The sequence below is a fragment of the Moorella naiadis (nom. illeg.) genome, assembly GCF_051020825.1.
Taxonomy (GTDB): Bacteria; Bacillota; DSM-521; order Neomoorellales; family Neomoorellaceae; genus Neomoorella; species Neomoorella naiadis.
Map to the genome: position 1 here is coordinate 57,672 of NZ_JAXGFQ010000011.1, position 51,928 is coordinate 109,599.

General features: G+C 55.5%; 47 protein-coding genes, 2 tRNA genes, 1 pseudogene and 2 riboswitches (1 of these 52 running past the window's edge). Of the genes and pseudogenes, 44 read left to right on the forward strand and 6 right to left on the reverse strand.

The window, feature by feature from the left end; translation table 11 throughout:
* Window positions 1-575, forward strand: partial view of a M28 family metallopeptidase gene (locus SDD30_RS08960; RefSeq protein ID WP_434074582.1) — the 3' portion only. It extends 55 nt beyond the left edge of the window; the window shows 575 of its 630 coding nt (coding positions 56-630); its start codon lies beyond the left edge, outside the window; the stop codon is at window positions 573-575.
* A gap of 679 nt (window positions 576-1,254) precedes the next feature.
* Here the strand turns inward: SDD30_RS08960 and SDD30_RS08965 are convergent.
* Window positions 1,255-1,491, reverse strand: a complete 237-nt coding sequence (locus SDD30_RS08965; protein ID WP_434074583.1) for a hypothetical protein — start codon at window positions 1,489-1,491, stop codon at window positions 1,255-1,257.
* A 273-nt stretch (window positions 1,492-1,764) separates the two neighbouring features.
* Between SDD30_RS08965 and SDD30_RS08970 the strand changes: the two genes are divergently transcribed.
* From SDD30_RS08970 to SDD30_RS09105, 28 genes are all read left to right on the forward strand, one after another.
* A complete protein-coding gene (locus tag SDD30_RS08970) occupies window positions 1,765-1,887 on the forward strand; it encodes a hypothetical protein (protein WP_434074584.1) in 123 nt (40 codons plus the stop codon).
* A 236-nt stretch (window positions 1,888-2,123) separates the two neighbouring features.
* Window positions 2,124-2,387 (forward strand): MoaD/ThiS family protein, encoded by a 264-nt coding sequence (locus SDD30_RS08975; RefSeq protein WP_434074585.1) that lies wholly within the window; start codon window positions 2,124-2,126, stop codon window positions 2,385-2,387.
* A 49-nt stretch (window positions 2,388-2,436) separates the two neighbouring features.
* Window positions 2,437-4,338 (forward strand): aldehyde ferredoxin oxidoreductase family protein, encoded by a 1,902-nt coding sequence (locus tag SDD30_RS08980; protein WP_434074586.1) that lies wholly within the window; start codon window positions 2,437-2,439, stop codon window positions 4,336-4,338.
* Window positions 4,339-4,524: 186 nt separating this feature from the next.
* Complete coding sequence (locus tag SDD30_RS08985; protein ID WP_434074587.1) at window positions 4,525-6,078, forward strand: sigma 54-interacting transcriptional regulator; 1,554 nt, start codon at window positions 4,525-4,527, stop codon at window positions 6,076-6,078.
* Window positions 6,079-6,533: 455 nt separating this feature from the next.
* Window positions 6,534-7,652, forward strand: coding sequence for an alanine dehydrogenase (ald, locus tag SDD30_RS08990; protein ID WP_434074588.1), 1,119 nt, complete (start codon window positions 6,534-6,536; stop codon window positions 7,650-7,652).
* Between the two features lie 347 nt (window positions 7,653-7,999).
* Window positions 8,000-8,863, forward strand: coding sequence for a MurR/RpiR family transcriptional regulator (locus tag SDD30_RS08995; RefSeq protein ID WP_434074589.1), 864 nt, complete (start codon window positions 8,000-8,002; stop codon window positions 8,861-8,863).
* Between the two features lie 93 nt (window positions 8,864-8,956).
* Window positions 8,957-10,645: an aldehyde ferredoxin oxidoreductase N-terminal domain-containing protein gene (locus SDD30_RS09000; RefSeq protein WP_434074590.1), complete on the forward strand. Its 1,689-nt coding sequence runs from the start codon at window positions 8,957-8,959 to the stop codon at window positions 10,643-10,645.
* Window positions 10,646-10,846: 201 nt separating this feature from the next.
* Window positions 10,847-10,948, forward strand: a riboswitch (purine riboswitch).
* Between the two features lie 102 nt (window positions 10,949-11,050).
* On the forward strand, window positions 11,051-12,340 hold the full coding sequence (locus SDD30_RS09005; RefSeq protein ID WP_434074629.1) for a xanthine dehydrogenase family protein molybdopterin-binding subunit: 1,290 nt from the start codon (window positions 11,051-11,053) through the stop codon (window positions 12,338-12,340).
* Window positions 12,341-12,420: 80 nt separating this feature from the next.
* The gene (locus SDD30_RS09010; protein ID WP_434074591.1) at window positions 12,421-13,413 is read left to right on the forward strand and encodes a xanthine dehydrogenase family protein molybdopterin-binding subunit; all 993 of its coding nucleotides are present in this window, start codon (window positions 12,421-12,423) and stop codon (window positions 13,411-13,413) included.
* Window positions 13,410-14,735, forward strand: coding sequence for a 5'-deoxyadenosine deaminase (locus SDD30_RS09015; protein WP_434074592.1), 1,326 nt, complete (start codon window positions 13,410-13,412; stop codon window positions 14,733-14,735). Before SDD30_RS09010 ends, SDD30_RS09015 begins: the two co-directional genes overlap by 4 nt.
* 224 nt (window positions 14,736-14,959) lie before the next feature.
* Complete coding sequence (locus tag SDD30_RS09020) at window positions 14,960-15,760, forward strand: DeoR/GlpR family DNA-binding transcription regulator (protein WP_434074593.1); 801 nt, start codon at window positions 14,960-14,962, stop codon at window positions 15,758-15,760.
* Window positions 15,760-16,689 carry a glycyl-radical enzyme activating protein gene (locus tag SDD30_RS09025; protein ID WP_434074594.1) on the forward strand — a complete coding sequence of 310 codons (930 nt, stop codon included), beginning with the start codon at window positions 15,760-15,762 and terminating at the stop codon, window positions 16,687-16,689. The genes SDD30_RS09020 and SDD30_RS09025 overlap by 1 nt, the downstream gene beginning before the upstream one ends.
* A 151-nt stretch (window positions 16,690-16,840) precedes the next feature.
* The gene (locus tag SDD30_RS09030; protein WP_434074595.1) at window positions 16,841-19,087 is read left to right on the forward strand and encodes a pyruvate formate lyase family protein; all 2,247 of its coding nucleotides are present in this window, start codon (window positions 16,841-16,843) and stop codon (window positions 19,085-19,087) included.
* Between the two features lie 164 nt (window positions 19,088-19,251).
* Window positions 19,252-20,019: a DeoR/GlpR family DNA-binding transcription regulator gene (locus SDD30_RS09035; RefSeq protein ID WP_434074596.1), complete on the forward strand. Its 768-nt coding sequence runs from the start codon at window positions 19,252-19,254 to the stop codon at window positions 20,017-20,019.
* A 143-nt stretch (window positions 20,020-20,162) separates the two neighbouring features.
* Window positions 20,163-21,131 (forward strand): 1-phosphofructokinase family hexose kinase, encoded by a 969-nt coding sequence (locus SDD30_RS09040; protein ID WP_434074597.1) that lies wholly within the window; start codon window positions 20,163-20,165, stop codon window positions 21,129-21,131.
* 97 nt (window positions 21,132-21,228) lie between these two features.
* Window positions 21,229-21,354 (forward strand): hypothetical protein, encoded by a 126-nt coding sequence (locus SDD30_RS09045; protein ID WP_434074598.1) that lies wholly within the window; start codon window positions 21,229-21,231, stop codon window positions 21,352-21,354.
* Window positions 21,342-22,283 carry a carbohydrate kinase family protein gene (locus SDD30_RS09050; RefSeq protein WP_434074599.1) on the forward strand — a complete coding sequence of 314 codons (942 nt, stop codon included), beginning with the start codon at window positions 21,342-21,344 and terminating at the stop codon, window positions 22,281-22,283. The genes SDD30_RS09045 and SDD30_RS09050 overlap by 13 nt, the downstream gene beginning before the upstream one ends.
* 204 nt (window positions 22,284-22,487) lie before the next feature.
* On the forward strand, window positions 22,488-23,591 hold the full coding sequence (locus SDD30_RS09055) for a type I phosphomannose isomerase catalytic subunit (RefSeq protein ID WP_434074600.1): 1,104 nt from the start codon (window positions 22,488-22,490) through the stop codon (window positions 23,589-23,591).
* Between the two features lie 152 nt (window positions 23,592-23,743).
* Window positions 23,744-24,766, forward strand: a complete 1,023-nt coding sequence (locus tag SDD30_RS09060) for an ABC transporter substrate-binding protein (RefSeq protein WP_434074601.1) — start codon at window positions 23,744-23,746, stop codon at window positions 24,764-24,766.
* 74 nt (window positions 24,767-24,840) lie between these two features.
* Window positions 24,841-25,599 carry an ATP-binding cassette domain-containing protein gene (locus SDD30_RS09065; protein ID WP_434074602.1) on the forward strand — a complete coding sequence of 253 codons (759 nt, stop codon included), beginning with the start codon at window positions 24,841-24,843 and terminating at the stop codon, window positions 25,597-25,599.
* A 15-nt stretch (window positions 25,600-25,614) separates the two neighbouring features.
* The gene (locus SDD30_RS09070; RefSeq protein WP_434074603.1) at window positions 25,615-26,637 is read left to right on the forward strand and encodes an ABC transporter permease; all 1,023 of its coding nucleotides are present in this window, start codon (window positions 25,615-25,617) and stop codon (window positions 26,635-26,637) included.
* Between the two features lie 97 nt (window positions 26,638-26,734).
* Complete coding sequence (locus SDD30_RS09075) at window positions 26,735-27,460, forward strand: SDR family NAD(P)-dependent oxidoreductase (protein WP_434074604.1); 726 nt, start codon at window positions 26,735-26,737, stop codon at window positions 27,458-27,460.
* A gap of 10 nt (window positions 27,461-27,470) precedes the next feature.
* Window positions 27,471-27,689, forward strand: coding sequence for a type II toxin-antitoxin system HicA family toxin (locus tag SDD30_RS09080; protein WP_434074605.1), 219 nt, complete (start codon window positions 27,471-27,473; stop codon window positions 27,687-27,689).
* A gap of 6 nt (window positions 27,690-27,695) precedes the next feature.
* Window positions 27,696-27,897, forward strand: a riboswitch (cobalamin riboswitch).
* Window positions 27,898-28,254: 357 nt separating this feature from the next.
* The gene (gene cobK, locus SDD30_RS09085) at window positions 28,255-29,154 is read left to right on the forward strand and encodes a precorrin-6A reductase (protein ID WP_434074630.1); all 900 of its coding nucleotides are present in this window, start codon (window positions 28,255-28,257) and stop codon (window positions 29,152-29,154) included.
* A 69-nt stretch (window positions 29,155-29,223) separates the two neighbouring features.
* Entirely contained in the window at window positions 29,224-29,994 is a 771-nt protein-coding gene (locus SDD30_RS09090; RefSeq protein WP_434074606.1) for an energy-coupling factor ABC transporter permease, read from the forward strand.
* Window positions 29,995-30,109: 115 nt separating this feature from the next.
* Window positions 30,110-30,391 carry an energy-coupling factor ABC transporter substrate-binding protein gene (locus tag SDD30_RS09095; RefSeq protein WP_434074607.1) on the forward strand — a complete coding sequence of 94 codons (282 nt, stop codon included), beginning with the start codon at window positions 30,110-30,112 and terminating at the stop codon, window positions 30,389-30,391.
* 6 nt (window positions 30,392-30,397) lie between these two features.
* Window positions 30,398-31,165 carry a cobalt ECF transporter T component CbiQ gene (gene cbiQ / locus SDD30_RS09100; RefSeq protein WP_434074608.1) on the forward strand — a complete coding sequence of 256 codons (768 nt, stop codon included), beginning with the start codon at window positions 30,398-30,400 and terminating at the stop codon, window positions 31,163-31,165.
* A 68-nt stretch (window positions 31,166-31,233) separates the two neighbouring features.
* Window positions 31,234-32,091 carry an energy-coupling factor ABC transporter ATP-binding protein gene (locus SDD30_RS09105; protein ID WP_434074609.1) on the forward strand — a complete coding sequence of 286 codons (858 nt, stop codon included), beginning with the start codon at window positions 31,234-31,236 and terminating at the stop codon, window positions 32,089-32,091.
* Between the two features lie 117 nt (window positions 32,092-32,208).
* Here SDD30_RS09105 and SDD30_RS09110 read toward each other — a convergent pair whose 3' ends face one another.
* Window positions 32,209-32,646: a hypothetical protein gene (locus SDD30_RS09110; RefSeq protein WP_434074610.1), complete on the reverse strand. Its 438-nt coding sequence runs from the start codon at window positions 32,644-32,646 to the stop codon at window positions 32,209-32,211.
* A gap of 474 nt (window positions 32,647-33,120) precedes the next feature.
* Here SDD30_RS09110 and SDD30_RS09115 point away from each other — a divergent pair, with 474 nt between their 5' ends.
* Entirely contained in the window at window positions 33,121-33,687 is a 567-nt protein-coding gene (locus SDD30_RS09115) for a glycerol-3-phosphate acyltransferase (protein ID WP_434074611.1), read from the forward strand.
* Here SDD30_RS09115 and SDD30_RS09120 read toward each other — a convergent pair.
* On the reverse strand, window positions 33,679-33,960 hold the full coding sequence (locus SDD30_RS09120) for an acylphosphatase (protein ID WP_434074612.1): 282 nt from the start codon (window positions 33,958-33,960) through the stop codon (window positions 33,679-33,681). The genes SDD30_RS09115 and SDD30_RS09120 overlap by 9 nt on opposite strands.
* A gap of 309 nt (window positions 33,961-34,269) precedes the next feature.
* Between SDD30_RS09120 and SDD30_RS09125 the strand changes: the two genes are divergently transcribed.
* The 5 genes from SDD30_RS09125 (at window position 34,270) to SDD30_RS09145 (ending at window position 39,131) form a co-directional block, all read left to right on the forward strand.
* Window positions 34,270-36,120, forward strand: a complete 1,851-nt coding sequence (locus SDD30_RS09125) for an NAD(P)H-dependent oxidoreductase (protein ID WP_434074613.1) — start codon at window positions 34,270-34,272, stop codon at window positions 36,118-36,120.
* 259 nt (window positions 36,121-36,379) lie between these two features.
* Complete coding sequence (locus SDD30_RS09130; protein ID WP_434074614.1) at window positions 36,380-37,978, forward strand: DNA methyltransferase; 1,599 nt, start codon at window positions 36,380-36,382, stop codon at window positions 37,976-37,978.
* A 112-nt stretch (window positions 37,979-38,090) separates the two neighbouring features.
* Complete coding sequence (locus tag SDD30_RS09135) at window positions 38,091-38,315, forward strand: type II toxin-antitoxin system HicB family antitoxin (RefSeq protein WP_434074615.1); 225 nt, start codon at window positions 38,091-38,093, stop codon at window positions 38,313-38,315.
* Window positions 38,316-38,494: 179 nt separating this feature from the next.
* Window positions 38,495-38,881, forward strand: a complete 387-nt coding sequence (locus SDD30_RS09140) for a DUF4258 domain-containing protein (protein ID WP_434074616.1) — start codon at window positions 38,495-38,497, stop codon at window positions 38,879-38,881.
* Window position 38,882: 1 nt separating this feature from the next.
* Window positions 38,883-39,131, forward strand: a complete 249-nt coding sequence (locus tag SDD30_RS09145) for a type II toxin-antitoxin system MqsA family antitoxin (RefSeq protein ID WP_434074617.1) — start codon at window positions 38,883-38,885, stop codon at window positions 39,129-39,131.
* 232 nt (window positions 39,132-39,363) lie between these two features.
* Here SDD30_RS09145 and SDD30_RS09150 read toward each other — a convergent pair.
* The 3 genes from SDD30_RS09150 to SDD30_RS09160 all read right to left on the reverse strand — a co-directional run bounded on the left by SDD30_RS09150 (window position 39,364) and on the right by SDD30_RS09160 (window position 41,081).
* Window positions 39,364-39,439: transfer RNA gene (locus SDD30_RS09150), tRNA-Thr, on the reverse strand.
* 9 nt (window positions 39,440-39,448) lie between these two features.
* Window positions 39,449-39,526: transfer RNA gene (locus tag SDD30_RS09155), tRNA-Pro, on the reverse strand.
* Window positions 39,527-39,656: 130 nt separating this feature from the next.
* Window positions 39,657-41,081, reverse strand: a complete 1,425-nt coding sequence (locus tag SDD30_RS09160; RefSeq protein ID WP_434074618.1) for an MFS transporter — start codon at window positions 41,079-41,081, stop codon at window positions 39,657-39,659.
* A 134-nt stretch (window positions 41,082-41,215) separates the two neighbouring features.
* Here SDD30_RS09160 and SDD30_RS09165 point away from each other — a divergent pair, with 134 nt between their 5' ends.
* From SDD30_RS09165 to SDD30_RS09205, 9 genes and pseudogenes are all read left to right on the forward strand, one after another.
* Window positions 41,216-41,338: an RCKP-type rubredoxin-like domain-containing protein gene (locus tag SDD30_RS09165; RefSeq protein ID WP_434074619.1), complete on the forward strand. Its 123-nt coding sequence runs from the start codon at window positions 41,216-41,218 to the stop codon at window positions 41,336-41,338.
* Window positions 41,339-41,569: 231 nt separating this feature from the next.
* On the forward strand, window positions 41,570-41,896 hold the full coding sequence (locus tag SDD30_RS09170; RefSeq protein WP_434074620.1) for a phasin family protein: 327 nt from the start codon (window positions 41,570-41,572) through the stop codon (window positions 41,894-41,896).
* A gap of 400 nt (window positions 41,897-42,296) precedes the next feature.
* Window positions 42,297-43,046, forward strand: coding sequence for an ATP-binding protein (locus tag SDD30_RS09175; protein ID WP_434074621.1), 750 nt, complete (start codon window positions 42,297-42,299; stop codon window positions 43,044-43,046).
* Between the two features lie 200 nt (window positions 43,047-43,246).
* Window positions 43,247-45,271, forward strand: coding sequence for an anaerobic carbon-monoxide dehydrogenase catalytic subunit (gene cooS, locus SDD30_RS09180; RefSeq protein ID WP_434074622.1), 2,025 nt, complete (start codon window positions 43,247-43,249; stop codon window positions 45,269-45,271).
* A 15-nt stretch (window positions 45,272-45,286) separates the two neighbouring features.
* Window positions 45,287-47,476, forward strand: a complete 2,190-nt coding sequence (gene acsB, locus SDD30_RS09185) for an acetyl-CoA decarbonylase/synthase complex subunit alpha/beta (protein WP_434074623.1) — start codon at window positions 45,287-45,289, stop codon at window positions 47,474-47,476.
* Window positions 47,477-47,561: 85 nt separating this feature from the next.
* A complete protein-coding gene (gene acsC, locus SDD30_RS09190) occupies window positions 47,562-48,902 on the forward strand; it encodes an acetyl-CoA decarbonylase/synthase complex subunit gamma (RefSeq protein ID WP_434074624.1) in 1,341 nt (446 codons plus the stop codon).
* Between the two features lie 67 nt (window positions 48,903-48,969).
* Window positions 48,970-50,877, forward strand: a complete 1,908-nt coding sequence (locus tag SDD30_RS09195) for an ASKHA domain-containing protein (RefSeq protein WP_434074625.1) — start codon at window positions 48,970-48,972, stop codon at window positions 50,875-50,877.
* Window positions 50,877-51,626, forward strand: coding sequence for an ATP-binding protein (locus tag SDD30_RS09200; RefSeq protein WP_434074626.1), 750 nt, complete (start codon window positions 50,877-50,879; stop codon window positions 51,624-51,626). Before SDD30_RS09195 ends, SDD30_RS09200 begins: the two co-directional genes overlap by 1 nt.
* A gap of 32 nt (window positions 51,627-51,658) precedes the next feature.
* A pseudogene (locus tag SDD30_RS09205) lies at window positions 51,659-51,928 on the forward strand (acetyl-CoA decarbonylase/synthase complex subunit delta); the annotation flags it as partial.

Here is a 51,928-nt window from a genome sequence, read left to right on the forward strand (position 1 = left end):
ACAACATAAGGGCCTTACCGCGCGGGACCGGTCTGGCTGAAGGTGGCCGCATATTGATCTTTTCCCATTATGACAGCATGTGGCTGGGTCCCCATGCTATGGATAACGCTACCGGTACAGCGGCAGTAATGCAATTAATCGATGATTTTGCAGATTGCAACCTTAACCTTGAATTTATTTTCTTCGGTGCCGAGGAATTGGGCTTCTGGGGATCGCGAGATTACATTTTACGGCACCGTCAAGAACTTGGGGATTTTAAGGCGGTGGTCTGCCTGGACGGCATAGCTTCCGACCGAGGTGAGGTTGAGATTGGAGTGAGTCAGGTTCTTAAGCCCCTTGTTAAAGAAGTAGTACAAGCTACGGGTATAACTGTTAGGAAATGGAGTGTGCCTCCGCGGCCTAACAGCGATCATCTTCCCTTCGAGGAGATTGGAATCCCGGTCTTCTGGCTAACTACCATGGATAATTATTATCACACCGCCGGCGACTTGCCGGATGTAATTAGTGCCTCTACTCTTGAGAAACGTGTGCGTTTAGCCAGGGATATAATTAAGAGACTGGCGATTTGGGAGTAACTAAATGAGACTTGATTATAATTATAGCTCACATAGGGTGCAGCAGCACTAGCGTTGCATAAAAACCATTAACCTATTGCAAGGCAATATATGGTAATTTGCCTATACAGCAACAAATGATATTTGCCCTCAACTAAGATCCCTTTACACTTAAAGTAAGAAGGGTTACTAGCCCCCTTTTCCTCCCAAGAAGGTCGCAATCAACACGCCTTTAGCGTAAGCATAATAATCTGGGTCTTAACTGGTCTTGTAATGGAGAGATAGGTGCGGCGAAAGTCGCAAGCCTGGTTCGGGAAGGGGTATGAGAAAATCGGCTTTAGCTTGGCGTCCCATGCCTACTTCACTATATATTTATTAAGGTTCGACACAGAGTGGAAAAATCATCTTTTTTATCATTTTTTGGCATCATTGTCATCACCATCAGTTATAATTATTGTGTGGTAGCCATCCAGTTTATAGTTGCGAAATGCAGGTAACATAAAAACCCTTTTTCGGTGTTCTTAATGAGCTCATAATTTGATAAACTAATCATAGTTGTTTGGGGACGCCCCTGGTACATTGAGTATTAGCATGAGCCGGGGCCTTTCCTCAATATTATATGGTCATTATTTCCGGCAATTCCCGGTCAGGCAATACCGTCAGCTTTTGAACTTTATGGTTTGGCAGAAACAGCATACACCTAAAATGTAGCCAATTCAATCACGTGGCCATCCAAGTAAAGAAAAGCAAGGTATACTTTTAGCTCGGGGTGGCGTTGTTTTAATAACCGCGCCGCTAGTTCCATGTCCTGCCGTTGGCAGTACAGCTGTTCAGCAACCGGTAGGCCGCCAAGATTATAGGCACCACAATCTTCATGATGGATCAGATAAACTTCCTTAATGTGATGGAGCCGGTAGGAGTCTTCGACCAGTGCCAATTTGCCCTCATCGACGAAATTGCGGCTGCACCGGGAAGGGCCAAGTAATCATGCTTCCCGGCCAGCCCCTTTTTTTGCAACCATTGGGCTACAGCGCCCTGGATACGGAAATCCATACAGGTTAAAACGACGGCCTGACAGGTAGCCATCTGGTATACCACCTCCAATGCCAATTATACCAGATAAGGGGGATGTCAGGCCACTATCTTACCGGATAAGAAAGGATATTCTACCCCGCCTGGCAGTGGGAACGGAAAGGACCAGGTTGGGCTAGTGGTAGTCGATGATTCCGTCAAACAGAAGCTGGCCACGATTGAAGACCTGGGGAAATTGAAACTGCTGCTCAAGAAAAGCATTAAGATAGCCAGTGTGGCGGAATTTGCCAGGCTGATTTAGCAACAGACCATCAAATAAGCTATATGCCCGTTATGAGCCCGTTATGATTCCCAAAAAGCCGGCCAAAGAACATGGGGCTGGCTTTTTTATTGACAGCTAAGCAATCCTACCGGCCGACCAATAATGTTTTCTCAATATTAATCCCACCCGGCGGCAGGATTTCCTTAACTTATATCGAATTTAGAAAGGATATATTAAGTTGAAGTTATAAGTAGGAGAGCTAAAGGCGTGATAACATGCAGGTCCATATTAATTTCTACGGTTTTTTTCAGGCTGCCGTCGGTGCCACGAAGACAACCCTTGACCTGGAAGCGCCTACCAACCTGCCAACCTTATGGCAGTATTTAACCGCCAGATACCCCCAGCTGGCAGGTAAAGACCCGGCGACCGTTCTAGCCGTATCCCTTAACGGCCGGCGTCTGGCCCCGGAGCAATGGCCTCATACCCCATTGGGCGACGGCGACCAGGTAGACTTCTTCAGCCTGATGAGCGGAGGTTAACTGCACTGCTTACTACCATCCCGCCAAATATTAAAAAGAGGTGATCCCCATGGCCAAAACAGCCTGGATAGATCTAACAACCGGCCAAATCGAGCTTCAACCCACGCCGGAGGAGGATTTGCTAAAATTCCTGGGCAGCCGCGGTCTGGCGGCCAAAGTGCTTTACGACCATGTCGGCCCGGAAGTCCAACCCCTGGACCCGGAGAACCTGCTTATCTTTTCCACCGGCCCTCTGACGGGTACTTCCTGGCCCTCGGCGGCCCGCTATACGGTAACAGCCAAGTCGCCGGCCACCGGCGCCTACGGCTACGCCAACAGCTCCGGCTTCTTCGGCCCCGAACTGCGTAAAGCCGGCTACGACCTCATCGTCTTTTGCGGCCGCGCCACCCGCCCGGTAATCCTGCATATTGAGGACGACAACCTGGAATTACTCCCCGCCGGCGACCTATGGGGCCAGACTACAGAAGTAACGGAAAAGACCCTGCGGGAACGGTACCCCGGCAGCCGGGTAGCTGCCATCGGCCCGGCAGGCGAAAACCTGGTGCGTATCGCCGGTATTATCAACGACTACGCCCGGGCCGCGGCCCGCACCGGCATGGGGGCCGTCATGGGCTCGAAAAACCTCAAGGCGCTGGTGGTCAAAGGCAGCCACCGGGTAGAAACCCCGCCGGAATTTAAAGAAGTAGTCCGCCGGGTAACGGCGGCCGTCCGTAACCACCCGGAGAGCCAGATGTACAGCCAGTGGGGTACCGTCTGCCTGATTGACTTGAAGAATATGAGCGGCGACATGCCCAGCAAGAACCACCGTTGGGGGCAATTTCCCCTGGGCAAAGAAATAAACGCGGCGGCCGTGGCCCGCTATACGGTGAAAACCCAGGGCTGTTACGCCTGCCCCATCCGCTGCGCCCGCATCACCGAAGTGCCGGACGGTCCCTTCAAAACACCGGTAAACGAAGGGCCGGAGTATGAAAGCACTAACGCCCTGGGTTCCAACCTCTGGAACGGCAATATCGAGCTGGTCATTTACGCCAACAAACTCTGTAACGAACTAGGCCTGGACACCATCTCCACCGGCCTGGTCATCGCCTTCGCTATGGAGGCCCATGAAAAGGGCCTGCTGGACGACCCCAGGTACAGCCTGGCGTGGGGCGACCCGGAAACCATTATCGGCCTGATCAAAGACATCGCCTACCGCCGGGGTACGGGCGAGCTGCTGGCCGACGGGGTCAAGGAAGCCAGCGCCCGCCTGGGCCACGGCAGCGAATACTTTGCCATGCAGGTCAAAGGGGTGGAATTGCCGCGCCAGGAAGGCCGGGTGCTGAAGGCCTTCGGCCTGGGCCATGCCACCAGCAACCGCGGCGCCGACCACCTCTACGCCCTGCCGACCATTGACGTGGCCGGGATGACCGACGTAGCCGCCAAAGTGTTGCCGGAGTGCGGGCCGGAACTCATGGAGGTCACTGCGGAGAAATTTAAGCCCCAGATGGTCCGCTTTACCGAAACCTGCAACGCCCTGGCCGACGCCGCCGGCGTTTGCAAGTTCGCCTTCACCGAAACTTACGCCATCCTGCCGGCTGACCTGGCTGAAGGCCTGAGGGCCTTGGGCATCCCCATCAGCGACGAAGAGATCATGCGCATCGGCCAACGCATCGTCAACCTGGAAAGGATGTACAACGTCCGTCACGGTTTCAGCCGCAAAGACGACTCCCTGCCGCCGCGTACTTTGCAGGAACCCCTGGACGTCTACGCCAACCCGGAAGAGATCGAAAAGGTCCCGCCGGAGAGGGCCCAACTCTCCCGCCAGGGCCTGACCATCAACCTGGACATCATGCTGGATGAATACTACGCCCTGGGCGGCTGGACCGGGAATGGTATTCCTACTGCCGCCAGGCTGAAGGAACTTGGTCTGGAAGAATTGGTTAAAGATTTGCCTGCAGCAGATCCCTTCTAAAGGGTCAACGTCTTCACCGGCAACCAATAAAATGTGCTCTGTTCAAGGTTAAGCGCCTGATTTGCCGGCTTATGCACCTGGACCCCTGATCATATACCTCTGTCTTCATGAGTCCGGCTTGGGAAGGCGGAGAAAATTTCTGCCAGTGAGATATTCGAACCAGAACCTGGTAAAGAAGGTGACCCCATGCGCCTACGCCTCCAGTTTGCCGACCGGGTAGGTATGATTGCCGACGTGGCCCGGGTAGTATCCCGCCATGGCCTGAATATCCTTTCCCTGGAAGTCATCCCGGACAATATGTACCTGGAAATAGAGGACCGGCCTGACCTCTCCAGGGAGGAACTCCAGGTCGAGCTGGCGGCCATTCAGGGGGTCCGCCAGCTCGAGACCATCCGGCTCCTGCCCCATGAAGAAAGAGAGCAACGCCTGCAAATAATCCTGGATTCTGTAAGTGACGGCATTGTCGCCATCGATGCCGACGGGCGCATTACCTCCCTCAACCCCATAGGCGAGAAAATGTTGCGGGTTACCCGCGCCGAAGCCCTGGAACAGCCCATTGCTTCTTTCCTGGGGCCGGATTTGCCCATCCTGCGCTGTCTGGCTGACGGTCGGCCCTACAACAATATCAAACTCGATCTCACCGGACCCCGGGGCAGGATTTGCCACCTGACCAGCGGCCGTTGCCTGCGGGACCCTGCCGGTACGGTGGTCGGCGTCGTGGCCACCATGAAAGATATTGCCGAATTAAGGCAGATGGTCTATACCCTGGCCCAACCCGAGGCCATCACCTTCAGCGATCTCATCGGCAATGCCCCAGCTTTCAACCGCATCATCGCCATGGGACGCATGGTCGCCCTGGGAGACTCCACCGTCCTTCTCCGGGGTGAAAGCGGTACCGGGAAGGAGCTTTTCGCCCGGGCCTTGCATACGGAGAGCCCCCGGCGGCAGAAAGCCTTCATACCCGTCAACTGTGCCGCCCTGCCGGAAGAACTGCTGGAGAGCGAACTCTTTGGTTATGTCGGCGGCGCCTTCACCGGAGCGCGTAAGGGGGGTAAGGCCGGCCTCTTCGCCGCCGCTGAAGGGGGAACTATCTTCCTTGATGAAATCGCCGAAGCCTCCCCGGCTATCCAGGCCAAACTGCTGCGGGTCCTCCAGGAAGGCAAGATCCGCCGGGTGGGCTCTAATAGCGAAGAGCCCGTCAATGTGCGGGTGATCGCCGCCACCCATCGCGACCTGGAAACTATGGTCCGGCAGGGCTTATTCCGGGAAGACCTTTACTACCGTCTTAATGTGGTCCCTATCTTCCTGCCGCCTTTACGGGAGAGGCGGGAAGACATCCCCCTGCTGGCCCGACATTTCCTGGATAAGCTGGCTCAACATCTCAACCGCCCGGTCCCGGAATTAACCCCGGCCGCCCTGAATAAACTAACTGCTTACTCCTGGCCGGGCAACATCCGGGAGCTGGTCAATGTCCTGGAACGGGCTGTTAATCTGGTCAACGGCCCCCAAATCCTGCCGGAGCATATCTGGCTTTATAATTGGGAAGGGCCATTACTCAGCGGGAACCCGCAACCGGAGGCAAAGACCCTGGCGGCGATCGTCCGGGCCGTCGAGGCGAACGCCGTCCAGGAGGCCTTGAAAAGCCATGGTTCGGCCCGTAAAGCCGCCCGCGCCCTGGGACTCTCCCATACGGCCCTCCTGGGTAAGATCAAAAAGTTAGGCTTAAAGTGGCCGGCATAGTTTCCACGTGGCAACAATAGCTGCCACCGAGTTGGCCTTACAGGCATGCCATCCTTAAAAGTGGATGGCATTTTTTATTACCACCTTTGGTTGATGGCGGTAATACTTCAATTACTAGAATTACTAGTGGTACGATTATACCCCTTACCGCCTTTAACCGGCGTAAAATAGAGCAGCATGTAAATCGAGAATTCATGCGGTTTCCGGGTAAGGGGTACGGGAAAAAGGTAGATGACGGGTCACCCGGCCCCTAATCCTCCTGGCATAAAAATTGCAATATACAAAGGGAGAGCACTCCCCGGAAGTAAGCACCAACTTTTAAGCTTATGGAAAGAAGCTTACGTGGAGGCAGGTAGTTGGCTGAGTGCTGCCTCTGTCAGGAGCAGGACTCACCACCCGCGGAAGATCGTCTTCAATCCAAGTTTATTGCCAAGCTATTTTTAGGAGGAGCGAACATGATTATAGGTGTGCCCAAAGAAATCAAGGATCAGGAGAACCGGGTGGCCATCACCCCGGCTGGGGTAGCCGCCCTGACGGCGGCAGGGCACCAGGTTCTTATTGAAAAAGGTGCCGGTGAGGGCAGCGGTATCGCCGATGCCGCCTACCAGGAAGCCGGGGCCGCTATTCGCCCCGCAGCAAGCGAGGTTTATCAGGAAGCTGCTATGATCCTAAAAGTCAAGGAGCCCCAGCCCGCCGAGTATGACCTCTTTAAACCCGGCCAGATACTCTTCACCTACCTGCACCTGGCCGCCGAACCCGAATTGACTGCCGCCTTACGCCGCCGGAAGGTAGCAGCCGTAGCTTACGAAACTATCCAGCTAGCCGACGGTAGCCTGCCCTTACTGGTACCCATGAGTGAAGTAGCCGGGCGGATGGCCGTCCAGCTGGGAGCCCAATTCCTGGAGAAAATCTACGGTGGCCGCGGCATCCTGCTGGGTGGAGTTCCCGGTGTTCCGGCGGCCGACGTCGTCATTGTCGGCGGCGGCACCGTGGGTACCAATGCCGCCCGGATAGCCACCGGGATGGGCGCCCGGGTAACCATCCTGGATAACAACCCCCGCCGCCTGGCTTACCTGGACGACTACTTTAACGGCCGGGTACAAACCATCATGTCCAACAGCTATAACCTCGCCCGGTCGGCCGCCTACGCCGATCTCCTTATTGGCGCCGTCCTCATCCCCGGCGCCCGGGCTCCCCACCTGGTGACGGAAGAGATGGTTAAAAAGATGAAACCAGGTTCGGTGATCATTGACGTGGCCATTGACCAGGGCGGTTGCATCGCCACCGTCGACCGGGTGACAACCCACAGCAACCCAACCTATCTCAAGCACGGCGTCATCCATTATGCCGTCGCCAACATCCCCGGCATTGTCGCCCGGACTTCCACCTTCGCCCTGACCAACGCCACCCTGCCTTACGCTTTAAAATTGGCCAACCTGGGCTACCAAAAAGCCGCGGCTGAAGACCCGGCCCTGGCCAGGGGGATCAATGTCTGCGAAGGGGAGGTAACCTGCCCGGCGGTGGCGGAGGCCCTAAAATTACCCTTTACTCCTTTACAACAGATCTTGCCATAAACGGTAGCAAAAAGCTACTGCAGTCAAAAAACAATCGATCCTTCCTGGTAAAAGCCGCTAACATGTCCTTATAGTACCAAGATAACCAAAATGCCAGTTGATGCCCCCTAACTTTGTTACGTATAATACAATTGCCAAAGCAAAGATGTGGGCAGGCAAAGAAGCCGTTTATCTGGGTTAGCGGTTAATCAAAAGATAGATGGCTTCTTTTATTTTCACCCGTGAATTTTTTAACTATGATTTGTCTGTACAAGAAGGAAAAATAATTTTAATGGCGAATAGTATAGTAAAATCGTTACGTAATATCAAGCTAATATAGGTAACATAATTTCGCAGCGGGTGAGGGCATGAGTTTAATTGCGGAATTGCATTTAATTCGCGAGCAGTTACCCCCTTCAGAAAAGGGAGTAGTAAACATCATTCTCCAGGATCCGGCAGCGTCTGCCCGGATGTCCATTACCGAACTGGCCCTCCGGGCCAAAACGAGTAAGACGACTGTAATCCGCCTGTGTCGACGTTTAAACCTCAATAGTTACCACGATCTACGCTTATATCTAGCTCGGGAAGCTTTCTCCAGCCACAGCGGTCCCGCTTATGGCATCACCGAGGCCGACGATCCCCAAACCATCGTGGCCAAGGTAAGGGATAAAGAAATAAATGCCATCCAGAGTACCCTGGAACGCCTGGACGTCCAGGTGTTGCTCCAGGTAGCCCGGACCCTCCTGCAAGCCCGGGAGATTATTCTCCTGGCCAGTGGCGGCGCCCTGGTGACCGCCTTTGATGCCTATCATAAACTATTACGCCTGGGCCGTTCCGGTTACCTGCCCCAGGACCAGCGGGAGCAAAAGTTCCGCAGCGCCCTGCTTAAGCCGGAAGATGTTTGCTGGGCTTTCTCCTTCAGCGGCGCCAGCAAGAGTATTATCGAGGCGTTAGAAATAGTCCGGGAGAAAGGAAGCACAATCATCTCCCTGACCAATAATTCCCAATCACCTATTGCCCGGCTAAGTAACTTGAGCCTCTATGGAGCTACCAGCTATCTGTCCGAGTTTACCGGCACCATGGAATTCCGCCTTTCCCAGCTCTGCATTATCGATAGTTTATTCCTGTTGATGATTAAGCTGGGTATGCCGGAGGTAGATGAGCCGTTAAGAATCACTGATGAAATTATTGATAATGATTGTCTCTCTCCTGGAAGTAGAAACCGGTTTTGACCTCTTTTATGGCCACGGCATAAAAATCGCGCTCTCTAGATGGCGTAATAACCTGAGATAAGGACTTTAATCCTGGAAAGGCATGATGGAAACTTGAAACTGTTACGTGTTGATTTAACCAGGGGCGAAGGGAAATTTGAAGAATTGGCAAATCCCCTGGCGGGCGGGCGTTATTTAACCTCGCAGCTGATTAAAAACGAGGTGCCGCCCCGGTGTAACCCCCTTGGTGAGGAAAACAAACTGATCCTGGCCGGCGGTCCCCTGGCAGGACGGGGCGTTTCCAGCGCCGGCCGCTTATCCATCGGCTGCAAGAGCCCCTTAACAGGCGGTATTAAGGAAGCCAACGCCGGGGGTACAGCTGGCGACGCCCTGGCCAGAACCGGCCTGCGGGCAGTGGTCCTGGAAGGCCGGGCGCCGGAGTGGCAGGTCTTAGTAATTAACAACGAGGACGTTAAATTTCTCCCGGCCACCACTTACTTGGGGCTGGGTAATTATGAACTCGCCCGGCGCCTGTACGCTGATTTTGGCCGGGATTACGCCCTGATAACCATCGGGCAGGCCGGCGAACAGCAGCTTTATGCCGCCGGCGTCGCCGTTACCGACGTTTATGGTCGTCCCAGCCGGCTGGCGGCCCGGGGCGGCGTCGGCGCCGTCATGGGCAGCAAACGTCTTAAAGCCATCCTGATCCCCCGAAAGGTCGGGCCGGTACCAGAACCGGCCCGTAAAGAAGCCTTTGCCGCGACCCGCCTGGCCTTTAACAAACTCGTAGCCGGCAGCGACCGCATTAAGACCCTGACTGAATACGGTACGCCCGAAACCATGGGCCTGACCAACGCCTTGGGGGCCCTGCCGACCCTGAATTTCCGCCAGGGAACCTTTGCCGGGGTGGAAGCCATCGGCGGCGATGCTGTTTACCGGTTGATCGAGGAACGGGGCGGCGAGGGGAAACACAGCGAGCGTTGCATGGACAGCTGCGTGATCCGCTGCTCCACTGTCATTCCCGGTCCCGACGGCAAAGAAATTGTAGCCCCGCTGGAGTATGAAACCCTCTGCCTGATGGGTTCCAACCTGGGAATAGCCGACCTGGATGCCATTGCCCGGTGGAACTACTGGTGTAATGACTGGGGCCTAGATACCATCGATATCGGTGCCGCCCTGGCCGTAATGGCTGAAGCCGGCCGCGCCGCCTTCGGTGACGCCGCCAGCTTTACTGCTTTACTGGAAGAAATCCCCCAGAACACCCTGACCGGCCGCCTCCTGGGTATGGGTGCCGGTTACTGCGGCCGGGTCCTGGGGGTAGAGCGGGTACCGACGGTGAAAAACCAGGCTATCTCCGGTTATGACCCCCGGGGTGTGAAAGGGACCGGCATAACCTATATTACCTCGCCCATGGGCGCCGACCATACCGCCGGCCTGACGGTATTTGCCCCGGTTGACCACCACCAGGCAGCCGGGCAAAAGGAACTCTCCCGACAGATGCAGGTTGGCCGGGCCGCCTACGACGCCCTAGGGCTTTGTGCCTTCCTCATGTCGGCGACAGCCGCCCACCCGCAGAAAGTGGTCGATATCTTAAACGCTATTTATAACACCCGGCTTCCCGCCGGTTACTTGAATAAACTCGGGCTGGAGGTCTTGCAGACGGAGCTGGAGTTCAACCGCCAGGCCGGGATGAAGGGTGAAGATGAAGGTTTACCACAGTTTATGAGGAAAGAAAAGCTCCCCCCCTATAACCTGACCTGGGATATAACAGAGGAGGAACTGGCCGGCATATTTGGGGCATGATCCTCGCCCCTGAGCTCCCCCGGATAATCAGCCGCGCTGTGCCCCGGAATTAAGTATCCGGGAAGCGTAGCGAGCCCTCTGCCGGGGACGGGAAACCGTCCAGCCACAGGTCGAAAAGGCAGGAATTTCTGGCGGGATTTTTTAAAATCAGCAGCAGGAATTATGGGGCAGGGAAGCGAATAATAAAGTAACAGCGTTTAATAGGCGGTCTCACCATTGCTTCGTATATCCCCGGCAATAGGGACCGGGGGTTTCTACCAGGCAACCGCAAATTGCCCGGCTACGAAGGTCTACCTTCGTTGTCGGATCACGGTTGCCTGGTTTTTTATATAACTAACAGGGCCAGTTAACCTTCCTGTTTGGGCCTTAGCCATGCGCAATTAAATCCTACCAGCGAAAGGAATGATGCCTGTGGCCATTATCGGCGCTTCCCCCGCCCGGGGGGATGCCCGGGCCAAGGTGACCGGCCAGGCCGTTTACCCGGCCGATATCACCTTCCCGGGGATGATCTACGGTCATACTGTCCGCAGCCCCCATGCCCACGCCCGGATTATCCATATTGACACCGCGGCAGCCTTAACTGTCCCCGGGGTCCTCTGTGTCCTAACGGCCAGGGATATCCCCGGCCACAACGGCCAGGGGGTCCTCTTCCAGGATATGCCCGTCCTGGCGAGGGAGGAGGTGCGCTCGGTTAACGACGTCGTCGTCCTGGTCGGGGCCACTACCCCGGCGGCGGCCCGGGAAGGGGCCGCCAGGGTAAAAGTAGACTATGAGGAACTACCAGCCCTCCTGGACCCGGTGGCCGCCATGCAACCGGCAGCGCCCCGGGTCCATCCCGACCGGGCGAATATAATCTACCACCTGCCCATCCGCAAAGGGGATATCCAGGCCGGCTTTGCTGCTGCCGACGTGGTCGTCGAAAACACCTACCGCACCCAGCTCCTGGACCACGCCTTCCTCCAGCCGGAGGCCGCCGTGGCCCGGTTGGACGAGCGCGGCCACCTGGTAATTTACGTGTCCACCCAGTATGTCCACTGGGACCGGACGGAGGTAGCCCGGGTGCTGGGATGGAACCAGGACCGCATCCGCATCGTCGCCCCCATGGTAGGCGGTGCCTTCGGCGGCCGGGAGGATATGACCCTGCAGACCCTGGTGGCCCTCCTGGCGGTGCATACCCGGCGACCGGCCAAAATGGTCCTCGACCGGGAAGAGTCTTTCCAGGCCCACAGCAAGCGCCATCCTATGATTATGCGCTATAAAACCGGGGCCACCAGTGAGGGCAGACTGACGGCCCTGGAAGCGGAGATCATCGGTGACAGCGGCGCCTATTCCTCCTGGGCCCCTAACGTTTTGCGCAAGGCAGCCATCCACGCTACGGGTCCCTATGTCGTTCCCCATGTCAAAGTCGATGCCTACGCCGTTTACACCAACAACCCCTTCACCGGGGCCATGCGCGGTTTCGGCGCCACCCAGCCGCCCCTGGCCTACGAAAGCCAGATGGATGAACTGGCGGCCAGGCTGGGCCTGCACCCCTTTACCATCCGCTGGCTCAACGCCTTCCGCCAGGGGGATGTTACCGCTACCGGCCAAGTTCTAGAGAGCAGCGTCGGGCTGACGGAAACCATGCTCCAGGCGGCCCGGGCCGCCGGCTGGTCCCCGGCAGACTTAATCCCTGGGCAAAAGACAGATGGGTAGTAGGCGCATTATACCCGATACTCCCTGCCAGGCGCGGCACTTAGCCAAACTTATGCCTATTGAGTTTGGAGGTATGCAGTATGAAAAAACGCGGCACCGGCATGGCCTGCTTCTTCTACGGCACCGGTTATGGCAACGGGTTCCCTGATGTTTCCACGGCCACCGTCGAGATTCACGACGACGGCACGGCCACTATTCACACCGGGGCGGTGGACTGCGGTCAGGGTTCGAATACCGTCCTGGCCCAGATTGCCGCCGCCGAACTTGGTGTTCCCTACACCTGGGTAACGGTGATTAGTGCCGACACCGATACCACCCCCGATGCCGGCACTACGGCGGCCACCCGCCAGACCTACGCCTCCGGCAACGCCGTCCAAATGGCCTGTCGCCAGGCCCGGGAAACCCTTTTCGAGTACACCCGTACCCTGCTGGGGGTCAACACCGTCGCCGGCCTGGTGGCCAGGGAAGGAGTAATTTACGTTAAAAGCTACCCGGCAAAGCAGATCCCTTATCCCGATGCTGCCACCCGAGCCCGCCTGGCCGGCTATCGCCTGGTAGGGCAGGGGAGCTTCGTCACCCACACTACGGCCGTCGACCGGGAGACCGGCCAGGGGGCGCCGTACTGGCCCTATGCCTTCGGTACCCAGATCGCCGAAGTAGAAGTAGATACGGAAACAGGCCAGGTCCAGGTCCTGAAGCTGGTGGCCGCCCACGATGTCGGCCGGGCCGTCAACCGGCAGGGAGTGGAAGGGCAAATCGCCGGCGGCATCGGCCAGGGCGTCGGTATGGCCCTGCTGGAAAAGGTGCACCTGCAAGAGGGGCGGATTGTCAATAACTCCTTTTCCACCTACCTGATCCCTACCACTATGGATATGCCCGAGGTGGAACCCCTGATTGTCGAATCTTATGAACCCACCGGTCCCTTCGGCGCCAAGGGAGTAGGGGAACCGGCCACTATCCCTACCGTCCCGGCCGTCATCAACGCTATCCACAACGCTGTGGGCGTCCGCATTACCGAGCTGCCCGTCACGCCGGAAAAAATCCTGGCCGGGCTAAAGGAGAAGAAAGTATGAGCATCCTCATTAAAAACGGCATCCTGGTGACCATGAACCCCCGGCGGGAGGTACTCCAGGGTGACATCTACATCGAAAACGACCGCATCGCCGCCATCGGCCGGGCACCAGCCACCGCCGACCGGGTCATCGACGCCAGGGGCCAGCTGGTGATCCCCGGCCTCATCCAGCCCCATATCCACCTCTGCCAGGCCCTCTTCCGCGGCCGCGCCGACGACCTGGAGCTCCTGGACTGGCTGCGCCTGCGCATCTGGCCCCTGGAGGGCGCCCACGACGCCGAATCGATTTATTACTCCGCCCTCCTGGGCATCGGCGAGCTCTTCCTTAGCGGCACCACCACCATCGTCGACATGGAGAGCGTCCACCATACCGGCGCCGCCATCGAGGCCATCGCCCAAAGCGGCATCCGCGCCCTGACCGGCAAGGTGATGATGGACTATGGCGACGACGTCCCGGCGAGCCTCAAGGAGACCACGGCGGCCTCGTTAAAAGAAAGCGTCGAACTGCTGGAGAAATGGCACGGCTACGACCACGGCCGCATCCAGTACGCCTTTGAACCCCGTTTCGTAGTTTCCTGCACGGAAGAGTTATTGCAGGCGGTCCGGGACCTGGCCCGCCGGTACGGCGTCAAGGTCCATACCCACGCCTCGGAAAACCGGGGGGAGTGCGAACTGGTGGAGAAACTCCACGGCCGGCGCAACGTCCTTTACCTGGACGACATCGGCCTCACCGGGCCGGACCTCATCCTGGTCCACTGCATCTGGCTTAACGAAGCAGAGCAGGAGGTCCTGGCTCGCACCGGCACCAGGGTCGTCCATTGCCCCTCCTCCAATTTAAAGCTGGCCTCCGGCATCTGCCCGGTACCGGAGCTCCTGGAGCGGGGGACGGTAGTCTCCCTGGCGGCCGACGGCGCCCCCAACGCCAACAACCTGGACGCCTTTATGGAGATGCGCCTGGCGGCCCTGATCCAGAAACCCCGCCACGGGCCGACATCCATGCCGGCGCCCCTGGTCTTTGAGCTGGCCACCCTGGGCGGCGCCCGGGCTATGGGCCTGGAGCAGGAAATCGGCAGCCTGGAGGTAGGGAAGAAGGCCGACCTGGCCCTGGTCTCCCTGGAGGGCCTGCACACCCAGCCGGCAGATGGCGTCAACGTCTACACCCAGCTGGTCTACCAGGCTAAAGGCTCAGACGTCACCCTGACCATGGTTGACGGTAAAATCGTCATGGAAAAGGGCGAATTGAAGACTATTGATGCCGCAGAGGTCCGGCAAAAAGCCAACGCAGCCGTCCAACGCGTCGCCCGCCGGGCCGGGCTGGCCTGATTTCCTAAGGGAACATAACATCGGTTTCGTTACAACCCTGATAGCCCTGCCCGACAACGTGCAGGGCTTATTCGATGTCATTCCAGCGCGCAGGCAATGATCGGTTATTGATCGCCTATATATAATTATTGATAAATATTTTATCACAATCAGCAGGAAAATCGCCTCCTTTAACGAATATAAACGAATATAATAGATCAAAAAATAATCGGGGAGCAGCAACAATGTTAACCCAAGAACGGCATCAAACGATCGTCGAATTGGTCAAGAAGAATAAATTCATCAAAACCGGCGACCTGGCCGCCGCCCTGGGCGTGGCTGAGGTGACCATCCGCCGCGACCTACGCCTGCTGGCCGAGCGGGGTATCTTACAAAAGGTTTATGGCGGGGTAACTACCGTCGATGACGGTGGCGGCATCGAGCTTCCCTTAAGCAACCGCCGCGCCGAGCACCAGGCCGAAAAACGGGCCATCGGCCGGGCCGCCATGGAGCTTATCGCCGACGATACCGCCATCGCCCTCGATGCCGGCACCACTACTATTGAGTTAGCACGCTTATTACCGGCGCGAAAAAACCTCACTGTTGTTACCCATTCCCTGGATATCGCCCTGGAGCTCATGGACAATCCTAATCTTAACCTCATCCTGACCGGCGGGGTGGTGCGCTCCCGGACCCACGCTTTGATCGGCCCCCTGGCCGAAGGCGCCCTGGCCCGCTTTAAAGTGCAAAAAAGCTTTGTCGCCGTGAGCGGTATTGATCTGGAAGGAGGTCTCTCGGTGACCAATCTCCTGGAGATTCCCCTTAAGCAGCGCCTGCTGGCCGCCGGAGAAGAGGTCATCATCCTGGCCGATTCCTCCAAAATCGGCAAAACCTCCTTTGCCCATCTGGCGTCCCTTGATCAAGCCCACCGTTTAATTACCGATGCCGGCATTCACCCGGAACACCGGCAGCAGTTAGAAGCCAGGGGTATTACAATTACTATTGCGCCGCCAGAATTACTCCCGGCTGGAGGAGGCTGGGTTTGATGGCAGCCGCAATCCGGGGGCGCATCCTCGATATCCAGCGCTTCTCCGTCCAGGATGGCCCCGGCATCCGTACAACCGTCTTTTTACAGGGTTGCCCCTTGACCTGCCCCTGGTGCCACAACCCGGAGTCCCAGGAAGCCCGGGCGCAACCGGCTTACTACCGGGAAAAATGTCTCCTCTGCGGCAAATGCATCGCAGCCTGTCCCTACCAGGCCCTGGCCATGAACGCAGCCGGCACGGCCATTGAGCGCAACCGGGAACGTTGCCGCCGCTGCGGCAGGTGCGCTGAGGCCTGCCCGGCGGGAGCCATGGCCAGCATCGGCCGGGAAATCACCATCGCCGAACTATTACCCCTTCTCGAGCGTGACCGCCCCTTTTACCGCCGTTCCGACGGCGGAGTGACCATCTCCGGCGGCGAACCCCTGGCCCAGCCCGATTTTACTCTGGCCCTGGCCCGGGCCTGCCAGGATGCCGGCCTGCATGTAGCCCTGGATACCAGCGGTTATGGTGCGCCGGGCGTTTTAGGCCGCCTGCTACCGTATTTGGATCTAGTCCTGTTTGATTTGAAGCTCAGTGAGACTAGAGAACATCAGGCCCTCCTGGGGGCGAGCCAGGAACCCGTCCTGGCCAGCGGCCGCCTCCTGGCCGCCAGCCGGGTGCCGGTGTGGCTGCGGGTGCCGGTTATCCCGGGTTATACCGACGGCGCAACCAACCAGCGCGGCCTGGCCCGCCTGGTCAAAGAGCTGGGGCTGGCTCCACGGGCGGAGCGTATTGAGCTTTTGCCTTACCACCGCCTGGGGGAAGGAAAGTACCGCGCCCTCGGCCGGGAATATGCCCTGCAGGGGACCGAACCCCCGGAGCCGGCAACAATGGCCGCCATCCAGGCCCTCTGGCGGGAAGAAGGTTTAGACGCTCATATCGCCCGGTAGGCCTAAAACAGGTTGCTCCATCCCCCGTCAATACTGTAATGAGCAATGTACGCGTCCAATTCCCACGAGGGCCTTCTCCGGAAAAATTTAGGGCGACCCTGATAGTTATCATCACTCGTACAGAAAAACCTTACTTCTGGAGGGAACAAATATGGATCCCCGTATTGAGCTCCTCAAAGCCAGAGCCCTGGCCGTCGACCGGCCTGTGTCCTGGATCACCCTGGAGCAAATTAAGGCCCGCGCCCGCCGGGAAACTGAAGTTGCCGGCCTGCCGCCGGCCCTGGCCAGCGCCGCCGTATTTAAAGCCATCATGCAGGAATTACCCATAGACATCGGGCCGGATGATTGCCTGGTCGGATCCCAGGAAGCCGGCTTCCGGCCTACTTATGAATTGTACAAAGGCCTGGACGACCCGGAGGATATTCCCGCCGATGTCCAGGACCACCTGTCTGCCGATCCCTACGACCGCCAGGCGGCCGCCCTGTTGACCGAGGCCGAGCGCTGGGCCCAGGAAGAAGCCCTGTGCATCGGCAAGAGGGTGCTGGGCCACATGGTACCTGATTTTACCCGCGTCCTGGGCCGGGGCCTGCTGGGCTTGCAAGAGGAAATTGCCGGCCAAAAAAACGCTACTGGTAACCAGGAAAAACAGCTTTATTACCAGAGTATGGCAGAAACCCTCACCGCCGTCATCCTGCTGGCCCACCGTTACCGCGACCTGGCCTTAAAGCTGGCGCAAGTAGAAACCGTTCCCCGGCGGCGGGCCGAATTAGAAACCATCGCCGGCATTTGCGAGCGGGTGCCGGCCCGGCCGGCCCGGACTTTCCGGGAAGCCCTGCAAGCGGTGTGGCTGGTCTGGCAGGCCATGGTCCTGGAACAGGCCCCCAATGCCTATGCCTTTTCCCTCGGCCGCCTGGACCAGTTTCTTTATCCCTACTACCAGGCGGATATCAGCAGCGGCCGCCTGAGCCGGGCGGAAGCCCTGGCCCTGCTGGAAGAATTCTGGCTCAAGTTCGTCGTCGGCAGCAGTTGCTGGGCTGTTTCCCAGAACATCCTAGTAGGGGGCCAGAAGGCCGACGGCAGCGATGCCGCCAATGAACTTACTGAACTCTGCCTGGAGGCCACCGCCGAGCTCAGGACTCCCCAGCCTTCCCTTGCCTTCCGCTATCACCCGGGTTGTCGGGCGGAGTTATTTTACAAGGTCTGCGAACTAATGAAACTAGGACTGGGGATACCATCTATTCACAATGATACCAGCGTCATCGCAGCCATGACTGCCGTCGGCATCCCCCTGGAGGCGGCGCGGGATTACGCCATCGCCGGTTGCCAGGAGTTTGTGGTACCCGGCCAGGAAAACGCCCGCACCACCGGCGGCAAGTTCAACCTCCTAAAATGTCTGGAACTGGCTTTAAATGACGGTGTCTCGGCCTTTAGCGGCCGCCGCCTGGGACCGGCCACGGGTAAACTTACGGCCATGACATCCTTTGATGAATTAATGGCCGCCTTCCAAACCCAGGTAGAAAGCGCCATCGATTTAATGGTAGCGGCCCACAACAAGACCGACCGCCTGCTGGCGGAGATGCGCCCCACACCGTTCCTGTCCTGTCTTTACGATGATTGTATAACCACGGGCCGGGATGTTCGCGCTGACGGCGCCTGCTACAACTTCACCGGCGTCCTCACCCACGGGCTGGGTAGCACCGTGGACGCCCTGATGGCTGTGAAAAAACTGGTGTTCGACACCGGGCAAGTAAGCCCGGCCGCTTTACGCCAGGCCCTGGATGCCGATTTTGCCGGTCATGAAGATCTGCGGCAACTGTTAATCAACGGCGCCCCCAAATACGGGAACGATATTGACGAAGTGGATAAACTGGCGGCCGCCATCGTTGCCTGGTTCACTACAACCCTGGCCCGCCGCCAAAACGCCTGGGGCGGTATCTTTAAAGCCGGTTTCAATACTCCCTCCAGCCATGTACTTTACGGCCGCTACGTGGCGGCCACCCCCGATGGCCGCCGGAAGGGCGAGCCCATGTCCTACGGCACCGGCCCCTACCAGGGCCGCAATCAAAATGGTCCCACAGCAACCCTGCGCTCGGTCACCAGCTTCCCCCATCGCCTGGCGACTAACGGGACCGATTTGAGCCTCTCCCTGCAGCCCGACACCATCAAAGGTCGGGAGGGCACGGAAAAGCTGGCGGCCCTCCTGCAAACCTACTGCGACCTGGGCGGGCACCATATCATGTTAAATATTGTCGATGTCGAAACCCTCAGGGCGGCCCAGCGCCGGCCGGAACTCTACCGCCATCTGGTGGTGCGGGTGCACGGTTTCAGCACCTACTTTATCGCCCTCGACCCGGCCATCCAGGAAGACGTAATCACCCGGGTGGCTAGCGGCCTGTGACCGGTACGGCTGGTGAGGCCAGCCGATTACCTGCCACCGCAAATGAACTTCCCTCGAAGTTGTTCACTACCGGTTTAAAAAATATATTTTATATATTGACACCAAGTAAAGCCAATGTTATGATTGTAATTGGTTGGGATACAGTGCGGAAGGGATTTGGAAAAATGTTGCCTAATTCTTTGACCGCCGAACGTCGCAACAAGCTGGCCCAGATCCTGGTAGCCGAAGGCAGCGTACGCATCGGCGAAGTGGCCAAAATGTTTGCCGTATCTACCGAAACTATCCGCAAAGACCTTATTTACCTGGAAAAAAAAGGCATCGCCCGGAAAAGCCACGGCGGCGCCGTGGCCACCAGCGAATTCTTGGAACGGCCTTTTGCTTCCAAATCATTGGAAAATATTGAAGCTAAAAATAAAATCGCCCAGGCGGCAGTGAAACTGATACCGGAAAACGGTGTGATCATCCTCGACTCCGGCAGTACCACCCTCAGCATCGCCAAACTCCTCTCCCTCAAAAAGGGGCTTACAGTAATAACCAATTCGGTCAGCGCCGCCCAGGTCCTGGCAGGCAGCGAGATTAAGCTCCACCTGACAGGCGGCGAAGTCCGGGGCATCAGCATGGCCCTGGCCGGTTTGTGGACCATCAACTCTTTAAGCGTCATCAAAGCTGATATCGCCTTCCTCGGTTCCAGCGGTTTCGAGTCCCATAACGGTCCCTGTGCCGAGTCCTTCGCCGAAGCCGAAACCAAAAAGGCCATGGTAAAAAGCTGTAAAAAGGCTGTCGTGGTCAGCGACAGCAGCAAGTTTAAAAGCGACGCCCTGATTGAATACGCCACCTGGGAAGAGATTGCGATCTTAATCACCGATGCCGGCGCCCCGCCGGAAAAAGTGGCCGAATTACGCCGTATGACCGAAGTGATTATTACCGATTAGGCACCCATGCCGCCGGCGACAGCAGCTGGAAGTAAGGGGGCGATAAATAAAGAAAAAGCCGCTGTCGGGGCGCAAACCTTGATTATCTGAACATATCCTCTCGGAGATACAACTCATCACAAATATAGGGTGAACTGGTCATCATGATACTAACCGTCACTTTGAACCCGTGCATTGACAAAACCCTGACCCTGGAATATTACACCCCCGGTACCGGCAACCGGGTGCAACAGGTGGAGGCCATCGCCGGCGGTAAAGGGATTAACGTCGCCCGCATGGCCCGCAACCTGGGAGCGGAAGTGCTGGCTCTCTGTATCCTGGGCGGCACCGCGGGGATCGAAATCGGCAACCTCCTGGCCCGGGACCGCATCCCCTACCACGGGGTTATCATCCAGGAACGCAGCCGCGAAATTACTACCGTGCGTGAAACCCTGGCGGAACGCCAGACGGTCTTCTTTGAGCCCGGTCCTGCCCTTAACGCGACCGAACGTGACGCCCTGCTGGCCGCCTACCGAAAATTCCTGCCGGCCAGCCAGTTAGTTGTCCTGGGCGGGGCCATACCCAACAGCAGTTGTGTGGGCCTTTACCCGGCCATGATTGCCCTGGCCCGGGAGCAGGGGAAAAGAGTAATCCTGGACTCCCACGGCACCGGTTTAAAAGAAGGGATTGCCGCCCGGCCCTATATGGTCAAGCCCAACCAGGAAGAGGCGGCGGAAATCCTGGGCCGGCCGGTGAAAAATGAGGCCGACATCCAGACAGCAGCCCAGCATTTTTTAGCCCGGGGTATCGCCGTAGTGGTCATCAGCCTGGGCAAAGCAGGGGCGCTGCTGGTAACAGAAAACCTAGCCCTGCGGGCTTACCCACCCCATATCAAAGAAATTAACCCGGTGGGCTCTGGCGATTCCCTGGTAGCCGGGCTGGCGGTGGGTATTTTGAAAGGTTATTCCTGGGAGGAGTCCTTGCGCCTGGGCGTTGCCGCCGGGGCCGCCAACGCGGCCATGTGGACTGCCAGCAGCTGCACCAGGGAGCAGGTGGAAGCCCTCCTGCCGGCCGTAAAAATAACCCCGGTGAGCCCGGCCGTATCTGCGGTAACGGCAACCAGAGCTGATTAACTGTCCCTAAGGTGCAACTCAACCGGCGTGAGCAATTTCGTGTACCCGGGCAGAGTGATATTCCACAAAATAGCTATAGTAACGGAGGTACCGGCACATGAATTCCTACGAACGGGCAGCCGCCACTTTGCAGGGGGAAATCCCCGACCGCGTTCCCACTCAGACCGTCCAGAAATACGGCAGGTACAACAGGGAAACAGGTGAGCTTTTATGGCCGCAGTAACTTGCCTGGGCGTCCTGGTGGCCGACCTGGTGGCCCGCCCGGTAACCGCTTACCCGGAGAGGGGGAAATTGGTCCAGGTTGACGAGATACGCCTGGCCACCGGCGGCGGCGCCGCCAATACCGCTGTTGTCCTGCAAAAGCTGGGCGTACCGACAGCGATCATCGGCCGGGTGGGGGCCGATGATCTGGGTGATTTTGTGATGGCTTCCCTGGCCGGCAAAGGCGTGGACGTTAGCGGTATCCACCGTGATGATGAAAAAAGTACCGGCAGCAGTATCGTTTTAACCGCCCCAGATGGGGAACGCAGCTTCATCAGCAAGCTGGGAGCCAATGCCGCCGTCTGCGCTGAAGATATCGACTGGCCGCAGCTGGGTAATTCCCAAATACTCCACATCGGCTACGCTATGGTGCTGCCGTCCTTTGACGGCGCGCCGGCGGCGGCCGTGCTGCAAAAAACGAAGGAAATGGGAATCACCACCAGTGTGGATACGGGCTGGGATCCCAGCGGCCGCTGGTGGGAAAGCCTGGCACCCTATTTGCCCTACACTGATATCTTCTTACCCAGCCTGGCGGAAGCGGAAATGCTAACGGGCAAGCAGGACTACCGGGAAATGGCCCGGGTGTTCCTGGAGGCCGGGGCCGGGGTTGTAGCCCTGAAGCTGGGCGAGCAGGGGAGTTATATCTGCACCCGGGCAACCGAATTCCTGGTGCCGCCCTTTAACGTGGCCTGCGTCGACGCCACCGGAGCCGGCGACGCCTTTGCGGCCGGCTTCCTGGCCGGGTGGCTTAAAGGTTTATCCCTGGAAGAAACCGCCCGCCTGGCCAACGCCACCGGCGCCCTGGCCACCACGGCCGTCGGCGCCACCGCCGGGGTGACCGGCTGGGAGCAGGTCCAGGCTCTGGCCCGAAATAGCAAAATGACGAATTAGCGGCATCGATATCTCATTTCGCCTATAGAAGATCTAACTTGGCGCTGTTTCGGAAAAGTCACCTATGGCGGCACATCGCCGCCAGCGAAGGGGAGAAATGCGAGGTAAGCAGGCTTCAATCTGAGATCGGCGCAGCCGGTTTCTACGGGCATCTCACATCAAACCTCCCATTTCCCACATCTCACTTTGGAGGAGGCCGGTGCTGTGCTTTATCCCCTGAAATTTCACCCGCACCTGCGCTTTTATCCCTTCGGCGGTTATAAGATCGCCCGGATGTTTCCCAAAGAGGATATACCCGCCGACCGGCCCGTGGCCGAAAGCTGGGAGATCAGTGCCTGCCCGGGCGCGGAAGCTGTTATCAAAAATGGCCCCCTGGCCGGACTTAATCTGCAGGAAGCCGTAGATAAGCTCCAGGCCGACCTGGTGGGCGCCGGCGTCTGGGAACGCTACGGCAACTACTTTCCCCTGTTGATCAAATTCCTGGATGCGGCCAAAGATTTACCGCCCCAGGTTCACCCCGACGACGAATACGCCGCACGGGCCAACCTGCCCTACCGGGGCAAAACGGAAGCCTGGTACATCCACCAGGCTGATCCCGGGGCTTATGTCTGGTGCGGCAGCAAGCCGGGCCTGACCCGGGAGGAATTCCGGAATCTCATCGCTAGCGGCGCCACCTTTGCTCCGATGAAGAAGTTAACTACCCGGCCTGGGGAAACTTACTTCATTCCCGCCGGCCGCCTGCACGCCATCGGCGCCGGCAACTTTATCGTCGAAGTGCAACAGAACAGCGACGCCGTCTTCGTCTGGGACTGGCTGGACTGGGAGGTAGATGACGAGCACCGGAAAAGCGACATCGAACACAGCCTGGCGGCGGCCCTTATTGAAGATGGGGAGCCGGAAAACATAACGCCCGTTACCATCCAGCGCGGCAACAATATACAGGAATACCTGTGCGCCTGCCATTACTTTGCCATGGAGAGGCTAACCATCCATGAGCCTTGGCAGCAGCCCGGCGACCCCCGGCGCTTTGAAGCCTTAGTGCCGGTGGCCGGTAAGGGACGCCTGATCTACGGACCGGACGACAGGGCAGAGGCAGTTCAGGCAGGCGAAGCCCTGCTCCTGCCGGCCAAACTCGGACCATGGTTGATCGAGCCCGAGGGCAAATTACAACTCATCCGCGCCATAGTACCTGTCGATCTTCAGAAGGATCTGGTTGAACCACTACGTGCAAAAGGTATTAATAGGCCAGCTATTATAGCTCTGGGAGGTTATGGTAAAGGGAATGATTTGCATGCTTTAATAGGATAGTCCAAATCCCAGGAGGGAAAATGGTAAAGAAGCCTGCTAAAAAAGGGGGGAGGTATAATCAAATAAAAACAGGGGGGTGGTTGTAAGTAACGCATTGTAAAGTCATTAACTGTGTATTTCCAATTTATTTCCAAAGGAGGTTATGGTTTATCATGAGGAAAATTTATTTAGTAGGTGCGATATTATTATTGGCCCTGGGTGTATTCCTGGCGGGCTGCGGTAGTCAAAAGCAGAGTGCGCCTTCAGACACTGGGAAGACTAGTCAGTCAGTTGAAAACAACAAACAACAGGAAAAGAAAACTTATACCATTGCCTTCGTTCCTGGTATTACAACTGATGCTTTCTATATCAGCATGAAAAAAGGTGCTGAAAATGCCGCGAAGGAGCTGGGCGTAAACTTAATATGGCAGGGGCCGGCGCAGTGGGATTATACAAAACAGGTACCCATCGTAGAGAGTTTTTTAAGCAAGAAACCGGATTTTATGATCATCGCACCATGCAGTACCGATGCTTTGATAGAACCTTTAAAGAAGGTTAAAGAGGCTGGCATTCCAATTATTACAGTAGATACAAACATTAAAGATGAAAGTCTTATTATAGCTAATGTTACGTCAGATAATAAGCAGGGTGGGCAGGCGGCTGCGGATGCCCTGGCCAAATTAATAGGCGGCGAAGGGGAAGTAGCTTTGATAAATACTATCCCCGGAGTTACTACTACCGATGATCGCCAGAATGGATTTCTTGAACAGATCCAGTCCAAATATCCGAAAATTAAAGTTGTCAGTAAGCAGTATTGTAATGATCAGCAAAACACTGCTGCAGCACAAATTCAAAACATAGTCCTCGCTAACCCCAACTTGAAGGGCGTTTTCGCCACTAACGTAGTATCGAGCCTGGGCGTGGTGCAGGGACTGAAGGCTAAGAATTTAATTGGCAAAATCAAGGTAGTTGAATATGATGCAGGCCCATCGCAGGTAGAATCTCTAAAGACTGGGGAGGTGCAGGCTCTTATAGCCCAGAAGCCCTATGCCGAAGGTTACCAATCAGTAAAAATGGCTGTGGATTATCTGAACGGCAAAAAGGACCTGGAAAAACACGTTTTGTTACCAGCCGTTATTGCCACCCAGGAGAATATGAATGATCCTGAAGTCAATAAATGGTTCTACAAAGAATAATTTTTGCTTATCATAAAAGGAGAGGGGCGGGAAATCACCCGCCCCTCCCTGAAAAAGTTATAGGAGATATGCCCATGGAAGCGAAACAGGTAATCAAGGCCACAAACATCAAGAAATACTTTGGCAGTGTCAGGGCTCTGGAGGGTGCCAATATTGAGGTATACCCCGGTGAAGTAGTAGGCTTGCTTGGTGATAACGGCGCCGGTAAATCAACCTTGGTAAATATTCTTTCCGGGGTTTACCGTCCTGATGGCGGTGAGTTGTACCTTGATGGACAAAAGGTTGAATTTGACAATCCCCTGGAAGCCCGGAAAAGAGGGATAGAAACTGTTTATCAAGAACTTGCTTTAGCTCCCCATCTGGATATAGTAACTAATATATTTCTGGGGCGAGAAGAAATCAGGCCAGATCTGTGGGGACGTTTAGGCTTTTTAGATAGAAAATCCATGCGAGAAAAAGCTTTACAAGATCTAGACAAACTGCGGATAACAATAAAATCTGTGGAGCAAAGAATCAACCAACTATCCGGCGGCCAGCGCCAGGCAGTAGCGGTAGCCAGGGCTGTCTCATGGGGTACCAAATTGATTATCATGGATGAACCTACGGCTGCCCTTGGCGTGGAAGAATCCCTAAAAGTGCTGGAGTTAATTAAAGAGATTAAAAACCACAGGATACCGATTATCTTAATCACCCATACTATACCCTATGCTTTTAAAGTTTGCGATAGACTTGTGATAATGCGGTTGGGGCGTACTATTGCCAATCTGAAAATAAGTGAAACTACCATAGATGATGTTATTGCCTGGATAACAGGCTCCAAAATTTCGGCATAATCTGGAGAGATTAAAATGATGGATAAGGTATCAGTAACTAACAAAAATGGCTCTAACTATATGTCAAACCCTATATCAACGAATCGTTTATTGAATAAAATTGGAGATCTCTGGACCCTTGGTGTCCTGCTGCTAATTGTCATTATATTTGCCTGCATTGAGCAAAACTTTTTCACCAGCGCTTACTGGCTCAGTACCTTTGTCTATCTTTCCGAAATGTTGCTCCTGGCTGTAGGTGAAACCTTCGTGATAATCACTGGAGGCATTGATCTTTCCTTGGGGGCAATAGAAGGTTTTGTATGTGTAATAACAGCTTTGTTTATCAAAGCTTTAATACCCGTCGTTGGAGTAACTCCGGCCATAGTTCTAGGTATACTGCTTGGCCTGCTAATTGGTATCTTTGTCGGGTGGGTAAACGGCTTAATAATTACCAAGATGAGAATAACTCCTTTTATAACTACCCTGGCTATGATGGGTATTTTAACTGGTTTCACTTTCATCTTTTCCGGGGGTACTGATGTTATAGGGTTACCTTCAGAAATGACAAAGGTGGGCAACTTTGTTACCCTGGGCATCTTGGGTTTCCCGGTTATCGTTAGTTGGTTTATTACTATCGTTTTATATTTAGTATTAAGCCAGACAAGATTCGGTGTGCATACCTATGCCATCGGCAGTAATGTGGAAGCAGCCCGTAAAGCTGGTATAAACGTTAATCGCCATTTGATAAAAATATATACTTTGGCTGGCTCTCTGGCAGCGATATCGGGCATTTTAATACTATTGCGGTATGGCACCGCTTCACCACTGACCGGATCTAATATAGTCCTCAATGCTGTGGCAGCAGTAGTGATTGGCGGCACCAGCCTCATGGGAGGCACTGGTAACCTGTTGAATTCGTTTATTGGGGCTACAATTATAGCGGTGTTAATTACCGGTCTGGTATTGATAAACGTGGAACCTTTCTGGCAGATGGTTGCCATAGGGGTTATTATCATTATTGCTGTTTATATCGATCAGATCCGAGTTAAAAATAAATGAGATTTTTACCCACGAAACCTCATTCTAAGGGCCTAAGGCGGTATGGGATAAACCGTCCTTATATTTTTCCAGTACAGTTAAATGGGAGGCCACAGCCATGCTATTATTAAAAGGAAAAACCGCCCTCGTTACGGGGGCGAGCCGGGGGATAGGGCGGGCCATTGTCCTGGCGCTGGCTAAAAACGGGGTAAACCTGGCCCTGAACAGCCGGTCGATGGATAACCTCAAGGACGTGGCCCAGGAAGCAGCCTCCCACGGCGTCGATGTTTTATTATGCCCGGCCGACCTTGCCGAGGCCGCAACGCCGGCGCAAATTATCAAGCGTGTGGTCAAGTATTTCGGTGGCCTTGATATTCTGATTAATAACGCCGGCGTGGCCATCCAAAAGCCCCTTGCTGATACATCGATAGATGAGTGGGACTTGCTCCTGGCGGTCAATGCCCGCGCCCCTTTCCTTTTGTGCCGGGAGGCCATTCCTTACCTGCAAAAATCGGAGGCAGCTACCATTATTAACATTGCCTCAGTAGTAGGTACTAAAGGGTATATCAACCAGGGGGCCTATACCGCTGCCAAACACGCGCTCATGGGCATGACCAAGGTTCTGGCCCAGGAGCTTTACGAAGCTGACATCAGGGTGCATGTCATATCACCCGGGGGCGTGGCAACAGATATGGTTGCCAAGATGAGGCCTGACCTGGAGGCAGCAAGCTTGATAGCACCGGAAGAAATTGCCGCTATCGTTTTGTTCTTGTTGACCCACAGGGGCAATGCCGTGATCGACGAAATTAATGTACGCCGCGCTTCCAACCGGCCGTGGAGGTAATATTAGTGCGTTGCCGGTAATCTCAGGCAAGGAAGCCGTTAGAGCTTTGCAGAAGGCCGGCTTTATCAAGATCAGCCCAAAAGGTAGTCATGTAAAGCTAAGGCGATCAGAAGAAAATATCAGTACAGTTATAGTACCATTACATGATGAACTCGCTCCCGGGACCTTAAAATCAATTTTAAAGCAAGCCGGGCTTACGATAAAAGAACTGCAGAAATTATTGGCTTAACACCCCTGGACATCCTATCCAGGTTATGCTAAAATAAATATAAAATGAATATGTTCCAGGCAAATCAGGGAAGTCAGTGCAAGTCTGACACGGTCCCGCCACTGTGAGGGGGAGTAAGGCACCATCGAGCCACTGGGTATTAGCCCGGGAAGGCGGTGCCGGAGCTGTGATCCCGAGTCAGGATACCGGTTGCCCGGAAACCTTTACCCCTACGCCGGATAGGGGGTGGTTGGCCAGCATATGGCGAGCAAACCCTCTGCTGATGTAGGAGCAGAGGGTTTTATGTTGCTAAAATTGTATACAGAATGGGTGCGCGGTCTCGAGCAGACCGGGCTTAAATCCAGCCGCCGGCAGGGGGAGAGGTGGCGCAAAACACCGTCTGGAAGCGGGAACTTGCAGCCACCGATGATACCCGGCCAACAGGCCAGCCTGTCTGAATTCCACCAGGGGTCAACCCGGGGAGGTGGTATATTTAGGCATGCCTGTTTAGCGGCAGCACTTTCACGCCCCCCGGCATTGCTGCCGGGGATTTTAGTTTCCGCAGGGAGGATTCTAAACTTTGGTTGTGGCCGACACTCCTGCCGCCCACGTAGCACCGGCAGATAATAAAAGCGGCAGTAAAACAGGATGCCAGGCAAAACCGGCGCAGTCAGTCCGGGAGGCGCTTCCGACTGCCGAACTCCTGCCTCCAGCTTTCATTTTAGTTGTGGGGGCTACCGGAGAAGGCCGGCAGTTGATCCGCTGTCTCCGGCAGGCCGGTTATCAAATCGTGACCTGGGCCGACAGTAATTATGGCGAGCAACTGGCCCGGCAGGATGGGGCGGTAAAAATACTAACCGGCCCTTTTACAGAGGATAATCTCGCCATCCTGGGGAGTAACGGGCAACCGGAAGCAGTCATTGATGCCACCCTGCCTTATCCCAACCATATATCCCGGACCCTGGAAGCCTGGTGCCGGCAGCAACAGCTTTGTTACCTGCGATTTTTGCGGGCCGAAACAAAGCTGCCGGATAACAATCTCATCTACCAGGTAGCTTCCTGGGAAGAAGCCGCCCGGACTGCCGCGCGGCTGGGGGAGACCATCTTTTTAACCACCGGCACCAATAACCTGGAGGTATTCGTCAAAAACGACCTGCTCAAAGACAAGCGCATCGTAGTCCGGGTTTTACCTGAATACCAGGTAATTAAAAAATGCCAGGACCTGGGCCTGACGCCCCGCGACATTATCGCCATGCAGGGGCCCTTCTCTAAAGAAATCAATAGAGCTATGTTTAAAGCCTGTAAAGCCGGTGTTATCGTCACCCGCGACGCCGGACCGGCCGGTGGCACCGAGGCCAAAATCGCCGCCGCCCTGGCGCTAAAAATACCGGTGGTAGTAATCAAGCGTCCTTCCATCCAATACCTATACCCGGTGAATACAGTTGCCGAAGCCGTCGCCCTGCTGAAAAAGTTGGTGCCTCGGTAAAAAACGGAACCACCAGTTAAGGTGGTAGGTCCGACTACCGACTTCTATCCAAGATAGGGGGTACATACCATGTTCCGCCGCACAACCTGGTTAACATTGTATCTTCTCCTGGCCCTGGTCGTCCTCGCCCGGCCGGCCTATGCCATGCATATCGCCGAGGGCTTCCTGCCCTTCAACTGGGCCGCCTTCTGGTTTATTGTCGTCCTGCCTTTCTGGATCTGGGGCCTGCGTTCTATCCAGCATACAATTAAAAGCAACCCCGGCCTGAAAATGCTCCTGGGCCTGGCCGGGGCCTATACCTTTGTCCTATCGGCCCTGAAAATTCCTTCGGTAAGTGGCAGTTGTTCCCACCCCACGGGTGTAGGCCTGGGGGCGGTCCTCTTCGGCCCGGCCGCCATGAGCATCCTGGGGGGCATCGTCCTGCTCTTCCAGGCCCTGCTGCTGGCCCACGGGGGCTTGAGCACCTTGGGGGCCAACACCTTTTCCATGGCCGTCGTCGGTCCCTTTGTGGCCTACGGCCTTTACCGCCTGGTAAGACGGCTGGGGGGGGCGATGGCCGTCGCCGTCTTCCTGGCTGCTACCCTCGGCGACCTGATGACCTATGTCACCACTTCCCTGCAGCTCGCCCTGGCTTTCCCGGCCCCGGCCGGGGGAGTAGCAGCGTCCATGCTCAAATTCATGGGCATCTTTGCCGTTACCCAACTGCCTCTGGCCATAAGCGAAGGCTTTTTAACGGTCATCGTCTTTAACCTGCTGGCCGCCTATAATAAAAACGAGCTGGAAGAGCTATCTATCCTGCCAAGGGGAACGATGGTGGGGGAGAGCCGCAGCCGGCAGTAGAGCCGGAAAAAGTAAGATTGCAGGGGTGCCGCCTGGCTAGAGGGACATCTTAGTTCCAGAATTCGGCGTTGAAACAAGTCGTAACCATGAAAGTTACTCAGTGGAGGTGCCATCAATGAGTACCGCTCAGAAAAATTTCTTGTTGTTCCTCATAGTTATTCTCCTGGCCATAGTGCCTTTCTTCCTACACCGAAGCGCGGAATTCGCCGGCGCCGACGACCGGGCGGCGGAGGCCGTCACCCAGATTCGTCCCGATTATCACCCCTGGTTCAAACCAGTTTGGGAGCCCCCCAGCGGGGAAGTAGAGACCTTTCTCTTTGCCACCCAGGCGGCCATCGGCAGCGGCATTGTTTGCTACTACTTAGGCTACAGCAAGGGCAGAAAGCAGCGGGAGTAAAAGTAGATGTTCAGCATTGACCAGTACGCCTACAGCAACCGGCTCAAGGGCGTTCACCCGGGCGAAAAAATAGCCTTTGCCCTGGCAACTCTCCTCATTGCCCTGGTGGCGCCCCGGCCCCTTACCCCGGCCGTCATTACTATCTTGATGGCCGGTGCGACCATTGGGGCCGCCGGAATCCCGAGCCGTTTTTACCTGCAGCTTTTACTGGTACCTTTTTCTTTTTTAATAGCGGGAATAGCCATGATCGCCCTCACCATCACCAACCAGCCCCTGGCCGGTTTAAAGGGATGGCATCTCCTGGGTTGGACCCTGGGCGTCACCCCCGGCGGTATCCACCAGGCCGGAAAAATTTTTCTCAAATCCCTGGGGGCTGTATCCTGCCTTTATTTTCTTTCTCTCACGACCCCGATGATCGATATACTGACCGTCCTCCGGAAACTCCGCGCTCCGGCCCTGCTGGTGGACTTAATCAGCCTTACTTACCGCTTTATTTTTGTCCTCCTGGCAACCGTCAACGACATATATACCGCCCAGGCCGCCCGCCTGGGCTATGCTTCCCTGCGCGCCTCCTATCATTCCCTGGGGCAACTGGCAGCCAACCTTTTTATCAAAACCTACCGCCGCTCCCAGGATTTATTTACCGCCCTGACAGCCCGCGGCTATGGGGAAGAACTACAAGTACTTGAGGTTCCCCAACCATTCTCGTGGCCTTTTTTATGCCTGGCGGCCGCCATGGACCTGAGTTTACTTATCCTAGCGTTGGTTACCTGATACGTGCCGAAAAATAGCTCATCAGCGTCTCCCCTAGCCAATGTTAATGTTAATTTCCGGAGGTGGAATTGTTGACCGCCATTTTAGAAGCAGAAGCAGTTTCCTTTACTTACCCCGACGGTACCCGGGCCCTGCAAAAGGTGACCTTGAAGATCCCGGAAGGCCAGAAAATTGCCGTCCTGGGGCCCAATGGCGCCGGCAAATCAACCCTTTTTTTGCATTTTAACGGCATCTTGAGACCGGGGGATGGCTGTGTCTACTTTGCCGGTGCCAGGGTGAATTATAGCCATAAAGATCTGGCCAGTTTACGCCAACAGGTGGGCATTGTCTTTCAAGACCCCGACAGCATGCTCTTTGCAGCCAGTGTACGCCAGGAAATATCCTTCGGGCCCTTAAACCTGGGCCTCTCCAGAGAGGAGGTACTGGTAAGAATCGCGGCGGCGATGGCAGCGACAGGGATTAGCGACCTCGGGGATAAACCGACCCATTTTTTGAGCTACGGCCAGAAAAAACGGGTGGCCATTGCCAGCGTCCTGGCCATGGAACCCCGGGTGATCATCTTTGATGAGCCCACAGCCTACCTGGATCCGCGCTCAATCCGGGAGGTTATGGCCCTGCTCTTAGACATCAGCCGGCAGGGTAAGACGATTATTCTTTCCACCCATGACGTGGACATAGCCTATACCTGGGCCGACTATATCTATATCCTGGCCGCGGGTCAAGTAATCGGCGCCGGGACGCCGGTTGAGATCTTCAATGATGCCGCCCTCCTGGAAGCCGCCGACCTGGCCCGGCCCTGGTTGCTGGATGTCTATGATGACTTAAAAAATAAAGGCTGGTTGCCAGCGGGGGCACCAGTCCCTAAAAGTAGAGAAGAGCTGTTGGCTCTCATTCCTTACCGTGCAAGGTCCAGAGTCGCTATTTAATGCTCTGGGTAACTCTGAACTTACTACTTGGGTTATTTCGCCAAGCACTACAACCTGTGCTGCATCATTGTATTCTACTTATGGCGGGATTTTAGCCGTCCTCGTCCTGATATATTTTTATTTCTCCTCGCGAACAAGTTCGCTTTTCTTTACCGGCAAAAGTTGCAGGGTAGCCTGCTGGTTATGCAGGCGAAGGTTCTCTTTGAATTCGATGAGTATAGATAAAATCTCGTGGAGAAAGGGGCTACCAAAGGTCGACATCAAACCCACGGTCACCATATTAATTATGAGGTAAAGGGCAGGGAAAGCAGCCTTCAAGCCAGCAAAGGCGTTCAGCCCCAGGAGGGCAAAGACGTCGATGGAGGCCAGCCCGGCCAGAATCGCGGCGACTATGGCGTTAAATATAATTACCCGCAGTTCCCGCTTTTTTTCTGCCTGCGGATTATCCAAAGGTTCCCCCAGCCAGGGCCAGCGGGCCTTAAACTGGTCGGTAATTCCCTTGGCGGCAGCGAAGACCGCGCCAATAACAGTGAAGAAGCGGCTGAGATCTCCCATTAAGATTTCCCCCCTTTCGATCCTGCCGTTACCTCATCCTATGCTCCGGCCGCCGCGGATGCTAACCCCCAGTCCAATCGAAAACGCGCTGGCAGATCATTTACCCTACTCCCGCCGGCACGACGCCTCTAAAGATCTGCTGTAAGCCGTGACTTTAAGCCGTGACGTTCCTGAATTTCCTGGCCCCTCCTGTGCCTGGCATTTTTTGCAGGGTCAGGCGTCAGCACTGGCTATGCGCCTACGCTCTTGACCTTCCCGCGCTCATCAGCTATGCTTAACCCAAGATGAAGGTGAATGCTGCCAACCCGTTTTTAACCATTTTAGTAAAGGCACCTTATACCAGTTTATCTACGCGGTTAAACCAGGCTTAAGAAATTAACCGGACCATCCCCGGACCATCGCCGCTTCTACTCCGTTTTTTGCTACTAATGCTCATAAAGTAATATTTAATCTGGAAAAGGTGAGCAACACGTGTTGTCCTGGCCAGTTGTCTTGACAGGTATCTTTATGGCCTACGCGGTTGGTTCTCTAGCCGGCGGGCATTTTATCAGTAAAGTATTTTATGATACTGATGTCCGCCAGGTGGGCAGCGGCAATGCCGGCACCATGAATGTGCTCCGTAACCTGAGCATAGCCGCGGGAATCATGACCTTTGTCTGGGATGCAGTCAAGGGTTTTCTCGTGGTCTTCCTGGGTCTAAAAGGGGGTGGGGTGGAACTGGCCGTCCCCATGGCCCTGGCGGCGGTAGCCGGGCATAACTGGCCTGTCTACTGGCGGTTTCAAGGGGGCAAGGGGCTGGCCACCAGCCTGGGGGTAGCCCTGGCCCTTTATCCAGCAATCGTTTTACCGGCAGCCGTCATCCTGGGTCTACTGGTGCTTGTCACCCATAACAGCGACCTGGCCACCGTCCTGACCTTCAGTATGCTGCCCTTTTATTTTTGGTTACGCCAAGGCCCGGGTTGGTATCTGATCTTCGGCCTGGGGTTGGCGGCTATTATCTGGCTCAAACATGGGCCTTTACTGATGCGGCGTTCACACTGAATCCCGTATCCTGAAGGTCGTCTCGCCCCGTGGCTCCTCATACTGGACCTGCACTTCCTGGACCTCCGCCCAGGCTGGCCCCTGCCGGCAGCTATCCAGGAATTCCTTCACCTGCCCCTCAGGTCCTTCGACCACGCCCTCAACGCTGCCGTTATAACGGTTGCGCACCCACCCGTTCAGCTGCCAAGCTGCCGCCTGGCGCAGGACAAAATAGCGAAAACCTACCCCCTGAACATAACCATGCACCCAGAAATGTGCTCTTACCAAAGACAAAACAAAATCCCTCCTAATAGAAAATCCCAGGAAGAAGGTAGCACAACTTTATACAGAAAGGCAACCAGTTTAGTTCCGAAAGATTGAACGTGATAGATTGCCAGAAGAAAATCTATTTTTAACTTTTATTATATATATAGCCTTTTTTCCAGCAAGCCCCCTGCACTTTCGTATGGTTGGCATAAGTTTATACGGTAGTATTAGCCGATACATGTTAAAGCAGGGTAAATAGTTTGTTACTTTTTAGTCTCTGGTTACTGTGATAAAATGGAACAGGAAATTATTTATTGAAGGGAAAGGTATGACTTCATGCTCAACCTGCTGGCCATCAACGGCAGCCCCCGGGGCCGGGAAAGCAATACCGAACGCCTGCTGCAACCCTTCCTGGCTGGAGCGCTCGAGGCGGGAGCGACTACCGAGACTATTTATGTCCCCGATTTAAGGATTAACGACTGCCGCGGTTGCTTTAGCTGTTGGACCACTACGCCGGGCCGCTGCGTCTTTCATGATGACATGCCGGCGGTATTGACAAAGATCAAAGCAGCCGATATCCTGGTCCTGGGTACACCCCTGTACCATTATGGGATGACGGCAAGGTTGAAGCGGCTGCTGGAACGCACCCTGCCCCTGGCCGATCCCCATATCATTAAAAGCGGCGACCATTACACCCACCTCGGCCGGGATGGCAATTTCGGCGCCGGTATGGTTCTGATTGCTAACTGCGGTTTTCCCGACCGGATGCATTTTTCCGCCCTGGAGGAACACCTGCGCCAGTTAACTAAGGACCGGCCGGAAAGCCTGCTGGCCAGTATCCTCTGTGCCGGGGGAGAAATCCTGCGCCACGGCGGCCCAGCCTTTGACTGGTACTATGCTGCCCTGCACCGGGCAGGAAAGGAAATAGTTGAACAGGGGCATTTAAGTCCGGAAACTGCTGCCACCCTGGCACGGGAACTGGTCCCCCAAGAAATGTACCTCCAGATAGCCAATGCTTACTGGGATAGCCAGATTAAAGGAGAAAGCCCGTTAGAATCGGCAGTAAAGAAACCAGCGGAAAAGAACAATCCTGCCGGTTCAAGCCCTACCGATCCCCCGGCGGGCGGCGGGGCGGAAGACCCGACAGCAGCTACCGGTAAAAATGTTATTACCAAAAACACCAGGGCCATGCCGGCGACCAACGCCACCCAGCCGGGAGGAAGGCTCGCGGTTGGAGTAGGGCCGCGCACCTGCCGGGAAGCCGTCCTGGGAATGCCGGCTGCCTTTAACCCGGCCGCCGCCGGTAACCTGAAGGCCATTTTGCAGATAAATTTACATGGTGCAGGCGGGGGCGACTGCCATTTGATTATCGCCAACGGCCGCTGTACGGCCGTTGAGGGTCGGTCGACAGAAGCGACGACTACAATCGACGCCCCGGCCGATGTCTGGCTGCGGATCGCCAGGGGAGAACTGGACGGGGCCGCAGCCTTGATGCAGGGCCTTTACCGGGTCACCGGCGATTTCAGCCTGATGATGCGGTTGAACGAGCTGTTTTCGGGCCCGGCAACGGGTGCAACTGCCCCGGCCCCGGCGCGCCCGGCCGGTCCCCTCCCTATACCCGGCATGGCCTGGCTTTCGGTGGCCTTCTTACCCTGGACCCTCAACTGGCTGGGAACCGGCCTGCACCTGAACCCTTTTTCCAGCTGGGTGGCGCCGGCCGTTCTGGCCCTGGCTATCTGGTTCTACCGTCGGCTGTATAACCGTACCACATGGATGGATAATGCCACTGCCATCTATTTCCTGGTTACCGGCCTGCTGGCCCTGGCCGGTCAGACCCTGCCGGTTGCAACCGCTGATTTCAGCGGCAACTTGTTCCTGGGGGCTACCTGGCTGGCCACTCTGGCTACGGAAGAACCTCTGACGGCAGCCTATTCCCGCTGGAATTACCCCGCCGGCCTGGGCAGCAACCCTCTCTTTCTGCGTACCAATGCTATTATTACCGCCGTCTGGGGCGAGGCTTTCCTGTTCATGGCCCTCATGGCCCTGGGGATTACCCTTATACCTACACAAAAAAGCTTAGGGATTGTTTTGCGTTACCTTCCCATGGTTCTGGCCGGAATTTTTACAGCCTGGTTCCCCAACTGGTACCCGGCCCATGTGGCCGCCAGTGGCCGGAAAGTTGCCTGAAAAAACGTCTAAAATCACCGCAAGCGCCAGGCATAATTGCTGCCAAATCCGGCTCAGTCAGCCGGGTTGAATCTTTTTTGTAAGCTTTTTTGTAAGCTTTGCCACCTGAATGCGCTATAATAGTGCTTGGAGACGACGGGGCATAAAATCCGTCCCAGGCCGCCGGTATCCAAAAGAATCTGAGACTTTCCCTGTCCGGCCGGATACATAGGCCAAAATGGCCGTCACCGAAATCAATTAATCAGCAGGTGAAATGTAATTGGTTAACCAGGGTATATTACACCCTTCCGCCCGTCTGGTCTGGGCTACCAAACCGGAAGGCGAGCCCCACTCGCAAGAAATTGGCTTCCAGGTTGAGGAGGTAGTCATTCCTGAACAGGAGCCAACCTTTTTTACACCAGCAGATGCGACCCTGCACATCCGGGAAATAAACCGCCTTTTCCACGGTGACAACCTACTGGCCATGCAGGGGCTTTTGGCGCAAGGGTATGAAGGTAAAATCAACCTGATTTATATTGATCCCCCTTTTTATAGCCAGGCAAAATACACCCACCGGATTACCCCGGGCAGGACTAATGGCAGCTGGGAGATCCCGGTGATTGAACTACCGGCTTACCAAGATACCTGGGGTGGGGGTATAGACAGCTACCTGGATATGCTTTACCCGCGCCTGCAGTTGATGTACCGGCTGCTGACCCCTGATGGCAGCATCTATGTCCACCTGGATGCCAGCATCAGCCATTACATTAAAGTGCTGATGGACGAGATCTTTGGCCTGGATTCCTTCCAGCGGGAGATTATCTGGCGCATTGGCTGGATTTCCGGCTATAAGAGCGCCGCGCGTAACTGGGTGCGTAACCATGATAACCTGCTCTTTTATGTCAAAAACCCAGGCAAGTTTACCTTTAACAAGGAGTACCTACCCTACCCGCCAGGTTACCGGCGCCGCGACGGTCAGAAGGCTACAGGAAAAGGTTATCCCATCGAAGACGTCTGGAACGCCAATCCCTGCGAGCTGGCCTTGAAAGGGGAGGAGAGCCTGGATTCCATCCAGATTAAGAGTTTCTCCCGGGAGAAAAGCGGTTTCGCTACCCAGAAGAACAAAAGCCTGCTGCGGCGCATAATTAAGGCCTCCTCCAACCCGGGGGACCTGGTGGCCGACTTTTTCGGCGGCTCCGGGACAACCCTGGTCGTTGCCGCTGAAATAGGACGGCGCTGGCTGGGGTGTGAGATAGGCCGCACCGGCATCCAGGTGGCCCGCAAACGCCTGGTGGCAGCCGGGGCCGGGCCTTTCAGCATTGAAAGGGTTAAGCCAACAGTAAAACCCGCTCCCGGTGCCGGGCCATCAGAAGGCTCCGGGTACCAGGGTATCCCTGTGGCCAAAGCCGCAACCAGGTCGGGGGTTAATTGCGGTATCAGTATCCCAGCGGGTGATTGCTTTCCCCGCACCGCAACCCCAAATAACAAAGCCGGCGAGAATCTGCGCCTGACCGGGCCCGAAGTAATGCGGACAAATGATGGCTTGGAGCAGCTAACTATCGGCCTGGCAGCTTATACCCCGCCGGAACCGGCGGAAAAACCCCGATCCCGTAAAACAAAGGCCAGCTGGGAAACCTTACAAGCCCACGCCAGGGAAAATTTCTCTCTCTTCATCGATTACTGGGCTGTAGACTGGGATTACGACGGCAGCTGTTTTCGCAGCCGCTGGCGGGCCTGGAAGGATTATAATAAGAATGAAGCCGTGCCCTTGCAGGCAATAGCAATTTTGCCGCCAGGGGGACGGCGAACTATTGCCGTCCAGGTGGTGGATATTTTCGGTAATGAGGTGCTGGCTACGCTCGATGTGCCGCCAGTTTGATTGTTTTATATCGTCAATCACTAATCTGGGTATATACGGCTTTGTACACCTGGCTCCAGGCACATTAAACAGCATCTTAAAGCAGGCTAAATTAAAGGAGGGCAAATAAATCGTGGATAAATATTTAGTCGTTATCGAGAAGGCCGACGGGAATTATTCCGCATATTCGCCCGATCTCCCCGGCTGCGCAGCGACCGGTAAAACGCCACGTGAGGCCAGGGAGAATATGGCCGAGGCCATAAAGATGCACCTCCAGGGACTGAAAGAAGACGGCCTGCCAATCCCCATCCCTACAGCCAAAGCCGATTATATCGGCGTAAACCTGCAAGCTCTTTAATAATAGATTTCCCGCGAGCCTCTAAAACGTCCTGCAGGGCTCCCGGCCGCCCGACAAATAGAAAATTGCCCTTAAATTTTAAAGGCCTTGCACCAAACGGTATAAATGGAAAAACTGTAATAAGGAGGAAGGTTAGAGCGGATAGCCTGGCCTCTGCATAAAAAAAAGTGCCGCCTAATATGACGGCGGCGAACTGGCGACAAACCGGCAGTAGCGCTATAAAAAGGCGAAAGGAAGGCCCTGATGCCGGTGTAACCCGGACTACTGGCCAGGGCCTTCTCCTCGTCGCTCCGCGAGGCCGTACGCAACTTAAAAGCATCGTAAAAGCTTCTAAGCTGGCGTTACCGGCCTCCGTCAAACCGGCAGTCCTTGCCCACGGGGAGATACTGGAAGATTACCCAAATGACCCACGTGGACCAAGCGCGCTGGTCCTGGGTTATGCTGAAAATGGGCGACCGCTCCATGCAGTCTGCGCTTTTGACCCTTCCGGCATACTTCTCATAATAACGGTTTACGAACCTGAACCGCCGAAATGGGAAAACGCCAGAACAAGGAGGCAGCAATAAGATGGTTAGCAAGTGTTATTTATGCGGAGGGAAGACCGTTAAAAAGCTGGTGACGGCTGAAAACTGGTGGGGCGATAAATTGACCCTTGTCGAAGATGTCCCGGCCTGGGTATGCGAAGACTGCGGCGAGAAGTATTTTGATGCGGATGTCTGCCGGGCGCTGGACGCTATGCGGGAAACTCCCCCTGTGGAAAAGCGTTCCATCTGCATCCCCGTCTACGGCTTTAAAAAGGCTGCCGGGAATATTTAACTAACAGAAGGAGAGGGCAAATAGCTTGCGAGCTATCGAGGCCGCGTCAAAGCCAAAGGCAGGTCGGGACTGAAACGGGGTAGCGGGGAGGAGTCCCCTTTTTCAGCCTGTCTTTGTTGCGTAGTTTGCTTTAGTTTGTATAGCTGCTCCCAATTTGCTCCCAAAAGGCCCTTTCTGCAGAATTTCATTAAAAAGCGAAAACCCCGCAAGCCTTGCGGGGCTTAGGTTTTTCTGGAGCCAACGAGGGGACTCGAACCCCTGACCTGCTGATTACAAGTCAGCTGCTCTACCAGCTGAGCTACGTTGGCGCATGATAGTGGTCGGGATGACAGGATTTGAACCTGCGACCCCCTGCTCCCAAAGCAGGTGCTCTAGCCAAGCTGAGCTACATCCCGGCAACATCACTATTTTACCACACCAGGTAGCTCCAAGACAATACCCCGGTAGCAATCTGGTAATACCCGGTGTGTCACAGCAATAAATAAAGGCCATATCATGAAGCAGGCTTCAATGGGGCAAGATCCCTTATCCGGCCAAATTATCATTGCGGACCAGGGAAGCCAGGGCGCCGGCAGCGGCCAGGAAGGCCCCAACCAGGAAAGCGGCCCGCAGGCCGGTCATAAAGGCCGTCGTCATTCCCTCGGGCCCCAGAACGGCCAGTTTGGCGGAACGCTGCCAGGTGAAGACGCCGCTGCTGACGGCAATACCCAGGACCATACCTACATTACGGACTGTAGCCAGGACGCCGGAACCTATACCCAGGCGGTGGCGGGGCACGCTCCCCATCACCGCGCTGTTATTGGGGGATTGAAAGATACCGGTGCCGAGGCCAAAGAGGCCCAGGCGCCAGATGATGTCCACGGGTTGGGAAGTTACCTGTAAGCCAGCCATTAAGAAAAGCGCCAAACCGACGATGGCCTGGCCGGCAAAGGCCAGCCAGCGGGTACCCAAACGGTCGGAAAGGGCCCCGCTGACAGGTGCCAGTAACAGGACCACCAGGGGAGAAGCAGTGAGAATTAAGCCGGTATGCCCGGCGTTATAGTTTAAGATCTGTTGCAAATAAAAGGGAAGTAAAAATACCAAGGCATACTGGGACATAAAATTCATTAGAGCGGCGAAGTTGGCGGCACTAAAGACTTTATTAGAAAAAAGAGTTAAGTCGAGCATCGGCTCCGCGACCAGTTTTTCCCAGCGAATAAAGAACCAGGCGCCAATAAGAAAAACCAGGCCCAGTATCAGCGTCGCCGGTGAGGTCCAACCCCATTCCTCGCCGTAACTACCTGCCAGGAGGAAGGCGCTCAAGGAGAAGAAGCCCGCGGCCGCGCCGATGAGATCAAATCGTTGCGGTTTTAAGTCCCTGGTTTCCGGTACCACCTGCCGGCAAAGGATATAACTGATAAGACCGATGGGTAGATTAATGGTGAAGATAGCCTCCCAGCCGGCGATAGTAACCAGAAAACCACCCAGGGTAGGCCCTAGGGCCAGGCCTACAGCGACAATCATCCCATTGGTGCCCAGGGCACGGCCGCGTTCATAGGGTGGAAAAACAGAAGTAATTATGGCCGGCCCCATAGCCATAAACATCCCGGCGCCAATGGCCTGGATAGCCCGGAAGGCAATCAGGACCCAGATATTGGGCGCCAGAGCACAGATACCAGAGGCGATAGTAAAAATAGCGATGCCCATTAATAGGACCCGGCGAAAGCCATACATATCCCCCAGGCGGCCATAGGTCAAAATTAAGCTTCCCAAAACCAGCAGATATGCCATGGCGACCCAGCCGACGGTATTCAAGTCAACGTTAAAAACCCGGGTGATGGTTGGCAGGGCGACGTTAACCACACTGCCGTCAATAGGCCCCATAATCCCGGCTGCCATAACAGCCAGAAGAATAAGCCAGCGCCGGGGATTGACCGCCGGTACCGCTGGCATAACACTATTCTGAGGCAAACAATGACCCCCTCATCGCAGATAATTATATTCTTCCATACCACAGCCCGGCCGTCAAGAATTAAAAACCCTTGACACCAGGGACAGGGTATACTATATTAATAGTAACGATTACTGAAAGGTAGGTAACAAATATGGCTATCTGGCAGTGCTCCCACTGTGGTTACGAAAAGGATACCCGCTGTAAGCCCCGTAAATGCCCCGAGTGCGGCGCCAAAGATTCCTTCACTAACATTAAAAAAAAGGAAGATAAATAATTTCCCGGCGTTACCTGCAGCAAGTATTACTGATGCCAGCCAGTTGCCGCATGGGCCTCCAGGGTTTAACTGCCAGGCTGACTATCAGGCAGGCTGAATGGTTGCTTCCCTGAAATCCTCTCAGCTCCCATAGGGAGCTTCTTTTTTAAGTCTTGATGAAAACGAGCATAACCAAGCGTCAGTATGTTATAATATCCTAGAACGACAATTTGAGGAAGGAGGTGCAAGCCGGTGCTGGACATTATGCGCAAGGTCTTTTTAGCCGGTTTGGGAGCAATGTTTCTGACTAAGGAAAAGGCTGAAGAAATGGCCGAAGAACTGGTTCATCACGGGGAACTCCGCCGTGATGAAGTTAAAAATTTCGTCGATCAGTTACTTGCTAAGGGCAAAGAACAGCAAAACCAGCTTCAGGAGACTGTTAGCCGCGAGGTTAATCGCTGGCGTACGGAATGGGGCCTGGTCACCAGGTCGGAAATGGCTGCTTTGGAAAAAAAGGTTGCCGAACTGGAAGCCAGGTTAGCCAGCAATGACCAGGAAAAAGATAATAGGGAGCAATAAATGGGGCTATTTAGCTTTGACAACTGTAATTCCTGCCGTTATGATTAAGTTTAATTGTAACGGCAGGCTTATTTTTGTGAGCGCTTTCTTAATTAACAAAAATTATTCCATTTTTAAGCCAATTGGTTTATAATATTGGCTGAACGGTAGCAGGAAGCAGTTAAACAGTTGCAAGATTCTCGGCTTTACGCCTAATAACAAGGCAGGTTTAAAAAATTGTTTACCAGGATTAAAGTTCAACAAAATTTAACAACAAGTTTTAAAGGAACCCAGCAGGAAAATTGAACTTTGTGTAGAAGTTCACTAATATAATCAGGAAAATGAATGTCCATTTTTCCGAACAACGAAGCCTTGAGGTAACCCCCGGTAACCGGGGAATGAGAATGGAGCTGGTTGGTAAATGAAACTCGCCATATCCGGAAAGGGTGGTGTAGGCAAAACAACCATTGCCGCTGGTCTAATTAATTACTTCGCCCAGAAAGGTTACCAGGTCTATGCTGTCGATGCCGACCCTGATACCAGCCTGGGCATGGTCCTGGGACTTCCCGAAGAAAGGCTGGGTACCCTGAAACCCATCGTCGATATGCGACAGCTCATTGCCGAACGCACGGGGGGTGAGGGAGCCTTCTTTTCTTTAAACCCAGAGGTCGACGGCCTCTTAGAGGATTATACCATTAAAAACGGCAATATCCTGTTCTTGAAGATGGGAGCCATTAAACCGGGGGGCTCGACCTGTTATTGCCGGGAGAATACCGTTTTAAACGCCATGATCAATTCCCTCCTGCTGAAGCGCCAGGAAATGGTAGTCCTGGATATGGGGGCCGGTATTGAACACCTGACCCGTGGTACCTCCAGGGGTGTCGATGTGATGCTGGTAGTTACCGAACCAACCCTGGTAAGCATCCAAACGGCCCGGGTCGTCCAACAACTGGCCCGGGAACTGGGTATCGAGAAGATCAAGTTTATCGGTAATAAAATACGCCAGCCCCGGGATAAAGAATTTATCCTGAGCCATCTCCCGGCAGGGGATGTCATCGGCTTGATCCCCTTGCAGACGGCCATCCTAGACCAGGCCGCCGGAGTAAACGGGGATGAGCCCCTGACCATTGCCGGCATCCCTGAGCTGGCGGCTCGTCTTTTGCAAGATTGAAGGCCAAACTTAGCTACCCTGAAAATAAAAGCTCACTGCCATTTTCATCTTTTTGCTGGTGCCGCCAGGCGGCATAAGCGTCTAACCTGGCCAATCTGCCGGGAGGACCGGAGTCCTCCACTGAACTGCCTTGCTGAGTTCAGCTAACACTACCCCTTTTCCAGGGGTGAGGATGAAATAAGACCAAGGAGGTAAGCAGTATGCCCAGGTTCCGCGATCTTACCCACAATTGCAGGCCCTCAGAAGCCCCGCGGGTCATGGAACCCAAAAACAGGAACCGTACCGTTGATCCGGCAGCACTGGAGATGCTGGCGAAAAGCAAGGATGACAAGGTCATCACTGCTTATGATCGCTTTGTTGCCCAGCAGCCCCAGTGTAAAATCGGCTATGAAGGGATTTGTTGCCGTTTTTGTATGGCCGGCCCCTGCCGCATCAAAGCCGCCGACGGTCCCGGCAGCCGCGGCATTTGCGGCGCTTCCGCCTGGACCATCGTTGCCCGTAACGTCGGCCTGATGCTTCTCACCGGTGCCGCCGCCCATAGCGAACATGGCAACCATATTGCCCACGCCCTGGTGGAGATGGCCCGGGGGAAAGCGCCGGATTACACCGTCAAGGATGAAGCCAAGTTAAAGGAAGTCTGCCGCCGCGTAGGTATTGACGTAGAAGGTAAAAACATTATGGAACTGGCCCAGGAAGTAGGGGAGAAGGCCCTGGAGGATTTCCGCCGCCTCAAGGGTGAGGGCGAAGCGACCTGGCTGATGACGGCCCTAAACGAAGGTCGCCAGGAGAAATTCCGCACCCACAATGTTGTGCCCTACGGCATCCATGCTACCATTTCCGAACTAGTCAACCAGGCCCATATAGGTATGGATAATGACCCGGTCAATCTAGTCTTCAGCGCCATTAGGGTAGCCCTGGCCGACTATACCGGTGAACATATCGCCACTGATTTTTCGGACATCCTTTTCGGTACTCCCCAGCCCGTGGTCAGTGAGGCCAACATGGGGGTCCTCGATCCTGCTCAAATCAACTTCGTCCTGCATGGCCACAACCCCTTATTAAGTGAAATCATCGTCCAGGCGGCCCGGGAGATGGAAGGGGAAGCCAGGGCCGCCGGCGCTAAGGGCATCAATCTGGTGGGCATCTGCTGTACCGGCAACGATGTCCTGATGCGCCAGGGGATTCCCCTGGTCACCTCCTTTGCTTCCCAGGAACTGGCCATCTGCACCGGCGCCATTGACGCCATGTGCGTTGACGTCCAGTGCATCATGCCTTCCATTAGCGCCGTAGCCGAATGTTACCATACCCGCATTATCTCCACTGCTGATAACGCCAAGATCCCCGGCGCCTACCACCTGGATTACCAGACGGAAACCGCCCTGGAGAGCGCCAAAACGGCCATCCGTATGGCCATCGAGGCCTTCAAAGAAAGAAAAGAAAGTAATCGCCCGGTTTTCATTCCCCAGATCAAAAACCGGGTCGTCGCCGGCTGGAGTCTTGAAGCCCTGACTAAACTCCTGGCCACCCAGAATGCCGAGAATCCCATCCGGGTCCTCAATGAAGCCATCCTTGAAGGTGAACTGGCCGGGGTAGCTCTAATATGCGGCTGCAACAACCTGAAGGGCTTCCAGGATAATTCCCACCTGGAAATAATAAAAGAACTCCTCCAGAATAACGTCTTTGTCGTGGCCACCGGTTGTTCCGCCCAGGCGGCCGCCAAAATGGGCCTTATGGACCCCGCCAATATAGAAACCTATTGCGGCGATGGCCTCAAGGCGTTCTTGCAACGCCTTAGTACCGGAGCAAACATCGATATTGGCCTGCCCCCTGTGTTCCACATGGGTTCTTGCGTGGACAACTCCCGGGCCGGAGACCTGCTCATGGCCATGGCCAACGACCTGGGCGTCGACACGCCGAAGGTGCCCTTCGTAGCCTCAGCCCCGGAAGCCATGAGCGGCAAAGCGGTCGCCATCGGCACCTGGTGGGTATCCCTGGGCGTACCGACCCATGTCGGTAATATGCCGCCGGTAGAAGGCAGCGATCTCATCTACAGCATCCTGACCCAGATCGCCAGCGATGTCTATGGCGGCTACTTTATTTTTGAAATGGACCCCCGGATAGCGTCCCGGAAGATCCTCGACGCCTTGGAATACCGCACCTGGAAACTGGGCGTCCACAAGAGTGTAGCTGAGCGCTACGAAACCAAACTCTGCCAGGGTTACTAAAGGAGGGTCAGGCTAATGATCGATTTTGAAACAATCTTTGCAGACGCTATTCCTGAAGGCAAAGACCCGGTAACCCTGTTCCGGGAGGTTTACCATGGCGCTATCACGGCTACTAGTTATGCGGAAATCCTATTAAACCAGGCCATCAGGAACTATGGCCCCGACTATCCCGTGGGTTATCCCGACACGGCCTATTACCTGCCGGTTATCCGTTGTTTCAGCGGGGAAGAGGTCAAGAAGCTGGGGGATTTGCCGCCCATTTTAAACCGCAAGCGGGTCCAGGTCAGCCCCGTCTTGAATTTCGCCAACGCTCGCCTGGCCGGGGAAGCTACCTGGTATGCGGCCGAAATAATCGAAGCCCTGCGCTACCTCAAATATAAACCTGGAGAACCCCTACTGCCCGAACCCTGGACCGGCTTCATCGGTGACCCAGTGGTCCGCCGCTTTGGCATCAAGATGGTGGACTGGACCATCCCCGGCGAAGCCATTATCCTGGGCCGGGCCAAAGACAGCAAGGCCCTGGCCAAAATTGTCAAGGACCTTATGGGCATGGGCTTCATGATCTTCATCTGTGATGAAGCCATCGAGCAATTATTAGAGGAAAATGTCAAACTCGGTGTGGACTATATTGCCTACCCCCTGGGCAACTTCACCCAGATCGTCCATGCTGCCAACTACGCCCTGCGGGCCGGGATGATGTTCGGAGGCGTTACTCCGGGAGCCCGTGAGGAGCAGCGCGATTACCAGCGCCGCCGCATCAGGGCTTTTGTCCTTTACCTGGGCGAGCATGATATGGTCAAAACGGCCGCCGCCTTCGGGGCCATCTTTACCGGCTTCCCGGTAATTACCGACCAGCCCTTGCCGGAAGACAAACAAATCCCCGACTGGTTCTTTAGCGTCGAGGATTATGATAAGATGGTCCAAGTGGCCATGGAGACCAGGGGCATCAAGCTCACCAAGATCAAGCTGGATCTACCCATTAACTTCGGCCCGGCCTTCGAGGGCGAGAGCATCCGTAAAGGCGATATGTACGTAGAAATGGGCGGGAACCGGACCCCGGCCTTTGAACTGGTACGGACCGTAGATGAAGCTGCGATCACTGACGGTAAAATTGAAGTTATTGGTCCTGATATCGACCAGATAACCGAAGGTAGCAAACTACCCCTGGGTATTTTGGTGGATATTTACGGCCGCAAGATGCAGGCCGACTTTGAAGGCGTCCTCGAGCGGCGCATCCATGACTTTATCAACTACGGCGAAGGCCTCTGGCACACCGGCCAGCGCAACATCAACTGGTTACGGGTGAGTAAAGACGCTGTGGCCAAGGGTTTCCGTTTCAAAAACTATGGTGAAATCCTGGTCGCCAAAATGAAAGAAGAGTTCCCGGCCATCGTCGACCGGGTCCAGGTAACCATCTTCACCGCCGAAGATAAGGTTGGGGAGTACATGGATCTTGCCCGGCAGAAGTATAAGGAACGCGACGACCGCATGCGCGGCTTGACCGACGAAACGGTGGACACCTTCTACTCCTGCGTTCTCTGTCAGTCTTTTGCGCCGAACCATGTCTGCATCGTCACCCCGGAAAGGGTGGGCCTGTGCGGTGCCGTCAGCTGGTTGGACGCCAAAGCCTCATACGAAATCAACCATGCCGGCCCCAACCAGCCGATTAAAAAAGAGGGCGAAATTGATCCCGTTAAGGGCATCTGGCAGAGCGTCAATGACTATCTCTATACCGCTTCCAACCGCAATCTGGAGCAGGTATGCCTCTACACTCTAATGGAGAACCCCATGACCTCCTGCGGTTGCTTTGAAGCCATTATGGCCATCCTGCCGGAGTGTAACGGTATTATGATAACTACCCGGGATCACGGTGGTATGACCCCCTCTGGTATGACTTTCTCTACCCTGGCCGGGATGATTGGCGGCGGTACCCAGACCCCGGGCTTTATGGGTATCGGTCGCACCTATATCGTCAGTAAAAAATTCATTTCTGCCGATGGCGGCCTAGCCCGGATTGTTTGGATGCCCAAGTCGCTGAAAGATTACCTCCACGACGATCTGGTACAGCGCAGCATTGAAGAGGGCCTGGGAGAGGACTTTATCGATAGAATTGCCGATGAGACCATCGGTACCACTGTCGATGAAATCTTGCCCTTCCTGGAAGAAAAAGGCCACCCGGCCCTGACCATGGACCCCATTATGTAATTAACCCCGAACCTGCTCCGGAGCGGTGCCCGGCACCGGCTCCGGGGCGGGCCGGTTATTTATTAAAGAAAGGAGTTAATAAACTATGGCTTTAACGGGACTGGAGATTTACAAACAGCTGCCCAAAAAGAACTGCGGTGAATGTGGAACGCCTACCTGCCTGGCCTTTGCCATGAACCTGGCTGCCGGCAAAGCCAGCCTCGATTCCTGTCCCTATGTTTCCGATGCGGCCCGGGAAGCCCTGGACGCCGCCGCTGCACCGCCCATTGCGAAGGTAATCCTCGGTGCCGGTTCTGCAGCTGTGGCGATGGGGGATGAAACCGAACTCTTCCGCCACGACAAGCGCTTCTACCACGAAACTGCCATTGCCATCCAGATTAGCGACAATCTAAGCAACGAAGAACTGCAAGCTAAGGTGGAAGCGATTAATGGGCTGGAGTTCGACCGGGTGGGACAGCACTACACCATCCAGGCCATTGCTATTAGTCACGACGCCGACGACCCGGCAGCCTTCCAGGCGGCAGTTGCTGCAGTGGCTGCTGCCACCAAATTGAACCTGATCCTCATGGCTGATGATCCAGAAGTAATGAAGGGAGCCTTGGCAGAAGTTACCGGGCGTAAACCTTTAATCTATGCGGCTACCACCATCAATTACGAGGCTATGACGGCCCTGGCCAAAGAAAATAACTGCCCCCTGGCTGTTTATGGCAACGGCCTGGAAGAGCTGGCCGGCCTGGTAGATAAAATTATCGCCTTGGGCCACAAGCAACTGGTCCTGGACCCCGGTGCCCGGGAAACCTCCCGCGCCATTGCCGACTTTACCCAGATTCGCCGTCTGGCCATCAAAAAGCGCTTCCGTTCCTTTGGTTATCCCATTATAGCTCTAACCACCGCCACCGATCCCCTTAGCGAAGTGCTCCAAGCAGTCAACTACGTTACCAAGTATGCCAGCCTAGTTGTTTTACGTACTGCTGCCAAAGAACACTTGCTGCCCCTATTATCCTGGCGCCAGAACCTCTATACCGACCCGCAGGTACCCATCAGGGTTGAGGAGAAGCTGAACGAGATCGGTACCCCCAATGAGGATTCTCCGGTTTACGTTACGACTAACTTCTCCCTGACCTATTACTCCGTCGAGGGCGAAATTGAAGGCACCAAGATCCCCAGTTACCTCCTCTCGGTGGACACCGACGGCCTGTCCGTCCTGACGGCCTATGCTGACGGTAAGTTTGAAGCGGAAAAGATTGCTGCTCTAATGAAGAAGGTCGGCCTGGATGATAAGGTCAAACGCCACCGCATCGTCATTCCCGGCGCTGTAGCCGTCTTGAAGGGCAAGCTGGAAGAGTTAACCGGGTGGGAAGTTGTCGTCGGCCCGCGGGAAGCCAGCGGCATCGTACCCTTCGCCCGGACCAACCTGGCCTCGTAGGAGAGGTGGGAAGTGGGAGATTGGAATTGAGATTCACTTCACATCTAACTAGGAAGGATAGAAGCCTGTGAATCAGTTCAAGGTTACCTTTTTACCGGCCGACGTCACCGTCCGGGTGGCGGCTGGTACCACCATCATGGCAGCGGCCAATGAAGCCGGCCTGCCCCTGAAGAGCACCTGCGGCGGTGCCGGCACCTGCGGCCGCTGCGCCGTAAAAATAGAGACGGGTGAAGTCCAAATCCAGGGAGGCCGCCTGCCGGCCCGTATGGAAAAGGAAGGCTACACCCTGGCCTGCCAGACCGTAATCAAAGGGGATGTGGTGGTCACCATACCTCCGGAATCCCTCCTGGGCCAGCACCAGGTGCTCCTTCAGGATAAAGGGCGCCTGCAGGACAGCCTGACTGATTTACTGGGCCACTATCCCCTGGAACCTGCCTGTAGCGTAACCTCCCTGGAACTGGCGGAGCCCACCCTGACGGAAAACGCCAGTGATGCCAGCCGCCTGCTGGCTGCCCTGCGCAAGGAAAAGGATCTGGAAGCTTCCCTGGATCTGGATCTCCTGCGCAAGCTCCCGGACAGCCTGCGCCAGGCTGGCTGGCAGATCGACGTTACCCTGGCGGCAACAAATAACCGGATTATCCAGGTTGTTCCCCGGGGGACGGGCCGGGCCTACGGTCTGGCTATTGATCTGGGTACGACGACCGTAGCCGTATCCCTTTTAGACCTGGGTAGCGGTCAAATCGTTGCCAGAAACGGGAGTTATAACCGCCAGGCTGCTTATGGTGATGATGTTATCTCCCGCATCATCCACGCTACCAGCAACGAGGGAGGCCTGGAGGAACTACGCCAGGCAGCTTTGGCGACTATTAATGACCTTATTTCTGCTATACTGGGTTCCCGGGGGATTAATCCCGCGGGAGTAACGGCGGCGTGTGTGGCCGGCAATACCACCATGGCCCACTTACTCCTGGGTATAAACCCCAGGTACCTGCGCCTCAGTCCCTATATACCGGCAGCAGCCGAATTACCCACTTTGAAAGCTGCCGAGGTGGGTTTAAGGATCAACCCAGGGGCCATAGTTCAAATTTTCCCGGCGGTAGCCAGCTATGTCGGCGGCGATATCGTCTCCGGCGCCCTCTTTACGGGGATTGCCAGGGGGGAGGAACTTACCCTCTTTATCGACATCGGCACCAATGGGGAAATGGTCCTGGGTAACAGCGACTGGTTGATCTCCTGTGCCTGCTCGGCCGGGCCGGCCTTTGAGGGCAGTGGCATCACCTGTGGCATGCGGGCTATGGCGGGGGCCATTGAAGGGGTGACCATCGACCCGGAAACCCTGGAGGTCGAACTGGAGGTTATCGGCGGCGGCCGCCCGGCCGGTATCTGCGGCAGCGGTTTAATCGACTGCCTGGCCAAACTCCGGCGGGCGGGCATCATCGACCGAACTGGGAACTTCCAGGATGTTACAACACCGCGCCTCCGGCAGACTGATGAAGGCCCGGAATTTGTCCTGGCCTGGGCGGCCCAGAGCAGCAACCACCGGGACATCGTCCTGACGGCTGCCGATATTAAAAACCTCATCCGCTCCAAAGGTGCCGTTTTTGCCGGCATCCAGAGCCTGCTCAAGACCGTCTCCCTGGAGATGGAAGCCATCGAAAGAATTATCATTGCCGGGGGCTTCGGCAATTACCTGCATATTCCCAATGCCGTGGCTATCGGGCTCCTGCCCGATCTGCCCCCGGAGAAATACGTCTTTGCCGGCAACACCTCCCTGAAGGGAGCTGAGCTAGCCCTCCTTTCCCGGCCGGCCTGGCAGGAAGCCCTGGAACTGGCTCGCAGGATGACCTACCTGGAGCTTTCCGCCGGCAACCTGTTCATGGAAGAGTTTGTCTCGGCCCTGTTCCTACCCCATACCCAGTTAGAACTCTTCCCCTCCGTGGGGAATGGGTCCGGCAGTGAAAGGAGTTTAGGTTAATGGCCCGTCATATTGCTGTGGCCGGTAAAGGCGGCACCGGCAAGACCACCTTTGCCGCCCTGCTAATCCGCTACCTGATCGAGCAGCACCGGGGCAGCATCCTGGCCGTCGATGCCGATCCCAACGCTAACCTGAACGAGGCCCTGGGGGTGAAAATCGACACCGTCATCGCCGATATCTTGGATGCCACCAAAAACCCTAAAGCCATCCCCGAGGGCATGAGCAAGGATATCTTCGTCCAGTACCAGTTGGCCCAGGCCATGATCGAGACGAAAGACTTCGACCTGCTGACCATGGGCCGGCCCCAGGGACCGGGATGCTATTGTTACCCCAATGATCTGTTACGGAATCACCTGGAGACCTTGAGCGATAACTACGACTATATGGTCATTGATAGTGAGGCCGGCCTGGAACACATCAGCCGCCGGATTATCCAGGATGTTAGCGATCTCTTTATCATGAGCGATGCCTCGGCCCGGGGCATCCGCTCCGCCGGCAGGGTGCGGGAACTGGTTTGGGAACTCCAACTTCCCATCAAGAACCTGTACCTGATAGTTACTAAAATAACCGGCGACATAACCCCCCTCCAGGGGGAAATCGAACGAACAGGGTTACCCCTGGCGGGGGTCATTCCCCATGATGAACAGGTCGCTGATTATGATATTAACAGCCGTCCCCTCTTTGATTTACCGGCAACTTCCATTTCTGTGCAAGCAGTAAATTCTATCCTGGCCCGGTGCCAGATTTAATCCAGATTTAATGTTGAAAGGAGTGCTTCGCAATGGCCGTCCAGATTTTACGTGATCGCAGCCGCGCCGCCGTCCGGAAGGTTGTCCTGGGTGCTACCAAAGAACAAGGTGGAACCCGCAGTCACACCATTGTGGTGGGAGGCGATGCTGCTCTCCCGTTCTACCACTTTGAAGGGGAAGTGGCCAACCGCCCCGTCATTGGCATGGAGGTCCAGGATATCGTTCCTGACTGGCCTGACGCCCTGAAGGACCCCTTTGCCGATGTTCTCAACGAACCTGGCCGCTGGGCCCAAAAGTGCGTC

What these genes read in the sequence shown, in the direction of transcription:
- SDD30_RS08975 (WP_434074585.1), top strand. Translation starts at nt 2,124, where the DNA reads ATGCAGGTCCATATTAATTTCTACGGTTTTTTTCAGGCTGCCGTCGGT.
- SDD30_RS09095 (WP_434074607.1), top strand. Translation starts at nt 30,110, where the DNA reads ATGAGTACCGCTCAGAAAAATTTCTTGTTGTTCCTCATAGTTATTCTC.
- SDD30_RS09040 (WP_434074597.1), top strand. Translation starts at nt 20,163, where the DNA reads ATGATACTAACCGTCACTTTGAACCCGTGCATTGACAAAACCCTGACC.
- SDD30_RS09145 (WP_434074617.1), top strand. Translation starts at nt 38,883, where the DNA reads ATGGTTAGCAAGTGTTATTTATGCGGAGGGAAGACCGTTAAAAAGCTG.
- SDD30_RS09025 (WP_434074594.1), top strand. Translation starts at nt 15,760, where the DNA reads ATGGCAGCCGCAATCCGGGGGCGCATCCTCGATATCCAGCGCTTCTCC.
- SDD30_RS09020 (WP_434074593.1), top strand. Translation starts at nt 14,960, where the DNA reads ATGTTAACCCAAGAACGGCATCAAACGATCGTCGAATTGGTCAAGAAG.
- SDD30_RS09065 (WP_434074602.1), top strand. Translation starts at nt 24,841, where the DNA reads ATGGAAGCGAAACAGGTAATCAAGGCCACAAACATCAAGAAATACTTT.
- SDD30_RS09165 (WP_434074619.1), top strand. Translation starts at nt 41,216, where the DNA reads ATGGCTATCTGGCAGTGCTCCCACTGTGGTTACGAAAAGGATACCCGC.
- SDD30_RS09035 (WP_434074596.1), top strand. Translation starts at nt 19,252, where the DNA reads ATGTTGCCTAATTCTTTGACCGCCGAACGTCGCAACAAGCTGGCCCAG.
- SDD30_RS09200 (WP_434074626.1), top strand. Translation starts at nt 50,877, where the DNA reads ATGGCCCGTCATATTGCTGTGGCCGGTAAAGGCGGCACCGGCAAGACC.
- acsC (WP_434074624.1), top strand. Translation starts at nt 47,562, where the DNA reads ATGGCTTTAACGGGACTGGAGATTTACAAACAGCTGCCCAAAAAGAAC.
- SDD30_RS09110 (WP_434074610.1), bottom strand. Translation starts at nt 32,646, where the DNA reads ATGGGAGATCTCAGCCGCTTCTTCACTGTTATTGGCGCGGTCTTCGCT.
- SDD30_RS08985 (WP_434074587.1), top strand. Translation starts at nt 4,525, where the DNA reads ATGCGCCTACGCCTCCAGTTTGCCGACCGGGTAGGTATGATTGCCGAC.
- SDD30_RS09030 (WP_434074595.1), top strand. Translation starts at nt 16,841, where the DNA reads ATGGATCCCCGTATTGAGCTCCTCAAAGCCAGAGCCCTGGCCGTCGAC.
- SDD30_RS09015 (WP_434074592.1), top strand. Translation starts at nt 13,410, where the DNA reads ATGAGCATCCTCATTAAAAACGGCATCCTGGTGACCATGAACCCCCGG.
- cbiQ (WP_434074608.1), top strand. Translation starts at nt 30,398, where the DNA reads ATGTTCAGCATTGACCAGTACGCCTACAGCAACCGGCTCAAGGGCGTT.
- cooS (WP_434074622.1), top strand. Translation starts at nt 43,247, where the DNA reads ATGCCCAGGTTCCGCGATCTTACCCACAATTGCAGGCCCTCAGAAGCC.
- SDD30_RS09050 (WP_434074599.1), top strand. Translation starts at nt 21,342, where the DNA reads ATGGCCGCAGTAACTTGCCTGGGCGTCCTGGTGGCCGACCTGGTGGCC.
- SDD30_RS08995 (WP_434074589.1), top strand. Translation starts at nt 8,000, where the DNA reads ATGAGTTTAATTGCGGAATTGCATTTAATTCGCGAGCAGTTACCCCCT.
- SDD30_RS09075 (WP_434074604.1), top strand. Translation starts at nt 26,735, where the DNA reads ATGCTATTATTAAAAGGAAAAACCGCCCTCGTTACGGGGGCGAGCCGG.
- SDD30_RS09175 (WP_434074621.1), top strand. Translation starts at nt 42,297, where the DNA reads ATGAAACTCGCCATATCCGGAAAGGGTGGTGTAGGCAAAACAACCATT.
- SDD30_RS09090 (WP_434074606.1), top strand. Translation starts at nt 29,224, where the DNA reads ATGTTCCGCCGCACAACCTGGTTAACATTGTATCTTCTCCTGGCCCTG.
- SDD30_RS08980 (WP_434074586.1), top strand. Translation starts at nt 2,437, where the DNA reads ATGGCCAAAACAGCCTGGATAGATCTAACAACCGGCCAAATCGAGCTT.
- acsB (WP_434074623.1), top strand. Translation starts at nt 45,287, where the DNA reads ATGATCGATTTTGAAACAATCTTTGCAGACGCTATTCCTGAAGGCAAA.
- SDD30_RS09070 (WP_434074603.1), top strand. Translation starts at nt 25,615, where the DNA reads ATGATGGATAAGGTATCAGTAACTAACAAAAATGGCTCTAACTATATG.
- SDD30_RS09140 (WP_434074616.1), top strand. Translation starts at nt 38,495, where the DNA reads ATGACGGCGGCGAACTGGCGACAAACCGGCAGTAGCGCTATAAAAAGG.
- SDD30_RS09060 (WP_434074601.1), top strand. Translation starts at nt 23,744, where the DNA reads ATGAGGAAAATTTATTTAGTAGGTGCGATATTATTATTGGCCCTGGGT.
- SDD30_RS09045 (WP_434074598.1), top strand. Translation starts at nt 21,229, where the DNA reads ATGAATTCCTACGAACGGGCAGCCGCCACTTTGCAGGGGGAAATCCCC.
- ald (WP_434074588.1), top strand. Translation starts at nt 6,534, where the DNA reads ATGATTATAGGTGTGCCCAAAGAAATCAAGGATCAGGAGAACCGGGTG.
- SDD30_RS09005 (WP_434074629.1), top strand. Translation starts at nt 11,051, where the DNA reads ATGCCTGTGGCCATTATCGGCGCTTCCCCCGCCCGGGGGGATGCCCGG.
- SDD30_RS09010 (WP_434074591.1), top strand. Translation starts at nt 12,421, where the DNA reads ATGAAAAAACGCGGCACCGGCATGGCCTGCTTCTTCTACGGCACCGGT.
- SDD30_RS09125 (WP_434074613.1), top strand. Translation starts at nt 34,270, where the DNA reads ATGCTCAACCTGCTGGCCATCAACGGCAGCCCCCGGGGCCGGGAAAGC.